The organism is Desulfobacter latus (assembly GCF_013389365.1).
Lineage (GTDB): Bacteria > Desulfobacterota > Desulfobacteria > Desulfobacterales > Desulfobacteraceae > Desulfobacter > Desulfobacter latus.
The window spans coordinates 1-53466 of record NZ_JACADJ010000021.1 but is presented as its reverse complement, the minus strand read 5'-3'; the positions used below and the strand labels follow the sequence as shown (position 1 = coordinate 53466).

47 protein-coding genes are annotated in these 53466 nt (G+C 43.3%); 30 read left to right on the top strand and 17 right to left on the bottom strand.

All coding sequences use genetic code 11. The annotated features are described in order from the left end of the window. Window positions 1-225: 225 nt before the first annotated feature. On the bottom strand, window positions 226-597 hold the full coding sequence (locus tag HXW94_RS08365) for a flagellar protein FlaG (protein ID WP_178366439.1): 372 nt from the start codon (window positions 595-597) through the stop codon (window positions 226-228). Between the two features lie 1247 nt (window positions 598-1844). Here HXW94_RS08365 and HXW94_RS08360 point away from each other — a divergent pair. The 18 genes from HXW94_RS08360 to HXW94_RS08275 all read left to right on the top strand — a co-directional run bounded on the left by HXW94_RS08360 (window position 1845) and on the right by HXW94_RS08275 (window position 20409). Continuing rightward, window positions 1845-3002 carry a methyltransferase gene (locus tag HXW94_RS08360; protein WP_178366438.1) on the top strand — a complete coding sequence of 386 codons (1158 nt, stop codon included), beginning with the start codon at window positions 1845-1847 and terminating at the stop codon, window positions 3000-3002. Next, window positions 2999-3724, top strand: coding sequence for a cytidylyltransferase domain-containing protein (locus HXW94_RS08355; protein ID WP_178366437.1), 726 nt, complete (start codon window positions 2999-3001; stop codon window positions 3722-3724). The genes HXW94_RS08360 and HXW94_RS08355 overlap by 4 nt, the downstream gene beginning before the upstream one ends. A 3-nt stretch (window positions 3725-3727) precedes the next feature. Then, entirely contained in the window at window positions 3728-4867 is a 1140-nt protein-coding gene (locus tag HXW94_RS08350; protein WP_178366436.1) for a DegT/DnrJ/EryC1/StrS family aminotransferase, read from the top strand. Between the two features lie 15 nt (window positions 4868-4882). Then, a complete protein-coding gene (locus HXW94_RS08345; protein WP_178366435.1) occupies window positions 4883-5851 on the top strand; it encodes an N-acetylneuraminate synthase family protein in 969 nt (322 codons plus the stop codon). A 107-nt stretch (window positions 5852-5958) separates the two neighbouring features. Further along, the gene (locus HXW94_RS08340) at window positions 5959-7029 is read left to right on the top strand and encodes a nucleotidyltransferase family protein (RefSeq protein ID WP_178366434.1); all 1071 of its coding nucleotides are present in this window, start codon (window positions 5959-5961) and stop codon (window positions 7027-7029) included. 11 nt (window positions 7030-7040) lie between these two features. Then, window positions 7041-7745 carry a WbqC family protein gene (locus HXW94_RS08335; protein WP_178366433.1) on the top strand — a complete coding sequence of 235 codons (705 nt, stop codon included), beginning with the start codon at window positions 7041-7043 and terminating at the stop codon, window positions 7743-7745. 89 nt (window positions 7746-7834) lie between these two features. Next, entirely contained in the window at window positions 7835-8440 is a 606-nt protein-coding gene (locus HXW94_RS08330) for a formyltransferase family protein (RefSeq protein WP_218576627.1), read from the top strand. Beyond that, window positions 8437-10155, top strand: a complete 1719-nt coding sequence (locus HXW94_RS08325; protein WP_178366431.1) for a carbamoyltransferase family protein — start codon at window positions 8437-8439, stop codon at window positions 10153-10155. Before HXW94_RS08330 ends, HXW94_RS08325 begins: the two co-directional genes overlap by 4 nt. Before the next feature lie 3 nt (window positions 10156-10158). Further along, window positions 10159-11418, top strand: a complete 1260-nt coding sequence (locus HXW94_RS08320) for a radical SAM/SPASM domain-containing protein (protein WP_178366430.1) — start codon at window positions 10159-10161, stop codon at window positions 11416-11418. Between the two features lies 1 nt (window position 11419). Next, on the top strand, window positions 11420-12394 hold the full coding sequence (locus tag HXW94_RS08315) for a hypothetical protein (RefSeq protein ID WP_178366429.1): 975 nt from the start codon (window positions 11420-11422) through the stop codon (window positions 12392-12394). Then, a complete protein-coding gene (locus HXW94_RS08310; protein WP_178366428.1) occupies window positions 12391-13803 on the top strand; it encodes a DUF4910 domain-containing protein in 1413 nt (470 codons plus the stop codon). The genes HXW94_RS08315 and HXW94_RS08310 overlap by 4 nt, the downstream gene beginning before the upstream one ends. 5 nt (window positions 13804-13808) lie before the next feature. Beyond that, complete coding sequence (locus HXW94_RS08305; RefSeq protein ID WP_178366427.1) at window positions 13809-14807, top strand: hypothetical protein; 999 nt, start codon at window positions 13809-13811, stop codon at window positions 14805-14807. Between the two features lie 76 nt (window positions 14808-14883). After that, the gene (locus HXW94_RS08300; RefSeq protein ID WP_178366426.1) at window positions 14884-15474 is read left to right on the top strand and encodes a haloacid dehalogenase-like hydrolase; all 591 of its coding nucleotides are present in this window, start codon (window positions 14884-14886) and stop codon (window positions 15472-15474) included. A 230-nt stretch (window positions 15475-15704) separates the two neighbouring features. Further along, a complete protein-coding gene (locus HXW94_RS08295) occupies window positions 15705-16502 on the top strand; it encodes a hypothetical protein (RefSeq protein WP_343054562.1) in 798 nt (265 codons plus the stop codon). A gap of 2 nt (window positions 16503-16504) precedes the next feature. Beyond that, entirely contained in the window at window positions 16505-17167 is a 663-nt protein-coding gene (locus HXW94_RS08290; protein ID WP_178366424.1) for a class I SAM-dependent methyltransferase, read from the top strand. Between the two features lie 11 nt (window positions 17168-17178). Next, on the top strand, window positions 17179-18243 hold the full coding sequence (locus HXW94_RS08285) for a zinc-binding dehydrogenase (protein WP_178366423.1): 1065 nt from the start codon (window positions 17179-17181) through the stop codon (window positions 18241-18243). Continuing rightward, complete coding sequence (locus HXW94_RS08280; protein WP_178366422.1) at window positions 18233-19714, top strand: PfkB family carbohydrate kinase; 1482 nt, start codon at window positions 18233-18235, stop codon at window positions 19712-19714. Before HXW94_RS08285 ends, HXW94_RS08280 begins: the two co-directional genes overlap by 11 nt. Beyond that, the gene (locus HXW94_RS08275; protein ID WP_178366421.1) at window positions 19711-20409 is read left to right on the top strand and encodes a nucleotidyltransferase family protein; all 699 of its coding nucleotides are present in this window, start codon (window positions 19711-19713) and stop codon (window positions 20407-20409) included. The genes HXW94_RS08280 and HXW94_RS08275 overlap by 4 nt, the downstream gene beginning before the upstream one ends. A 187-nt stretch (window positions 20410-20596) precedes the next feature. On the opposite strand, the gene HXW94_RS08270 is transcribed toward HXW94_RS08275, so the two are convergent. From HXW94_RS08270 to HXW94_RS08255, 4 genes are read right to left on the bottom strand one after another with little or no spacing between them, the layout of a single operon-like run. Next, window positions 20597-21838 carry a TIGR04372 family glycosyltransferase gene (locus HXW94_RS08270; protein WP_178366420.1) on the bottom strand — a complete coding sequence of 414 codons (1242 nt, stop codon included), beginning with the start codon at window positions 21836-21838 and terminating at the stop codon, window positions 20597-20599. Window positions 21839-21882: 44 nt separating this feature from the next. Further along, on the bottom strand, window positions 21883-22395 hold the full coding sequence (locus HXW94_RS08265; protein ID WP_178366419.1) for a WbuC family cupin fold metalloprotein: 513 nt from the start codon (window positions 22393-22395) through the stop codon (window positions 21883-21885). Next, the gene (locus HXW94_RS08260; RefSeq protein WP_178366418.1) at window positions 22392-23489 is read right to left on the bottom strand and encodes a DegT/DnrJ/EryC1/StrS family aminotransferase; all 1098 of its coding nucleotides are present in this window, start codon (window positions 23487-23489) and stop codon (window positions 22392-22394) included. The genes HXW94_RS08265 and HXW94_RS08260 overlap by 4 nt, the downstream gene beginning before the upstream one ends. Window positions 23490-23525: 36 nt before the next feature. Continuing rightward, entirely contained in the window at window positions 23526-24707 is a 1182-nt protein-coding gene (locus HXW94_RS08255; protein ID WP_218576626.1) for a class I SAM-dependent methyltransferase, read from the bottom strand. A 790-nt stretch (window positions 24708-25497) separates the two neighbouring features. Here HXW94_RS08255 and HXW94_RS08245 point away from each other — a divergent pair. From HXW94_RS08245 to HXW94_RS08225, 5 genes are read left to right on the top strand one after another with little or no spacing between them, the layout of a single operon-like run. Continuing rightward, on the top strand, window positions 25498-26481 hold the full coding sequence (locus tag HXW94_RS08245) for a methyltransferase domain-containing protein (protein WP_178366415.1): 984 nt from the start codon (window positions 25498-25500) through the stop codon (window positions 26479-26481). Continuing rightward, complete coding sequence (locus HXW94_RS08240; RefSeq protein WP_178366414.1) at window positions 26478-27185, top strand: LbetaH domain-containing protein; 708 nt, start codon at window positions 26478-26480, stop codon at window positions 27183-27185. The genes HXW94_RS08245 and HXW94_RS08240 overlap by 4 nt, the downstream gene beginning before the upstream one ends. Before the next feature lie 28 nt (window positions 27186-27213). Next, complete coding sequence (locus HXW94_RS08235; RefSeq protein ID WP_178366413.1) at window positions 27214-28800, top strand: amino acid adenylation domain-containing protein; 1587 nt, start codon at window positions 27214-27216, stop codon at window positions 28798-28800. Next, a complete protein-coding gene (locus HXW94_RS08230; RefSeq protein WP_178366412.1) occupies window positions 28797-29051 on the top strand; it encodes an acyl carrier protein in 255 nt (84 codons plus the stop codon). Before HXW94_RS08235 ends, HXW94_RS08230 begins: the two co-directional genes overlap by 4 nt. Before the next feature lie 13 nt (window positions 29052-29064). Next, entirely contained in the window at window positions 29065-29781 is a 717-nt protein-coding gene (locus tag HXW94_RS08225; RefSeq protein WP_178366411.1) for a hypothetical protein, read from the top strand. Between the two features lie 178 nt (window positions 29782-29959). Here the strand turns inward: HXW94_RS08225 and HXW94_RS08220 are convergent, their stop codons facing one another. From HXW94_RS08220 to HXW94_RS08190, 7 genes are all read right to left on the bottom strand, one after another. Next, window positions 29960-30952 (bottom strand): radical SAM/SPASM domain-containing protein, encoded by a 993-nt coding sequence (locus tag HXW94_RS08220; protein ID WP_178366410.1) that lies wholly within the window; start codon window positions 30950-30952, stop codon window positions 29960-29962. 213 nt (window positions 30953-31165) lie between these two features. Next, on the bottom strand, window positions 31166-32092 hold the full coding sequence (locus HXW94_RS08215; RefSeq protein ID WP_178366409.1) for a transketolase family protein: 927 nt from the start codon (window positions 32090-32092) through the stop codon (window positions 31166-31168). Then, on the bottom strand, window positions 32089-32907 hold the full coding sequence (locus HXW94_RS08210; RefSeq protein ID WP_178366408.1) for a transketolase: 819 nt from the start codon (window positions 32905-32907) through the stop codon (window positions 32089-32091). The genes HXW94_RS08215 and HXW94_RS08210 overlap by 4 nt, the downstream gene beginning before the upstream one ends. Window positions 32908-32914: 7 nt before the next feature. Beyond that, window positions 32915-33979: a radical SAM protein gene (locus HXW94_RS08205; protein WP_178366407.1), complete on the bottom strand. Its 1065-nt coding sequence runs from the start codon at window positions 33977-33979 to the stop codon at window positions 32915-32917. An 82-nt stretch (window positions 33980-34061) separates the two neighbouring features. Further along, window positions 34062-35057, bottom strand: coding sequence for an NAD-dependent epimerase/dehydratase family protein (locus HXW94_RS08200; RefSeq protein WP_178366406.1), 996 nt, complete (start codon window positions 35055-35057; stop codon window positions 34062-34064). Further along, window positions 35057-35647: an SIS domain-containing protein gene (locus HXW94_RS08195; RefSeq protein WP_178366405.1), complete on the bottom strand. Its 591-nt coding sequence runs from the start codon at window positions 35645-35647 to the stop codon at window positions 35057-35059. Before HXW94_RS08195 ends, HXW94_RS08200 begins: the two co-directional genes overlap by 1 nt. A 131-nt stretch (window positions 35648-35778) precedes the next feature. Continuing rightward, complete coding sequence (locus HXW94_RS08190; RefSeq protein ID WP_178366404.1) at window positions 35779-38964, bottom strand: 6-hydroxymethylpterin diphosphokinase MptE-like protein; 3186 nt, start codon at window positions 38962-38964, stop codon at window positions 35779-35781. A gap of 282 nt (window positions 38965-39246) precedes the next feature. Between HXW94_RS08190 and HXW94_RS08185 the strand changes: the two genes are divergently transcribed. The 4 genes from HXW94_RS08185 to HXW94_RS08170 all read left to right on the top strand — a co-directional run bounded on the left by HXW94_RS08185 (window position 39247) and on the right by HXW94_RS08170 (window position 45807). Beyond that, on the top strand, window positions 39247-42990 hold the full coding sequence (locus tag HXW94_RS08185; RefSeq protein ID WP_178366403.1) for a flagellin N-terminal helical domain-containing protein: 3744 nt from the start codon (window positions 39247-39249) through the stop codon (window positions 42988-42990). Between the two features lie 160 nt (window positions 42991-43150). Continuing rightward, window positions 43151-44830 carry a flagellar filament capping protein FliD gene (fliD, locus tag HXW94_RS08180; protein ID WP_178366402.1) on the top strand — a complete coding sequence of 560 codons (1680 nt, stop codon included), beginning with the start codon at window positions 43151-43153 and terminating at the stop codon, window positions 44828-44830. Window positions 44831-44863: 33 nt separating this feature from the next. After that, the gene (fliS, locus tag HXW94_RS08175) at window positions 44864-45376 is read left to right on the top strand and encodes a flagellar export chaperone FliS (RefSeq protein WP_178366401.1); all 513 of its coding nucleotides are present in this window, start codon (window positions 44864-44866) and stop codon (window positions 45374-45376) included. A 23-nt stretch (window positions 45377-45399) separates the two neighbouring features. Further along, on the top strand, window positions 45400-45807 hold the full coding sequence (locus tag HXW94_RS08170) for a hypothetical protein (protein WP_178366400.1): 408 nt from the start codon (window positions 45400-45402) through the stop codon (window positions 45805-45807). Between the two features lie 302 nt (window positions 45808-46109). Here the strand turns inward: HXW94_RS08170 and HXW94_RS08165 are convergent, their stop codons facing one another. The 5 genes from HXW94_RS08165 to HXW94_RS08145 all read right to left on the bottom strand — a co-directional run bounded on the left by HXW94_RS08165 (window position 46110) and on the right by HXW94_RS08145 (window position 50285). Continuing rightward, window positions 46110-46328, bottom strand: a complete 219-nt coding sequence (locus HXW94_RS08165) for a glycosyltransferase family protein (RefSeq protein ID WP_178366399.1) — start codon at window positions 46326-46328, stop codon at window positions 46110-46112. Between the two features lie 358 nt (window positions 46329-46686). Next, on the bottom strand, window positions 46687-48168 hold the full coding sequence (tnpC, locus tag HXW94_RS08160) for an IS66 family transposase (protein ID WP_178366442.1): 1482 nt from the start codon (window positions 48166-48168) through the stop codon (window positions 46687-46689). A gap of 219 nt (window positions 48169-48387) precedes the next feature. Then, window positions 48388-48606, bottom strand: coding sequence for a cytidylyltransferase domain-containing protein (locus HXW94_RS08155; protein ID WP_178366398.1), 219 nt, complete (start codon window positions 48604-48606; stop codon window positions 48388-48390). A 2-nt stretch (window positions 48607-48608) separates the two neighbouring features. Then, entirely contained in the window at window positions 48609-49235 is a 627-nt protein-coding gene (locus HXW94_RS08150; protein WP_178366397.1) for a PIG-L deacetylase family protein, read from the bottom strand. Between the two features lie 27 nt (window positions 49236-49262). After that, the gene (locus HXW94_RS08145) at window positions 49263-50285 is read right to left on the bottom strand and encodes an NAD-dependent 4,6-dehydratase LegB (RefSeq protein WP_246293802.1); all 1023 of its coding nucleotides are present in this window, start codon (window positions 50283-50285) and stop codon (window positions 49263-49265) included. 527 nt (window positions 50286-50812) lie between these two features. Here HXW94_RS08145 and HXW94_RS08140 point away from each other — a divergent pair. The 3 genes from HXW94_RS08140 to HXW94_RS19490 all read left to right on the top strand — a co-directional run bounded on the left by HXW94_RS08140 (window position 50813) and on the right by HXW94_RS19490 (window position 53153). Continuing rightward, on the top strand, window positions 50813-51598 hold the full coding sequence (locus HXW94_RS08140; protein ID WP_178366396.1) for a hypothetical protein: 786 nt from the start codon (window positions 50813-50815) through the stop codon (window positions 51596-51598). A 41-nt stretch (window positions 51599-51639) separates the two neighbouring features. Beyond that, entirely contained in the window at window positions 51640-51867 is a 228-nt protein-coding gene (locus HXW94_RS08135) for a hypothetical protein (protein WP_178366395.1), read from the top strand. Window positions 51868-52103: 236 nt separating this feature from the next. Next, on the top strand, window positions 52104-53153 hold the full coding sequence (locus HXW94_RS19490) for a hypothetical protein (RefSeq protein WP_246293801.1): 1050 nt from the start codon (window positions 52104-52106) through the stop codon (window positions 53151-53153). Window positions 53154-53466: the final 313 nt, after the last annotated feature.

The following is a 53466-nucleotide window of genomic DNA, read 5'->3' as shown; positions in this document are numbered from 1 at the left end:
GAAAATGCAGAGAAGGTGATCATGCTACGTTCATATTATAAGTCAGGGAGATGGAATTATTTGAAACAAATGGCAAACTCGCACAATTCATTGGCTGTTGCATAACCGGGAAAATGGGAATGCGCCCTTGCTTATTGTTCAGCTACCAGTTGTTGGGTTTCGTTCCTCAACCCAACCTACGCAGCTTTGTGCCTTTGAGGCTTTGTGCGAGAATAAAATCAGAGATCACACGCTTTTATCAAAAAGAAGCCCGGTCAATTCCGCCATTTTTTCCTTTATCCTCACCAGTTCCTCGGCGGGAATTTGTTTTACAAGCTCATCGGTATTCCTGTTTTTGATCTCCACGACCACCTGATGGTTCAGTTTTTCATGCATGAAAAACCCCAGATCGGTTTGCAGATCATCCATGTATTCATTCAGGGTGTCTGTAATTTTTTTTATCTCTTCGGCAGGCGGCGACGCTTCCTGTTTGGGTTCGGTTGTCTGGGACCGATCCTGTGCCATATCTTTGATTTTATCAGCAGTTTCTATTTCAATGGGGCCGGCACCTGATAATGCAGCCGTCGTGGTGTTTTGAGAAACAGTATTTATATCCATGATGCGTTTTCCTTTTTATCCACTAATATATATTGATTTCAGACCGGTTGCCCTGGCTGAATTTTTATAAAATTTAACAAGAAAACCCCTAAGTCTTTAGCTTGGGGGATGAATTGACCAATCTTCAGTTGAAGAAAGTAGAGTTTTTGTAATAGAAACCCTCAGGTCCTATTCTGGAACTCTACAATAAACCAGTGATCCACATTGCCAATGTTATCCGCAGGTTTTTTAATATCAGCATCACTTCTGCTACCCTCACAGATGTTTAAACACTGACCGTAACGTTCGGGACGTGTGGAGTATCCCGAAGTACCTATATATTCTGCAGTAACGTAGCTCCACTTATCAATAACGCAGAGCTTAGGCTAATCAACTGAGCTTACGGGTTTCCCCACAAGCTCCTCGGTCTTTAGCCGAGGGGTTGTTGACTTGTATCGAACATACTTGGCGTTCGATCATTTGAATAGCAAATAAGAGAATTTAAAAATCAAGCAATTGAAATGATAATAATCCCTTTAGTCACTCAATGTTTTCTGTTATAAATGAGAGAATAATCAATTTCAAGGTAGCCTTTAAAAATTTTTTATGCTTTATTGAGTGATCCCCTCTCATTTCTCAATTGATTTATTTTGGCTACCGACATAACGCGGGATAATTTGGCCTGGTGATGAGAGTTTTGCAGTACCCAAGCCTCATGAGCCAATGATTCCGGAGATGCCTTATTTTAAAGGGCCTTCCGGCTTAAATCGATAGCCTTTATTTTGATACTTAAGAAATTTTTTATGCAATTAGGGGCATTCTTCATATCCCCATAAAAGTAGTTTAGGAATGAGTACGAAATAAAGTTCCCATTTTGATTTTTGAGGTATGAAAACCTGCAAATATGTTGTAATAAGGGGCGATTATGGAATGTTACTCTGAAGAGACAAAAAATTTTATGCGCCTATATTATGAAACCCTTAATGAACAAGATCGCCGGAGATATGCTGGTATCGAAGCTTTAAAATTGGGGCATGGCGGTAGAAATTATATTGCCAAAATTTTGGGATGCAGTTGAAAAACAGTCAGTAAAGGTGCAGTTGAAGTGAGTAAGTTGTCTATGCGTACAGTTCAAGAGGCCATCCTTCATTTACCAGTTTACACTTTTTGGAGCAAGCACCCTATTTTTTTAGCAATCATTTCCCAAAAAGTGTAAAGTACTTTGGGGGGGATGATATGAAGAATGCCGAAATTATAAGATACCTCTTATGAAATTAAGACAAAACCACAAAAAGTATTCAAGTCTTTTAGAGAATATTGATGATGTCAAGCAGGCAATATCTCTTATTTCACCATTTATTAAAAATATGATTAAATTTCCAATGAGGAAATTTAACGGCCCGATAGGTGAAAAACAACTTATATTTGAATCCAAAATCAAAAAAAATTTCTTAGAAAACAGATGTAATCTTTTTTCTCTCTGTTCTTCACCGGAATATTTTCTTGAAAAAGGAAAAAATCTTTTTTTTGAGGATTATCTTGCCTATCAATTTTGGATTACATCATTAGAAATTGAGCAAGAGCTAATATATAAATTCTGGCCCAAAACAGTCGTTCAACAATGTATTCATGCAGGTTTAATAAGTCAGAAATTAACATTAGAAGGGACAAAATTATTATCCAATTTTCGAATTATCCCTTTTAGGGACATGTTTCTTATAGCAGACCGATATGATCGAACTTATAATGATATGGTATATCTTTCCTATGATTCTTTGGTCTTAGCCGAATTTTTAGCAGAAGTAAATTATCAAGGCCAAGTTATTTGTGATATCTGCTCCGGCAGCGGAATTCTAGGACTTACAATTTCAAAAAACTGCCCGCATAAACAAAATGAAAGTGTTATACACAGTATAGATATTAACCCTCGTGCCATTGAATGCGCACAAGTTAATTCAGCCCTCAATGAATTGGCTCTCCAAGGCCACGTTTCAACATATTCAAATTGTAAAAGCTTCATTTCGACTTCAGATATTGTAGTTTTTAACCCTCCGTTTATATTTGGCCCGGCCTCTCGACTTTTACTGGATTCTGACGGGGGAGAACAAGGCATAGAACATACTTTTAACATCCTCAAACTGATAAACAGAAATTTAAAAATCGGGGGGCGTTATATAGGTATTAGCCAATCTCCTATTATTCAAGGAAAAGATGTCCTTTGGAATGCCGTACAACAATTTGAAACCTTAGAAATTAACTATCATGTATTAGATGAATTTAAGCCTTTTTCACGATATTCGGAATGGTATGCATCCCATGGTGTTGAGGCTATCAGGCAGATCATTATTTTTGGTGATAGGATGCCAACAAAAGCGGCCAAGATTTTTAATAATAAATCAGAGATCGGCAAATATTGTTTTTCATGATGAAGGCCAAAATGCAAAATAAAAAAACAAACATAATTATCCAATGCCGATTCTCTTCTTTTCGGCTGCCCGGAAAGGCAATGTACCCCCTCTGCGGTATTCCCATGCTGACCTTCTTGATCCGCAGGCTATCCTGGGGACTTGAGCATGAGTATTTCAGAATCATTGTTGCTACCTCAGACTCACCCGAAGACAACCCGGTTGAGGCATGGGCCCACCAGGAAGGGGTCGCTTGCATCCGGGGGAATCTTGAAAATGTATTGGCCCGTTATATGAAAACGATCCGGGCATTTCCCTCTGTATTAAATGTTCGGGTGACGGCAGACAATCCTTTAACCTGCCCTGATATCATAAACAGTTGTGTTCGAAAAATGGAAAATGAAATATTGGATTATATCCAGTCATATGGATATCCTCTGGGAGCAGGAGTAGACGTTTTCACAACGGATCTTCTCCATCGGATTCAGGATATGGCCAAGACACCCGAAGATTTTGAACATCTCAACAATGTAGTCCTTCACCGTCCGAGGATGTTTAAAACAGGTAAACTGACTGCACCACAGGAACTGTTAAAACCGCAACTTAGAATGACCGTGGATACCCCTGAGGACTTTGAAAGGATGTCTGCAGCCTTATGCACACTCGATATATGCCAGAGACCGGCCTGGGAGGTCCCATTGAAAAAGGCAGTGCAACTCTTTGAACAAATAAAAAGAAATTGACTCATGTGGAAAATCCCCCTGTTTGACCTTAATTACGACGACCAGGAGCTTAAAGCAGTATCAGATGTTCTGAAAAACAAATGGCTGACTGCAGGAGAAAAAACTGCGGCCTTTGAAGATAAGTTCGGACGGTATCTGGGTGGAAGCGTACACTGCTGCGCCGTATCTAGCGGTACGGCTGCCCTGCATCTGGCACTGCTCAGCCGGGATATCGGTCCCGGGGATGAGGTAATCATCTCCGGGCTGACCTTTGTTGCGGACCTGAATGTGGTTGTACTTACCGGGGCCCGTCCGGTTCTGGCTGATATTAAATCCCTTGACGACTGGAATATTGATCCCAGGGCCATAAAAATAAAAATCACTGATAAAACAAAGGCTGTTATTGTGGTTCACTATGCCGGGTGGCCCTGTGATATGGACGAAATCAGGCAATTGTGTAAATCCAACAATCTCCTTTTGATCGAAGATGCAGCCCATGCCCCGGGAGCCACGTACAAGGATCTAAAATGCGGAACTATCGGGGATATTGGCTGTTTCAGTTTTTTTTCCAACAAAAACCTGTCCACAGGAGAAGGGGGAATGGTGACGGCATCGGCTCCGGAACTGATCCGGAAAATCAAGCTCATGCGTTCCCACGGAATGACCAGTATGACCATTGACCGCCACCACGGCAGAGCCATATCCTATGATGTGGTTCTGCCCGGGCTTAACTACAGGATTGATGAAATAAAGTCTGCCCTGGGAATCGTTCAGCTGAAAAAACTTGACCAGGCCAATGAGAAAAGAGGAAAAATAGTAGCAGCATACATAAAGCATCTGGAAAAAATAAAAGATGTTAAGATTCCATGGAAAAATCCGGCGGGAGACCGGATCTCATCCTGGCACATATTCCCCATCCTTCTTAAAAAAGAAAACCTGCGCATTCAATTTATGGATGCCCTGAAGTTCAAAGGCATCCAGACAAGCATACACTATCCTGCCATGAATGATTTCAACTACTATAAAGGAATCATGAATCAACCCGTTGACACTGCGGATGAAGTCTCCCGGAAAATGGTGACCCTTCCCTTATTTCCAGGCATGACAGGAGATGATGTTGATATGATTTGCAATGAAATAAAACATTTTTTTATGAACAGATAAAGGAGTACCCAGCCTATGTACCTGATTGCCGAGATCGGATTTAACCACAATGGGGATATTCACCTGGCCGTGGACATGATACGGGCGGCCGCAGAGGCCGGCGCTGATGCCGTCAAATTCCAGACATTCAGAGCCAAAGATATCGCACTGCCCTCGTCCCCCCATTATGCCCTGATTGAAAAAGGGGAGATGTCTTTTGAAGACCATGAAAGACTCCGTCGGGAAGCTAAAACCCAAGGCATTGATTTCATGAGTACTCCCTTTAGCATTGACGCAGTGGATCTTCTGGCCAAGGTGGGCGTCTCGGCATTTAAAATCGCTTCCATGGACTGTACCAACACCATGCTCCTTAAAAAAGTAGCTGCCGCGGGCAAGCCCATATATCTATCAACGGGGATGGCCTCCATGGAAGAAATTTCGGCTGCAGTTGATACGCTTAAATCAGCCAACTGCAAAAACATTTACGTCCTCCATTGCATTTCACACTACCCTGCCAGCGCAGACCAACTGAACCTTTCAATCATCCCCTACCTCAAAGAGCAGCTTGATGGAATCGTCATCGGTTATTCAGACCATTTTCCGGGAATAGAAGCCTGCTTTGCGGCGGCCGTTATAGGTGCCCAAGTCATTGAGACCCATTTTACTCTGGATAAAACCATTCCCGAAGGTGACCATTCCCATTCCGCAGATCCGGCAGACCTTAAGGCTCTCAAATCCCGGCTTGCGCTGTTCGAGTCCATGGCCGGTTCAGCCCAAGCCATATCACAAAGGCCTGACCAGGAATGCGCCAAAGATTTCAGAAGAGGCGTATACACCAGAAGGGAACTTAAAAAAGGAGATACGCTGAAATCCGAAGACCTTCAGTTCACAAGGCCCGCATCGGATTTCACCCCCGATGATATTGATTTTCTCGAGGGAAAAATAGTAACAGAAGATTTACCGGTGAACGCTCCTGTCACAAAAAAAATTCTTGACTTTGGATAGTTGGTTTTTATGGTAGAGTCAATGCTGATTCAAGTGTAAATTAAAGGCAATTATAAACACATCCGATAGATAGCTGTAGCATAAGATAATTTGAAAAAGGGATGAACATGGAATCATGGAAATCAATTATAATCTCGCCTGACAATACCATACTTGATGCGATACGAGTCATCGACGGCAGTCACCCGCTGTTAACGGCATTGGTAGCAGATAACGAAATGAAATTGCTTGGTACAGTAACAGACGGTGACATTAGAAGGGGAATTTTGAACAGAATTTCTATGGATGCCCCGGTAAGCAAGATAATGCACACCCAGCCAATTGCACTAAACGTGTCTGACCACCCCAAAAAAATAAATGCTGTCTTTCATAAAAATTTAACCTGCCGGGCAATCCCGATTCTGGATGATCAAGGTAAAATCATCGCCATAAAACAGGGAAACACAGTCATTAACCAATCCATGCCAAATCCTGTATTTATAATGGCAGGCGGCCTGGGTACCCGTTTAAGACCACTGACCAATGACTGCCCCAAGCCAATGCTGCGTGTGGGAAACAAACCTATTTTAGAGATTATTCTCAATAACTTTATCGAAAATGGATTTTCCAACTTTTTCATATCCCTGAATTATAAAGCTGAGATGATAGAGGATTATTTTGGAGACGGCACACACTTGGGGGCTTGCATAACCTATATCAAAGAGAAAAAAAGGCTTGGTACCGCAGGCTCTCTAAGTCTCTTAGAGTCAAAGCCCAACCACCCGATTATTGTAATGAATGGAGACCTTTTGACAAAAGTCAATTTCTGTCAATTGCTTGAATACCATCATGCTCATAATGCTCAGGCCACATTGTGCATCAGGGAGCATGAATTTCAGTTACCCTTTGGCGTTGTGCAAATTGATAATTATAAGCTGACCGGCCTGAAAGAAAAACCCATTGAGACCATGTTCGTAAATGCTGGTATTTATACGATCAATCCGGATATCATTGATTTTATTCCCCTTAATCAATATTTTGACATGACCGATCTTTTCGAACAGCTTCTTGAAAAAGGCATAACTCCTTCAGCCTTTCCCATTAGAGAATACTGGCTTGATATCGGCCGGCTTAGTGAATATGAAAAAGCTGATCAGGTTTACATGGACATATTTCAAAAAAACTGTTTCACAGCCTAGTAAAGACTACAATGGATACACCTGACGTTATTACTATCCACCAACCTGATTTCCTGCCTTGGCTCGGTTTTTTTCATAGATGGCACCAGGCTGATCTCTTTATCATTCTTGACGATGTCCAATTTCTCAGAAGGGGATGGCACCACAGGGACAAAATTCTTATCCAGGGTAAATCGCATTGGCTGACGGTACCGGTAAAAAAAGGGGAGTTCCACAACAACATCAATGAAATTAAAATCATTAATGGAAATACATGGAAAATTAAACACCTCAACACAATTTATTCCGCTTATCAAAAAGCGCCCATGTTTGAGAAGTTTTTTCCGGCAATAGAGCGCATCTACCATAGTCCCTGCGACGGAACGTTGATGGGGTTCAATCTTCTTCTGCTCAAATCTATCGGAGGTATTTTAGGCATATCCACCCCCATCAAACTGTCTTCATCATGCGGAATTCAGGCAAAAAGCTCTGAGAAGCTGTTAATGCTTACAAATACAGTAAAAGGCAAGAATTATCTTACAGGCCTGGGTTCAAAAAACTATCTGGATGAAGCACTTTTTTCCGCCAATGGCATCGGAGTGATCTGGCATAATTTCATACATCCAGTATACAACCAGCTTTATAGCCCAATTTTTATACCGAACCTGTCCATTCTGGATATACTGATGAACCTGCCTGAAAAAGCCGTCATTGATTTTTTGAAAAAGGACTTATGAAAAAGATAGTGACCCAAGAAAGCAAAAAATACACCATCAGTCTATTTACGGATACCTTAAATTCTTGGATTATCCCGTGGGTAAATAAATTGGCGGAATTATTACGCCCTGTTCACAATGTGGCTGTATGCTACTGTAGATCAGAAATCCAGAGTGGGTCTTTTTTATTCATGCTGGGATGTACAAAAATTCTACCGCCTGAATATCTTGATTTAAATAAACATAATATTGTTATTCACGAAAGCGACCTGCCCAGAGGCAGGGGATGGTCTCCGGTATCATGGCAGGTTTTGGAAGGGAAAAATAAAATCCCTGTATCTCTTTTCGAAGCCGGACGGGATATGGATTCCGGAGATATTTATCTCAAAGATGAGATAATCCTGGAAGGAGGCGAATTATTGCCAGAAATTAAAAAAAAGCAGGGAATAAAAACCATTGAAATGATTATTGAATTCATTGATAAATGGCCGAATTTGGTTGCGGTCCCTCAAAGGGGAGAGGCAACCCTGTATCGCAAACGAACCATCAGGGATGATCGGCTTGATATTGATAAACCTTTAAAGCACCTCTTTAATCAATTAAGAATTGTAGATAATGAAAAATATCCAGCCTGGTTCGAAATAAACGGGATGCAATATCAGCTTAAAATTTATCCCGATTTGCGGACAGATCAAAAAGGAGAGGTCAAGAAATGAAAATACTGGGTATCAATCATGATATGTACATTTCATCCGCTGTTCTTATGGAAAACGGAAAAATTGCTGCCGGAGGGGCCGAAGAAAGATTTATCCGTGAGAAACAGACAAGAAATTTTCCAAGTCACGCCATAGAATTCTGCTTGAAAAAATCAGGCAATATAATAAAAGACATTGACTATATCACATCATCCTGGAACCCGGGAGTATATCTGAAAAACTATAATCCTTTATTTTCAGATAAAAGAAGATGGAAGGCTGAACATTTATTTTCTGTTCCGGATAATATATTCAAGCTATTTGATGAAAAAACCAAAAACAGTATTGATCACGTTGAACAGACCATTTTTATGGATAATACTTGCTGCAGGCTGGTTTATGTGACCCATCATTTGGCCCATGCAGCCAATGGTTTTTTCCCCTCCCCTTTTGAGACTGCTGCGATCTTAACGGCAGATGCACAGGGAGAACTTGAAGCCACCACCTTCTGCCTGGGTAAGGGGAATAAGATAAATAAAATAAAAAGCATTGATTACCCCCAGTCGATGGGGGCTTTTTACAGCACAATAACCGAGTATTTAGGTTTCAGACCCAATTCAGATGAATGGAAAGTCATGGCCTTGGCAGGGTTTCACAAGGGGGGAGACGAGTATTATAAAAAATTCAAAGAAAACCTGTTCAGCCTTCAGCCTGATGGAGAATACGAATTTGACCTGACATATTTTCAAGGCTATAACCATGAACAGCCCCACCTTTTTACCGAAAAGCTGGTCAGACTGCTCGGCCCGGCTCACAGCCCAAGAGCGCCTGTTGAAGACCGTCATTACGCGATTGCAGCGGCACTTCAGCAATCCTCAGAGGAAATTGCCGTTCATATGCTCAATTGGCTGTATAAAGAGACCCAATGCAAATCTCTTTGCCTCTCCGGCGGTTTTTTCATGAACTCAGTTTTCAACGGCAGAGTTTTGAGTTTAACCCCATTTGAAGATCTTTTCATCTCACCCTGCCCTGATGACAGCGGAAATTCAATAGGTGCGGCCCTTTACCTTCATCATCATATTTTGGGCAATACAAAAAGACATGCCCTTACCCACAATTTTTTCGGGCCTGAATATTCCGACCGCGAAATAGAATCCGTCATCAATAAATTTGGAATCCGCTACCGGGTCGAACAAAATATTGAAAAAGCATGCGCTGAATTCATTGCAGAGGGAAAACTTGTGGGATGGTTTCAAGGAAGAATGGAGTTCGGCCAGCGGGCCCTTGGCAACAGGTCGATACTGGCTGATCCAAGAGACCCATCGACAAAGGATAAGGTAAATATGGCTGTCAAGTTTCGTGAGAGCTTCAGGCCTTTTGCCCCTGCTGTACTTGAAGAAGACGCCAAGGATTATTTTAAGTTTGGGCCCAACTCTTCCGTTCCCTTCATGGAAAAAGTATATATGATCCCGGAAGACAAAAGGGCACAAATCCCGGCTGTCACCCATGTGGATGGATCCGGAAGACTTCAGACTGTATCAAAGGCAGCTAATCCGCGCTTTCACAAAATGATATGTGAATTCAAAGCGTTAACCGGCCTTCCAATTGTACTCAATACCTCTTTTAACCTGAACGGGGAAGCTATTGTATGCACGCCTGAAGATGCCCTGCGTACCTTTTTCTCATGTGGCCTGGACATCCTGATCATGGGACAACACATCATAACCAAAGGATAAGACATGACAACGAACCAGCCTGCCATTCATCCCAGGGAAGAGGGATTCAAAAAAAACTGGACTGATAAAAAAGACGGCATCATGTCCGTTGAAGAGGCACAATACAGTTATGACACCAGCCAAAGGGAGCAAAAATTCATAGAAAGCCAGTTCCCGACAGCCGAGGAAAAGGAGAGATACAGTAAATACAGAAAGGAGTGGTACCGGCGGGCCAAGGAATTCGATCCGGGTCCGGCTCCCCTGGCCGTAACTTGCGAACTGGTCAGCACCTGCAATCTTGCATGCAAAATGTGCTATACAGTAACAGAAGAATTTCAACGATCGGTCATCGGGGCCCAGCGCATGCTGCCCTGGAAAATTGTAAAGGCCGTGATTGATGAATGCGCGGAGCTCGGAGTGCCCTCAATGCTCTTCAGCTGGCGCGGCGAGTCCCTGATGTACCGCTCAAGGGATGGAGAAAAAAACGTTGATTTCGGGGATGTCCTTCTCTATGCCCGCAAAAAAGGAATTCTGGAGATCACCTCCCTGACAAACGGACATATGCTGAACAAGAAACTGGCCGAAAAAATTATTCGGGCCGAGCCCAACTGGATCAGTTTTTCAGTTGACGGTCTGGAACAGGCATACAACAAGATCAGGATACCTAAAAAAAAACAACAGGATTTCAACGGATTCACCCACGTAATCCAGAATATAAAAACTCTGATCCGCCTGAGAAATGAGGCCGGTAAAACAAGACCCCAAATCCGTGTTAATGCAGTATATCCAGCCATTGCTGAAGATCCCAAGGCCTATTATGAATTTATGAAGGCAATCGGCGTCGACTGGATCACAATCAATGAATTAATGGATATGCGAGGAGAAGATGTCCCTGAAGAGTCGATAATGGAAAACTGGGCCTGCCAGTATCCTTTTCAACGACTTACCATATCTGCCAACGGAATACTTTTACCCTGCACCGGCGCCCACAATGAAGAGCCCCCTCTTATTATAGGTCGCTATAGAAACAGCTCGAACAAACAGGTGGTATCCGAAAACGGCAAGACCCGAACGATAAAAGAAACTGAAAAGTCCATTGTCGAGGCATGGACATCAGAAAAAACAAACCTGATTCGAAAATTACACAAAGAGGGCAAACGGAAAAAGATAAATCCGGGATGTAAATACTGCAGGCACGGTGTACAAAAAAAAGGGGCGCAATGGGTTCCGAAAGAATGGGATATGGAAACAATGGAATGGAAGGGTACGATGTGGAGAACATAAAATGAATAAAAAAAAGCCCATAGTACATATCGGATTTCCCAAAACAGCCACGACATGGATGCAAAAATATCTTTTTATACCAAACCAGGGTTTTCATGTTATTCCAAGAAACTATCTCATAAGTGTTCTGGACAAGCGGGATATATTGAACAAAAACTACTATAAAAAAAATATTATAAATCAAATAAACAAAACGATCCAAAACTGCCCTGATCATCTTATCCCCGTTGCCACCTGGGAAGGGTTTGCCATGAACATGTATGACCTAAATGTTGAAAATTATTACAAGAGGACAGCCCACCAAATCGCCATGCATTTTCCGGGGGCAAAAATCCTTCTGGCCATTCGAGAACAAAATGCGATGCTGTCGTCATTGTATAACCAGGCACTTGACTCATTTCTTATCACAACAGATTTTAAATCCTATTTGCAATGTAAATCTCCTTTTTTGCAATCCCTTCGCGCCCTTGAATATCATGGTATCATTGCATATTATCAACAACTTTTTAGGCCGGAGAATGTCTTGGTATGGCCCCATGAGAAATTCTGCAGTTCCCCGGTAACCGTACTTCAAAAAATTAAGGATTTCACCGGAGCAAAGATGGATATCAATGGCATGGATACCCAAAAAAAAATATTAACAAAAGAAGGAAAACACTATGCCTATCATTTCAGCAGGAATTTAGCCCCCGTTTTAAAATTTTTGGATTTGTTTATCGCCCCAGTCCAGCAAAAAAAAGGAATTTCAGCCTTTAAAATGACACAAATCGCTGAATTTACACGATCACAGATTGCCCGGATCGTTCCATCCTCCCTGGAAGCATCCCATAGAGAGTGGCGGATAAAAGTAATGAAAAATATGATATGCGCCTATTATGCACAAAGTAATGCCCTAACGGCTGATTTGATAAAAACAGACTTGCATCCGTACGGGTACGTGATGCCCCCCGAAAAAGCCGTAAAGGAGCTTCCATGAACCTGAAAAATGAGATGGATATCATTGAACGGTATTATTTGTATAACCGTGTCGGGAACAGTGACGGCTTTGCTGCCTCCATCCAAGACCTACAACAGCACATTGACCTTGAGATTCAGAATTATGAGCCCGGCACCCGGATCTGCCACTGGGAAATCCCCCAGAGATGGTACCTGGACAGCGCCGGGATTTATGACACATCCGGAAAACCTGTATGGGACCTCACCCGTCACCCCCTTGCAGTATGGGCGTACAGCCAACCATTTTCAGGCACTTTGCGCAAAACGGAATTGAAACAACATGTTTTCACCAACCCCTCCCATCCTACACGGATACCATTTCGCTTTCATATGATGTTCCGCCACTGGGAAAAAGACTGGGGATTTTCCATGCCCCACCAGACATTTGAAGCTCTGGCGGACAAGACCTATAATATAATTATCAAGTCTAGATTTACAAAAGAACCAATGCAAACATTCACCTACGAGTCTAAAGGTAAAAGTAAAGAAGTGGTACTTATAGTCGCTCATTGGTGCCACCCCGGTCAGGCAAACGATGGATTGAGCGGTGCCGCAGTAGGAATAAAGCTCATCGATGAATTAAAAAAGAAAAATCATTACTATACCTATCGGTTTATAGGAGTACCGGAACTTATCGGTTCAATGGCATATCTTGACCTTCTGACGCATTCGGGTGAAGCGGATGCGCTAAAAGCTGTATTAGGCTTAAATTTTTTAGGTCATAAAGATTCAATGCTCTTATTTAAAAGTATCAGGAACAGATCGCGCTTGGACGATTATCTGTACGACACACTGATTAATTCTGGAATATCATTTCAGTCCCTAAAATTCAAAGAACTCGTTGATACCAACCCTGCTCTGACCAGCAAAAAAAATGGGATACCGCCTGTTTATATGGGAGGGGGAACAGGGGACGAAGCGCCATTTGAAGCTCCTGGTTTTGCAATCCCCACGACAGCGCTCACCAGAAAAACGCCCTATCCAGAATACCATACGGATGCTGATAATCCATCATTTGTATCTTTAGATCACCTCAGTGAAGCCAGGGCAATTCTCATGTCCGCCATTGACATATTGGAGCAGGACTGGATTCCCATCCCGAAGTTTAAAGGACTACCCTGTCTTAGCCATCCAGAAATCAATCTTTTCAAACGCCCTCTCAGGGAATCGGGTATGCCCAGAAAAGATGTCGACATAACTCCTGAAATTGACTATCATCAATTATCAACCTATATAATTTATGACTTCGATCAGAAATTATCCGTATTTGAACTTTCCCGTAAATATAATTTACCTTTCAATATTATGAAGGCCTATCTTGAGCAATGGGAAGTTAAAGGTTTACTCAAACGAAGTCGTTGTCCAATGATTAAGCATAACGTTGAATGATCACAATGAAAACGGATACTCTGCTTAGAACATGTTTTAAAACCCAATTACCGGACAGACTCATCATACGGGTTGACAGCGGTGCAAAGGAAGGACTTTCATTCGGTCATTTGTCAAGATGTATCACCCTGGCAAACAGGCTGAAACACATGAACAAAACCATTATTCTTTTCATCATGGCCAATTATCCCGAAGGGGTAGAGTTTGCGCGGCAAAACGGTATGGATGTAAAAACCATTCCCATTGATACACCCCCCAAAGAAACAGAGAACTTCTGGTATAAGGAGATAAAGCGCTTTAAACCGGACTGGACTTTTATTGATCTGCCATACCCCGGCGACTATGACCCGATATGCAGTAAGATAAAGCAATTTGGCTCGAAAGTGCTGTTCATTGACGACACAAGATTTATCAATGTCAATGCAGATATAATCTTGAATACCAGCGTTCTTGCTCCAAAAAAAATGCGGATCCGCCAGACTGATACGAGATATTATCTGGGACCTGATTTTTTTTTCTTTGATTCGCCTGATTTTATTCCCCAAAAAAAGGATAAGCTGCAGGTCATTGTCAGCTTTGGGGGCTCGGATCCGGCAGAGCTCAGCCGGCGCGTTATCCATGTAATTACAAATACTCAATTTTCCCAGCCCTTTGACCTGTCACTGGTACTCGGCCCCGGATATAAAAAGCTCCATCCTGCTGCCGTTCAAACATTTAAAACGAATGAAAAAATCAACATTATAGATTCACCAAAAAATATTTATCCCTATTTTATGGTTTCAGATCTTGCGATCTGCGCAGGGGGCAGGACTTTATACGAACTAAATGAGTTGGGTACCCCTGCTCTGGCTATCGCAAGCATTCATCATGAAAAAGAAGTGGTCAAACAATTTTTAAAGAACCGGATAATTTCTGAAGGACTTGTAAATTGGAATGAGAAAAAATTTATTTGCGCTTTTGCCCGGGACTTAAAGCGAATCTCAAAAGACAGACAGCAACTTTGAGGATATAATGATACGAACAATACCCAAGATAAAAATCGGGATCGATTTTGACAATACCATCATCTGTTATGATAACGTGTTTAACGTTGCCGGTATTGAAAAAAAAATCATACCAAAAACACTACCTTACGGCAAACATCATGTCCGCAGCTACCTTAGACAAAATGGAAACGAAGAAGAATGGATAAAACTCCAGGGCTATGTTTATGGAAAGAAACTCAATGAAGCTTTTGCTTATGACGGAGTAAAACCGTTTATCTCTTATTGTGAAAAAGAAAACATTGAGTATTGCATCATAAGCCATAAAACACGATATCCATATTCTGGGCCGGCTTATGATCTCCATCAATCGGCTCGAGACTGGCTGATTCGACATAACCTGCAAAAAAACATTTTTTTTGAATTGACCAAAGAAGAAAAAATTGAGCGCATTGCCGAACAAAAATGCACTCACTTTATCGACGATTTACCGGAGTTCCTGACGCTTCCCGGCTTCCCGGAAAACCTTACCAGAATTCTTTTTAACCCGTTTGCTCTGAACCTTGCACAAAATTTGCCCCCTGATATAAAAATAATGCAATCCTGGAAAGAAATCCAAAGTATGATGGAAAAAGAAACAGGGTTAAAGAAGCATTCATTATTTGAATTGAATACCGAAAACATGTAAAGACACCCATGCAACCCACTGAAAAAGAAAACATCTCCACTAAGATTGAAGAATTCATGACATCCATAGATCTCAATTCTCAGTTTCAACTATACCCGATTTTTCACGGCGGCAATAACAGGGCCTGGAAGATCAAAACCGAGACAAATACATACTTTTTAAAACACTATTTTGTTTCCGATCAGGATAAACGAGATCGATTTGGAACTGAAATCACTTTCATTAATTTCATGCAAAAGCTTGGGATACGTGCAATACCCAGCCCCATTGCTGCAAACAGGGCGCATAACCTGGGATTGTTCTCTTTTCTTCCGGGTCAGAGACTGGATACAACCCCAATCAAATTACCGTTTATTCAGCAGTCCCTGGCTTTTTTAAAGCAATTAAACTCAGATAGAACGAGTATTGAAAGCCAGGCTTTGCCCTTGGCATCAGACGCATGCTTTACAATAAAAGACCATATGCTCTCGCTTCAATCCAGATTGGATCGGCTCATGAATATCCAGATTAACGATCGTCTCGACCAAAATGCGATCGACTTTGTTGCAAATGATCTCGTTAAAGAATGGGTATTAATCCATAGAACTATTGAAGAGAGCAGCAAAAAAGCAGAAATCCATATTGAACAATCAATATGTGGGGCGGATAGAATGATATCCCCATCAGACTTTGGGTTTCATAATGTCATCCTCTCACCAAAAGGTGAATTATTTTTTGTTGATTTTGAATATGCCGGCTGGGACGATCCGGCAAAATTAATTTGTGATTTTTTCTGCCAACCCGATATTTCAACACCGTTCAATTATTTTTCTTATTATATAGATGAAATACAAGCAATGATTGGCGGGGGGCAGGATCTAACCAACAGGGTTAAACTTCTTTTTCCTTTGTACCGGTTAAAGTGGTGCTGTATTATACTCAATGATTTTATTCAGAATGAAAAAGAAAGAAAAGATTTTGCCTTTTTTAAAAAAGACAGAAGAGAAAAACAGTTTTATAAGGCAGTTAAATATATTAAAGGACACTAAAAATGGCCTATGTTGATTTTGTTACAAAAAACCACAAAAGCACAAAACGCGATTACCTTGCCAGAGTAAATGAATATCCAAAAGACAAGGCTGCTGAAAAAGCAAAACAATGGGGATATGATTATTGGGACGGAGATCGGAAAATATGCTATGGCGGATATCATTACGACGGCAGATGGAGAACAGTGGTTCAGGACATGGTCAACCACTATCAGTTAAAACCGGAGAGCAAGGTATTGGATGTTGGTTGCGGCAAAGGGTTTCTTTTATATGACTTCACCCAGGTCCTGCCCGGTATAGATGTTACAGGGATTGATATTTCAGAATATGCCATTGAAAATGCAAAGCAAGAGGTCAAACCCTATTTACAGCAATGCCACGCCAAATCACTGCCATTTGAGGACAACACATTTGACCTGGTTGTTTCCATCACCACGTTACACAACCTTTATTGCCATGATTTTTACGATGCACTGAAAGAAATCCAGCGGGTCAGTAAAAAAAACAGCTATATCTGCGTTGAGTCATATCGCAATGAGCAGGAAAAGGTTAATCTTTTATATTGGCAGGTAACCTGTGAAATGCTTTGCACCCCCACAGAATGGGAGTGGTGGTTTGAGAAAACAGGCTATACAGGCGACCATTCTTTTATATATTTCGAGTAAAAGGTTCGATCATGAATTTTCCTAAAGAAACTAAAGCTGCGATATTGGTAGAGCAGAAAGCTCCCCTTGAAATCAGAAACATACAATTGCCCCAACAATTAGAATATGGCCATGTTCTGGTCAAAGTCCATTACAGCGGCATCTGCGGCTCCCAATTGGGAGAGATTGACGGTGTTAAAGGTCATGATCCCTTCTTGCCCCATCTGCTGGGGCATGAAGGGTCGGGCGAAGTTATGGCGACAGGGGCAGGTGTGAATACGGTATCCCCTGGAGACAAAGTGGTGATGCATTGGCGTAAAGGAGCTGGTATAGAATCCCAGGTCCCCAAATATATGTGGGAGGATAAACCTGTTAATGCCGGATTTGTTACGACCTTTAACGAACATGCGGTTGTTTCCGAAAACAGGGTAACCAAAATTCCGGAAAGTTTCCCTATGGATATTGCACCCCTTTTCGGATGTGCCGTAACAACGGGGCTTGGCGTGATCAACAACAATGCAAAACTGAAAATTGGTGAATCCATCGTCGTTTTTGGTGCAGGCGGTGTTGGCCTGAATGTGATCCAAGGCGCTTCCATGGTATCCGGGTATCCAATCATCGCTGTTGATATCTTTGATTCAAGACTGGCCTTGGCAAAAAAATTTGGTGCCACCCACCTGATCAACTCACAGAATAAAGACCCGGAAAAAGCCATACGTAAATTGACAGGAAAAAAGGGAGCCGATGTTGTTGTCGACAATACCGGTAACACGGATGTGATAAACCTAGCCTATCAGTTAACATCTCCCGATGGAAAAACAATACTTGTGGGGGTTCCCAGAAAAGGGGATCATATATCCATTTATTCACTCCCGCTTCACTTTGGAAAACAGATAATCGGCTCCCATGGTGGAGAAACAGATCCGGCAAAGGATATTCCCAATTACATCAAGCTATATGAAAATAATAAACTCAAACTGAATGATCTCATAACAGATACCTTTGAACTGAAGGACATCAATTCAGCCATTGACGGCATCCGTAACGGTACCATTTCCGGTCGTTGCCTAATAAAGATGGATAACAATGGGACATAATCCAGCACCTGTTTATACATGGATAAAAACCCGGGCAAAAAACAAAAAAATCGTTTTTGTTTCCGGGATTTTCAATATCATCCATCCGGGGCATCTACGCCTCATGCGTTTTGCAGCTGAATGCGGAGAATATCTTGTTGTAGGCATTCACGGTAATAATTGCCTAACCGGCGCCTTTCTGGATGAAACATTGCGCATTGAAGGTATAAAGGCAATCACCTGGGTGGATTACGCATTTATTCTTGATACCTCTGCAGACAATTTTATAAAAGAACTTAAGCCGGATATTGTGGTAAAGGGAAAGGAGCATGAAGATCATTACAATCCGGAGGCAGATATTGTTGAATCATATGGGGGGAAATTAATTTTCAGCTCCGGCGATATGACTTTTTCCCTGGGAGAACTGCTTCAGGATGAATCGGAAAGAATCCGACTGCCCATCATAAAAAAAGAAAATGATTTTATGCTGCGCCATTCGTTTGGGCAGAATGATTTAATTAAAATTATAGCCAATTTCAAACAGCTCAAGACTATTGTGCTGGGAGAAATTATCGTAGATGAATATATCAGTTGCGACCCAGTCGGCATGAGCAGAGAGGAACCCTGCATTGTTGTCACGCCTGTAACCCGGAAAAAATATATTGGAGGCGCCGGAATTGTTGCAGCCCATGCCAAAAGCCTGGGAGCAGATGTGTCATTTTTATCCATTGTCGGAGAAGACACCACCGCAAACTTTGTTAGATCAAAATTGGATGAGTACGGCGTAAAGCACTTCATATATAATGATGAAAGCCGGCCGACAATATTAAAACAAAAGTTCAGAAGTGACGGCAAAAGCCTTTTGCGGGTAAACCATCTAAGACATCATCCCATCAGCAAGCCGCTTCAAAAACGCATTACCAACCAGTTCAACAAAATGTTGGATTCAACAGATTTGGTAATTTTTTCCGACTTCAACTACGGCGGCTTGCCCACACCAATGATCCAAACGATTATCAAAACATGCCAGAAAAAGGACATTCTAATGATGGCTGACAGCCAGTCTTCTTCTCAAATTGGTGATGTTTCCCGCTTTACCAATATGAAGCTTTTGACCCCGACAGAAAGGGAAGCGAGGCTTGCAGTCAGAGATTTTGAATCAGGACTGGTGGTTCTTGCTGAAAAACTGAGAAAAAAATCTAAGGCCGAAAATATATTCATCACTTTGAACAAGGAGGGTATGCTCATCCATGCAGGTCAATCCGGAACTAGCCAATGGCTCACCGATAGAATCAGTGCTATGAACATAGCGCCCCAGGATCCATCCGGCGCAGGGGACTCTCTTTTAATAACATCCGGATTGGCCATGGCCTCTGGTACAGATATTTGGCAGGCTGCCTATCTTGGCTCCCTCGCTGCAGCCTGTCAGGTTGAACGAACCGGAAACATTCCCTTGACCCCTGCTGACATGATCCGGAAATTATCCCGATGAAAGCGCTTCTCTTATCTGCCGGGTACGGCACCCGACTCAGGCCGCTAACCTATAGTACCCCCAAATGCCTTGTCACCATAAAAGGCAAACCCTTAATGGCTTACTGGCTTGAAATGTTCGATAAAGCAAACATAACGCCTGTATTGATTAATCTCCACTATCTACCGGATGTGGTTACCTCATATATTGCCCAAAGCCCTTATAAAGGTATTATAAAAACGGTTTATGAAAAAGAATTGCTGGGTACTGGGGGCACCCTTTTAAAAAACAGATCATTCTTCCAGGGAGAACCCGTCTTTATGGCGCACGGTGATAACCTGTCAGTCTTTGATATGAATCAATTCATCAAAACCCACAATCAAAGACCGGATGGCTGCGAAGTTACCATGATGACATTTGAGACCGACCACCCTTCAAGCTGCGGCATCGTGGAGTTGAAAAAAAACGGTGTTGTGTGCGGTTTTCATGAAAAAGTCCAGAACCCGCCTGGAAAACTTGCCAATGGTGCTGTCTATATCATTGAACCTTCTGTTCTCGATTTCCTTGATAGTCTTGGAAAAGAGCAGATTGATTTCAGCACCGAGGTTCTCTCTAAATACCTGGGTAAAATATACACTTTCCACAATGATAAATATCATCGAGATATAGGAACTCCGGAAAGCTATGAAAAGGCTATAAAGGGCTTTCTTCCATGAATTTGAGGTTAAATATTGGGCATCCTTCATTTACCGGTTTACACTTTTTGGAGCAAGCACCCTATTGTTTGGGAATCATTCCCCAAAAAGTGTAAAGTACTTTTGGGGTGATATGAAGGATGCCAAATATTGCAGTAAAATGTCATTTTTAAATCCCAGGCAGTGTCTATATTGGCATCAGTTATATTCAAAGACCGCTTCTAAAATGATGAACACATCGTTTCAGGTGAACATCTTTCTCAATCATATATTGCATGGCGTTTTTGTCCGTCGGATGGGTATGAACCAGCTGTTCTTCGATTTGATACGGGGTGTCCACCAGATGGGGATGTCTCCTGAGGTATACAGTAGATATATGGGGGCCGTAAACCCAAGCATCCTCTCCATAGCCGCTGATAATCTTACTTTTATGCAGGTTATACATCATAGAGGCAAATTTTAACTGGTGCTCATCATGTTGGTCCACTGGCGTACCATTGTCAAGATCCGATACCATCTCTTTCGTGGATTCAAGGATTTCATCCTCGGAATTATTGACTATCTTAATCCCGTTTTCCTCGTAAAAAGAAGAATATCCCGAAAAAACTCCGGGAAACCGCATCTCTTCTATTCTCAATTCCCGCTTAAGTTTTTCTGAGTGCATTCTTTTGGGAATATAACGGTCCATCCGGTGGATAAAGTGTGGCCCGGTGGATATTGAATTGATGGCAAGTTTAGGGGTTTTTCCAAATACAGTTGCCATATCATAGGGTCCAGATGACGTGCAGATCATAAATCGTGATTCCGCAACAAACCACAAATCAAAAAAATCGTTTTTGTACCCACAAAAAGGCAGGTCGATAAGGTTGTCTCTGGGCTGCAGTTTTTTCATGCTCGGATCTCCGATCCGGACCACCGTGTGCCCCGTCTCTATCAGATAGTCAATTGCTTTTTCATAAGTACGGATGTCCGCACTCCTGTAAGTATGATAAGATAGCTGAGGAATATATCCATCCTCTCTGACGTGGAGGGTAACAATCTTGGAAGCATCTTTAATTTTAAAAATTTCATAGATCTTGTGCCCGGTATCTATTTCTTCCTTGGTAAATTTGTAAAAGCGGGGGGTTATTTCATTGTTCCGCCACCTGTAATAAAATCTAAACAGTTCATAGGGGGGATGGAATGTGATGACACGCAGTTGCTTGCCATTTTCGCTCTTGACGCTCCGGCTGTTTGCGACTTCATCAAAGTTGTCTATCGGTTTTATATGGTAGTAACGTTGTAAAATCTTATACATAGCCATATTGCATGGAGCACGGTTGGATGGGTGACATATCAGGGTAGTTTCAGGGTTTTCGATTTGAGGTTGTAATGCGAAAAACAACTCCATGGTCATATGCCCGATGCGGTTTATGTTCAACAGCATATAAAGTGTTTCAATTTCAGCCATTCAATTCTCCGTGGTGTGTGATGGGTACCGATTTTTTTAAATTTTTAATTAGCATGATAATTGGCCATGGTATTTTTTAAATAAGCTAAACCATTTTCCGGGTTTTCCCGGTCAGGTGAAAACGTTGCCCACTCTGTTGGTTCTCCTCCATAGCGGGTTTCAAAGTACAGGCTTTTGGTACTTGCTGAAAAAACGGTATGCAGCAGTCCATTATTAATTTCGATTTGGGGTGCAAGATTGGAAATATTGAACGGATTGACAGAATCCAAAGGTTTCAGATCTATTACATCCTTACACTCTCCTGAATTATCAAAATATAATAACCTGAGTTCACCCTCCAGAACGGTTAGGTGTTTTTTTGCATGGCGCTGTCGATGCGGAGGAATATAGCTCTCTTTTTTCATGCCGATAATCATCTTTGATTCCGTCAGATCCTTTGGGTCATGCAAGCAAAGTCTGGCCCTCGACCAAGAGGCGGCTTCAACTAGTTCCCACAGCCATGTAATTTTTTTTTCGTTTACGTACTTTATGAACCTAGCTGGTGACTTTTCATTCATGTCGGTTTTCCGGTCAATTGTACAATGTGATTCGCAACTTTCGCTGCCTGTAATCCGGATAGCACTTCGCTTATTGGAAGAACTATTAATTTTTCATAATTAGAGCGGCACCACTCGGCATCATGCTTGTAATCATGATATGCAGGCTGCATCGGAAGGTAATCCGAATCTCTTATTTTACACTCAATTCCCAAATCCGAAAGTGTTTGGAAAATATGGTCCCTGTTTTCCAGCTTTATAATATAGGAAAAATATACATGGCGTTCATTAGGTCTCACTTCCGGCACTATGACATTGGATGTTGAAAAAATATCATTGTATATCCGGGCATTTTTGCATCTTATTTTTTGTCTGGTTTCATGGCTTTCCATTCGCTTCAATAAAACTGCAGCCTGTACCGTATCCAGCCGGCCATTATGGGAAGGTGTCTTACATACGGATTTATCAATCATGCCGTTATATCGGAGTGAAATCAGGCGATTCCGCAATTTTTCAGTGTCCGTTAAAATGATACCTGCCTCGCCAATGCCACCTAAGTTTTTCATGGGATTTAAGCTGATACAGGATAACATACCGTATTGTCCGGCTTTGATGCCGTTATAATGAGCACCATAGGCCTGGGAGGCATCTTCGATAACAATCAGTCCGTATTTTTCCGATATATCCATTAAGGCATCAGCTTCACATAATTTTCCGGCATAGTCAACGGCAAGAATGGCTTTTGTTGCAGGTGTAATCAAGCCTTCTATAGTTTTGGGGTCAATCGTTAAATCAGGAGATGTATCCGCAAAAACGGGTTTGGCGCCTGCCAGGGCAATGGCGTTTGCGGTGGCGATCCAACTATAAGCGGACGTAATCACCTCATCCCCCCTGCCTATATCCAGGGCGCGTAACGCCAGGATCAAAGCATCTGTGCCGGATCCCACCCCAATGCCATATTTCCTGGAACATGCATGTGCCATTTTTCTTTCGAATTCATCGACTTCCGGTCCCAGTATTAATCTACCATGGCTTAAAACACGATCAATGGCGGCAAGGATATCTTCCTTCTCATGGCTGTCAATGGTGAGGTCCATAAAGGGGATTTTATTCATATGGTTTTTCCTTGGTCTTAAAAACAGTTTTAGGGGCTATGCCGGTTCTCTACAATCGGGCGTCATAGTGTAAGGAGGCGGTAAAAATTTAATTTTGGTCATGTGTGCCAATCGTTTCATTATTTTTTCAGCCGGCTGGGGTGGGATTGCCAGAATCACTATAATCTCTTCCGTCACCTCTTCGGGCAACAAAACAGGCACTTTTTGGATAATTTTTTTGTGTAATTTTTTATTTTCATCCAGGAAAAATCTCAGGTTCGCCTTTAAGATGTGGGCCATCCATCGTCCTACATACGCGGTGCCAAACACTGCAACAGGGACTTTTTTCGCGTTTATGAGTTCAAGGTTGGTAAGTGATTTTGTAAAGAGAGATTGGTTTGTTTTCATCGTTTCTAAAGTCCGGTCTTTTATCAGATCAAATCCCGGGTCCCTCCTGATGGGACAGTTATCGGCTTTACGGGCAATAACGGAAATTTCTTTTGGGATCCAGTCCAGTTTTAGGTCATATACGGACAACCGACTGTCCTCCAGTAATTTAACAAGACCCGGTAATGAAAAATTAAAATGCTGTTCAAAAAGTAGCGGTAGATAGGGATTTTTTTCAAGATTGTTGCACTGGAGAAATAAAAGCCCGTCAGGTTTGAGGCGTTTTTCGATAAATGACAGCAGCGCCCCAGGCTCGTCAATATGTTCTAAAACATGAGTCAGGAATATTAGGTCAAAACTGCCTTTAACGTCGCTGAGGTTTCCGCAATGGTATGACGTCGCAGGGGCAATGGATTCAACGACAGTTCTGAATCGCTCTGAGATATCATATCCGTGGAGTTCCCACAGGGGCATGGCCTTGAAAAAAAAACGGAGCAGAGATCCGAAGTGGCAGCCTATGTCCAAGGCACGTCCCTGCCGGGGGACATCTATTTTATTGAACAGATGGGTGAGGAGGTGTTTTGACTTTTCAATTCCTTCTTTATCAATGTCGTAAGCGACTCTGGTTTCCTGGTGGCTCTCGATACTATGCAATACATAGGTGTTATATATTTTTTTAATATTTTTTTTGTCTTGGGGACTCCGTATTTTAAATATATTATAGCATGATTCACAGAAAAAATTAGTGATAGGATATTCCATCACTGTGGCGTCACTTGCCACACTTATGTTTGAATTAAAAAAATGGCGGGTGTCAGCTGACTGGCAAAGCGGGCAGCTGCTTATAGTCATTTTCCTGTCTCCCTTTCATTTTATTTTTCAGGTATTATAAATATCCACTGATTTCCTCGACTTATACCAGTATATTATTCATAGCATACCAAAAAATGTTTCAGAGAATCAAGATCAATGCATATTCACTACAGCAATTCTCAATTTGGATTTTATCTTTACATATCAAATCTTTAACCCATTTGGTTGATTTTAACCAAAGTCATGTTTTCTCATTTTTCCATCGATTTGCTTTGAAATTCAAATTTTAGTTTTTTATTGTCAAAAAAAAATTTTAGCATATTTGATTGAAAAAATTGAGAATTTTTGGGTTGTTCCAAATTTAGAATTGCTGTATTCACTAAATATGGCTCACCATAAAATTTAAAGAGGATACTTTTATTGCAATAACAGCGAATGAAAGGTAGCGTTCGACTTTTTTTTAAAGCCGTGCCTTTGAGGGGTTGTAATTGAGGCTGTATTATGGCAATTGTATTTATCAAATCAATTGGTGAGCCTATTCCAGAGATTGGATCGAAGGAGCGTTTTTCAAAAGTCTCTGGCACTGGTTTAGTTGAATAGGTGATTTATATTGCTGAAAATATTCTTCTTGAGTGTGCAAAAATCAGCAAAAACAAGCCTATTTCGAACTGACGTGATTGATCAAGGTGATTCAAGCTGTTCTGAAAGCCTTGATTTTAAAGACTGTCCAGATTTAGCTGATTACCTATTCAACTGAACCAGTGCCAGGTCTCTTGTATACAAATAAACTGTGGTGAAATGAATTATATAGGAAAATAGGAGAAAAGCATTGGTTGAAAGATATCGTTTCCTATTTAACCCCCAAATGGCGGATATAGTAACCTGCAGCCTCGGAAATATCGAGGGCAGAGGCGAGGAAGAGACGCTTGAATTGATCAAGAGACTAATGAGCCTTGATGCGGGCAAAATAGAATCCAGAGAGGTAGATGTGCTCTCGCAGGCATACGAAATGTTCCTAAGAGGGGAAAGGGTCATACTGCTTTGGGATGAAATGGCCAAACTGACAGAAATGTCATTCCTGGCTTCGTGCCTTCCCTTGAAAGCGCCGCTGGTAGATTTCTGTTGCGGATATGGCTACTGGATTAGTAAGACGCTGAAGAGAATAGATATCGGTATAGATATCTTTGAACAGGGAAGCAGGGAGCATGGTCGACCGCTATCTGGTTTCCTGGACAATGACTTTGCGAATAATACATATAGATGCGTACTCCAAGCGGACTGTACATCAAAATTGCCTATTCCCGATTGCAGTTGCGGTACTGTGACCTGTATCTCTGGGATGGAATACATAAGTAATTATAAAAGCTTGCTTGCCCAAGCATGGAGAATTCTGGAGGCAGGAGGAAAGTTCATCCTGACCGCCAATACAGACAAGAAAATCAGGTTTTATAAAAGGCTGTTACCAGCCCAATACGTCGAAAGTGAGTTCGAACGGAAACAGGTCGAGAACATAATTGATATAAAATCTTGGAGGGCCGTTCTGAAGGAGGCTGGATTTGAGATTATCAAAGAGATGGGCTACATGGATGCAACACATGCGTTCCTTCACATGCTCACGACCTATCCGAATTGCTACAAGACATTCTGGTCTCAAGATCGGCTGGCGGAGCTGGTGAGGAATGACCCTGAGGTGCTATCGCTCTGGAGAGACAAAGTGTTGCCATGGCTTATAGAATCCTGTGATGTCGATCAGGCAGGGGTAATAGCATTCCTTTGTGAGAAAAAAGAATATAGAAAACAGAAATGCATATGAATAAATTGAGAAAAGTGGCTGTGATCGGGTGGCATGACGGCTTTGCAGGATTCGTACAAGCGTTTGCTGAAGCCGAGGGGCTTTGGCAAGCTGAATGTTTCGTGGAACCGGAAGAAGAACTACCGGAGATCAATGCGGAGTTGGACTTTGCACGAAGACCCTGCTCACAGTTCGACTATCCCCAAAAAGGCAAGTTTAAAGGAAGAGATCTCATTGTATCCAGAGACTGGATCGGTGAAATTATGAAGCGAGATATTAGCGGAGTGGTTCTAACCGATCATGACATTCACCGTCGACGGAGGATTTTGAATGGGATCCGAGAATCCAAACTGGAGCTCGTCTCTACTATTTCTAATAATGCGCGAATAATGCAGGAAGTAAAACTGGAGCCCGGAGTAATTATATGCGCAAATGCGACCATCGAATATCGGGCAGAGATTGGGTCGGGGACATTTGTATGTGAAACGGGTTTTGTTGGCCATCATTCGGTGCTCAAGGAGTGCGTAGACATTGCCTGCGCAACAGTAGATTCAAACGTTCTCATAGAGGAATGCGCGACCCTCAATTCAGGGGCTGTCGTCATGTCACATGTAAAGGTGGGGAGCGGTGCGACAGTGGGAATTGGATCTGTCGTGATAGAAGACGTGCCGGAAGCTGTGACCGTTTTCGGGAATCCAGCCCGCATCGTTTGGAAAAAATTATAATCGAGCGGCCAGCAGGAGTCGTCAGAGAATGAGCAATATGGAAAAATACAAGAGCCTTTTTAAGGGATTCTACGAAGCAGCGGAAAAGTATGGAGCCCGTGATGCGCTGTATGTGGATGGCATGACCTATGTTTACGAGGAACTCGCTGAGAGGTCGCTCTGCTGGGCCGAAAGTATACACAAAGCCAATGAAAACCCTTATGTGCTGACGTTGGGATACCAGAGCTATTCCAACTACGTCTCGATGTTGGCGGCACTTGGCGCTGGCAAGGCATACGTTCCGCTCAATCCGAATTTTCCAAAGCAACGTTTGTTGAAGACCATGGAGATCGTTGAAGCAGGAACCTTGATTGTAGCTGCTGAGGGTGAGGCATCGCTCGACCAGCTTTTAAAGGAATACCAGGGGACGCTGGTAATACTACTGTGCGATAGTGATTCAAAGGCAGGCTGGGAAGGCCGTTACCCGCAACATCGATGGCTCAAGGCTGGCGAATGTAAATACTCTGGAGCCATGCGACAGGCTGCTCCAGAAGATCCCGCATACGTGCTTTTCACTTCGGGGAGTACAGGAGAGCCTAAGGGGATTGAGATCAGCAACAGGAATATATACAATTATTTGCGATTTATATTAGCGGAATATCCAATCTATACGGAAGATCGAATCAGTCAGATCTTTGATCCAACCTTCGACGTGAGCGTGTATGATATGTTTACTGGTTGGTGGAGTGGGGCTGCTGTTTACTCCCTTCCGCGTGCACAACGACTGCAATTGTCCTCATTTGTTAGAGATCACGAGCTAACGTGCTGGTGCTCGGTTCCCTCTTTGGCAAACGCGGTAAGACAAATACGACTCCTTGAGGGTGGAGGTCTCAAGACGCTGAGACAAAGTGTCTTCACTGGTGAAGCGCTCTCTATGAACACGGCGAGAACCTGGAAAAAAGCAGCCCCCCACTCCACCATTATAAATCTCTACGGTCCTACGGAGGTCACGATACAATTCGCACATTTTCAATGTGACGATCTCGACAAAGAATATCCACACAGCATGATGCCGATTGGATTCGTGTTTCCTTCGCAGAGTGGGAAGGTGATGAAAGAAGATGCGAGAGAGGCAGAGATTGGGCAGGCTGGTGAGCTGTACGTGAGCGGATCACAGGTCTCGAAGGGATACCTCAAAAATCGGGAACAAACAAAAAGTAGCTTTGTAAAGATTCCTGAATCAGATAATCTTTGGTACCGAACAGGAGACTTGGTGGAGATGGACGAGGAGGGATGCCTTTACTACCTCGGCAGAATCGACGACCAAGTTCAGATCAATGGATACCGAGTCGAACTCCAGGAAATCGAGGCCGTGCTTCGGCGTGCTGCGAAGACCGCGACAGCGGTCGTCATCCCATGGCCACCAGAGAGAAAAAACAACCCGGACTCCGTGTACGGATTCGTCCTGTCTGGAGGCAAATTAGATAAGAAAAAAATCAACGCATTGTGCAAGGAAGAGCTTCCAGAGTTCACAAGGCCTGCTGACATCTTCCCGATCGAAACCGTTCCAATAAATGCGAGCGGTAAGCTGGATAGAAAGGCCTTGTCGAAACAACTATCGGAGTTATTGTCATGACGAGAGGAGAGTGCCGAGAGATTATCGTGAGATGCATAAAAGAGATCGTTGGGAACGACGATCTCCCGAGTCAGATTGAAGACGACTACAATCTTATAAAGGCTGGAGTGGTGGATTCCTTAAAATTTGTGAAGCTCGTGCTGTTAATAGAAGACAAATGTGGAATAAAGTTAGAGCTTGAGAAACTCTCGAATGAAGAATTTGGTACAGTTAGGGGATTCATCATGTTGTTGGCAAAAGGTATTGAATGACCCGGTGACAGAGATGAAAAAGACTATAAACTGGTCAGCAGTGTATAGCTGGGACCCAAAATATTCATCGGGTGAGGGAGTGGCCTGCTACGAAAAATGTGACGGATATTGTTGCACGCCCTTCTTTGGGGATGAGTTGAAACTCATCAACGCGGAACCAGTGCTGCCGATGCTCGAGAGTGAGTATGAGTATTTGCTCTCTATAGGGGGGTTGGCCGGAGTCACGGACAATGTCAAGAGTGAAGTATATGAACCGGTGGAAGGCGCTGAAGTACGTGTATACTACGCGAAATGCTCATGTAGGGGGTTATGCAGTCCCCACGAATTCAGACCCTTCATATGTCAGGTCTATCCCTTTTTCCCCTTGATTGATGCCGAAGGGGAGATCGAGGGGTTTGAAATTGCTTCTCTTTTGGATATGTTCCACAAGAATGAGAATCCATGTTATTTGGCGGAGAAAAAAAGCATCAAGGTGCAAGAGAGAGTACGGAAACATCTCCAGCCCTTGATCAGAGGGAATCCTGAAATGATATTTCTGCTCAGAGCTGTGAGAACAATTACTGAGTTCATGAAGAGAGCTCTGAAGGAAACAGTTGAAATAAGAAACACTAAGAATAGAAGAAAGTTCTTAAGTTCATTTGAACGAAAAGTGTTTATGCGAGAGCCGTGGAGGAACGAAGAATTCCTAAAACGAATCGCCTCGGAATATATGAACGCCTTCAATGAGTAGGGAAGTAGAGACCTCGCTCATGTGCCAGAGGACGGACTTGATTTGACACCTTGCCAAAATTAAGGGTGATCCTATATTCCCGGGATTAACGCCAATTAATCCAGAAAAGGAGAATAACATGACCACCCAAAATCATGTTGTGACCAGCACTGTCAAGTCAAGTCTCGTTCAGAACAGATCATGTGAGCAGGGCGGCGTTATCATAATTCAACCTATTCATGGATTCCTGATCCCAGCCTGCCAGCCTATCCTTGCGATTGTAGATTGTTGCGAAAGGAGACTTACGGATCAGTAGATCCCCCTCATCAATATCTTGAGTGGATAGAAAGGTCCATACCTCGCACTTTTCGCACAGGGGGTGAGCGCCAGCATAATCACCAGCGAGGTGCTTCTCGCGTATTGTTCTTAGAACAGGAGATCTCCAAACTTCAAGCAAGCCGCTCTCTAAGACATTGCCGACAGGATTTGTACCTTCGTAATTAGCCTGGCATGGGCTACGCATGTTTCCGTCAAAATTGATCGTAGCTTGATCCATCATGAACTTGCAAGGTTTGCGTGGCATATCAATGGGCTCGGCGAGGACGAGATTGTCGAAATAGGTCGCAATCCGAACGAAATCGACATGCTGCAACCAGTAGTCAAGGAAAGCCTTCTCTTCGCTTTCGTTGTCACGCTGACGCGTAAAGGAGACACTCACTCTGGGTATCAAGCTGTCCCCGCGGGCCTTGAGAAGATTGAAAACAGCACCGTTGACCTTGTCAATGTCCTTAAAACCACGAATTTTCAACAAGGAATCAGGAAAAAACGCGTCTATACTCACTGTGATTGAATCAACACCTATATCAACGAGTTCGGAGGCCAAAGAGGGTGTAATGAGCGTGCCATTCGTGTTGATCGAAATGGGCATGCCTCGGTCTTTAATCGCACGGTAATAGCGTCCGACATCTTTGACGATTAAAGGTTCGTATTCCGAGTGAGGAATGATGCGAGGCCTGAAGGGCTTGCACTCATCAAGAATCTTGCAAAAGTCCTCGTAAGACATTTTGCCTTTTTTTATCTTGAACTTACTGTCAGGCGAATTCACCGGGCATTGGGGACACTTGAGATTACAGTAGCCGTCCCAGATGCCGATCATCACATTTTTTGGGAACTGAGGAAATGACGAGTTCATGTGTTGTCTCCAAAATTTAGTTGTAAAAAATTCAAAATGATGAAAATAAATGTCGAGGCATTAGGAAAAATGAGGGATAAGAATTTGCCTTTCGTTAACCAAAGCATACATCAAACCTCCATATTCAAAAATATTCTCGCCAATATAAATATCATACATAATACTACTCTCATATCAAGTTGAAGAAAGTAGAGTCAAGAAAAATCACTCCGTTTATTGATCAGAATCCAATAATAAACGCCCCCTTATTTCACTTACTGTTAAATGATTCCGTTTTCTTGCTCTTAATTGGTTACAAGATAAGTTCAAAAATTGATCCTGAATCCCAAACTTCATTAGCTTGCCCCGGATTTCCAATTTATTTTCATACAGCCACTCTTGTAGCGCAGTCCCCAAGCCCCCTATGATGCTATGTTCTTCAATTGTCGCCACCACAGAATAATGTGAGAAGATTTCCCTTAGACATGTATCATCCAGGGGTTTAACCGTATGCATACTCACCAGTCCCACACTCAGTCCTTTCTCTTTCAAATCTATTACAAGATCCATGCCCAAAGGCAGTACGTTTCCTGTGCAGATCAGGCAGATATCCTTTCCTTCAGTCACCGTTAACGCTTTTCCAATCGTCAGTTCCGGTGTTTGCTGATGTACTATGGGTTCGTTTTTTTTCCCAAGCCTCAAGTAGACGGGTTGACCCAGTTCAACAGCAGACCGTAATGCCAGCCGGACCTCCACAGCATCCCCTGGGCAGACAACCGTCATCCCTGGAATGCTCCTCATCATGGAAATATCCTCACATGATTGATGGGTGGGGCCAAGTTCTCCATAGGAGAGTCCAGCCCCGACCCCGACCACGATGACCGGCAGTTTATGGTAGCAGATATCGATTTTAATCTGTTCCATGCACCTGAGGGTATTAAACGGGGCAATGGAATAAGTGACGGGCTTTAATCCGCACAACGCCATACCAGCAGCAACAGAAGCCATATTGGATTCGGCCACACCGCAATTATAAAACCGATTTGGATACCGCTGTTTATAACTGTTAAAGAGGCGGTTTCCCATATCCCCTGTAAGAAGCACCAGATCGGGATCGTCAGCGGCAAGTATTTCCATTTCTTTAGCAAATGCATTTCTCATATGCCCAACTCCATTTTTGCCAGTTTCAACTCCTCTTCAGAAGGGATTCTATAGTGCCAGTTATTATCATCTTCCATGAAGGAAACCCCTTTCCCCTTAACGGTATGGGCGATGATGGCAACTGGTTTTTCAGGATTATCCGGCAGTTGGGAAAGCACATTAACCAATTCATTCATATCATGACCATTGACTTGCCTTGTGTCCCAACCAAAGGCCTGCCACTTTTCAGCCAGGGGCTGGAGCCCCATCACCTCACAACTTCTGCCCGTGGCCTGCCACTTATTGAAATCAACAATAACACAAACCTCATTCAATCCCTTAGCCGGTGCAAACATGGCCGCTTCCCAGACAGATCCTTCATTACATTCACCGTCACTGAGAAGTATAAAGACCTGATAGGAATGGTTTTGAATTTTACCGGCAAGAGCCATTCCCAGCCCAAGGGAGAGTCCATGGCCAAGTGAGCCTGTGGCAGCTTCCACGCCTTTAATATTCCGCGGTCCCGGATGCTCTTCCAATTTAGAGCCTTCCTGGCAATATGTCTCTAAAAGCGCCATTGGAATAATATTCCTGTAAGCCAGAGTTGCATATAATGCCGAGGCCCCATGCCCCTTGGAGAGAATGAAACGGTCCCGGTCGGGAGCGTCTATATTTTGCGGATCTATTTTTAATCTACGCCAATAAAGGGCAACCAATATATCAACACAGGACAGGGCAGATCCTAAATGTGCCGCCCGGCCTTTATGGGACATTTCCACCAAAGTCGCCCGTATGTGACGGGAGATGTCTTCCAGATCTTTCATCGAATTTGACATAAATATCCTATATAAAATTAACGTGTTCTGGTGGTTCAATCAATTCATTTAAATATTTATTTACCTGCCCCATCCGGCAATTCAGTTTGCATGTGCTCAAGTCAAGATTCTCTGAGACCCATTTCAGGGATTTTGCCCGCTTTTGTCCTTCCCAAATCTCTTTAAACGTATTCTCTTTAATGGAACCGTATTTAAACGTCTCCTCCAGCAGATGGGCACTGCACCCCCAAACATTGCCACCCGCATCTATGTAAGACCAAAAAGGGAGACAGACGCAAGCGGAAACCGGTTGTGTTTGCTTGTCCCACAACTTCATTGCCCTGGCCCTGAAAATGACCGAAAATGCATCGGAGTTATATTTTTCCAAAGCCTTCTCAAGGTAATTATAAACGCTGTATTCTATTTTATAGTGATGATCGTTTTTATGGTGATGGGTATAAGGTTTTACCACTAGATAATCAGCTCCCGCATCCTTTGATCTTTGAGCCAGGGTCTCCACCTCCTCGACATTCTCGGGGAGAAGAAGAAGTTGAACACCGATAGCACATCTGCTCTGCTGATTCTGCTTGACCTTAGCCGCAAACTCAATATTTTTAAGCACTCTGCCAAAATCATCCGACTGGGTTTGATGAATTTCGGCATATGTGTCAGCCTGCCCGGCATTCAAACTCACCTTCACCCACGCCATGGACGCGATAATTTTTTCAGATATTTCCGGCCGCATCAGGACCCCGTTGGTTGTCACAGCAACATCAATGCCTGTTTTTTTTGTGTGTACGATGATCTCAGACAGCTGTTTATGCAGAAACGGCTCCCCTTCCCCTGCAAACATAATACTTTTCAGGCCAAGGCTCCCCAATTCAGTGATCCGTTTTTTTAACAGCCCGGCATCAATCATTTTCTTTTGATACCCCATGAAATCAACGCTGCAAAATGAGCATCTATGGTTGCAGGAACCACAAGGGCTGACTTCCATATAAATAGGATAAATCAGCTCACCGTCCAGCCATTTTTTAACCCTATTGACGTGATACATCAATTTATGGCTGTCAATTCTAAATTGATCGGTCATATTCACTTCTTTCCTTTTGCTATATCCGTTTTACAGTGACCGAGCCCGGCCTTCTATGCATTGAATATTATGAAAAGTAAATTCACGGTTTATGTATATATCCCAATTCTCTGTTTTTGAAATCGGAAATGTTTCTCTTTATCCAGGAAATCGTCTCTTTTATACCTGCCTCAAGCTCAAATCCAGCTTTCCACCCCAGCTCCCTGCCAGCTTTACCGGCATCCAATTTATAATATTTATCTTTGCCCGCACGCTCCTGAACATCTATGATATTATCAGTAAAAGAAATTCCGATCTGATCGGCAATACATTTCACAAGAGACCGGATTGTTATGTACTCATCTGTGGAAAAATGATAAATCGTCCCAGGGGTTCCATGAACCATTGTTTTCAGGGTTCCTTGAACAACATCCTTAATATGAATAAAGGACCTGACACTGGTTCCCCCGCCATGCAGTTCAAATGGCCTTGCTGTCAGAAAATGGATGGCGGCTTTGGGTATCACCCGGTATAATTGCTGCCCGGGTCCGTAAACATTTGACGCCCGGGTAAATACAACAGGGAAGCCGTATTGACGGTGCATCGCCATTAAATTCATGTCTGCTGCAGCTTTGGAGACCGCATAAGGGGTGCTGGGGTCATAACAGGTATTTTCTTTGACAATGCCGGTGCGTGATCCATACACTTCAGGGGTTGAGATCTGAATGAATTTCTTCAGTGAACCGCATCCGAGTAGGCGAAAATGTAGCTTAACAGCAGACAATGTATTGGTCTGTAACCAATCCTCAGGCGAATTCCAACTCTGGGCAACCATGCCCTGGGCAGCAAAATTAACGATATATGCCGGCTGAAATCCCAGAATGATCGTCATTATCTGATCAAGATCATGGTTGAGATCCAGCTGGAAAAAAGAAAACCGGTCTAAATTTCCTTGCCCCCATTTATAAGGCAGAAATACGCTATCCGGTTCAATAGAGCGGCTGATGCCCAGGACGGTCATCCCCTCTTTCAACGCAGCGTCAACCAGATGGGCCCCGGAAAATGAATTGCTGCCGATAACCACCAGTTTTTTCGTCATTATCCGTCCTTTTGTGCCAGCCACAATGTTTCAATAATGGAATGCAAAATGGCCTCATGAGCCACTTCAACCAGACCATAGAGCGTTGCGTCTACAAAAAAAGAAATATCACTTTTTCTATTCCACAACCGATTGCCTTCATTCATACCGCTCAAGGTGATCAGACTAACATTTTTTTTATCAGCCAGGTCAGCACATGCCAGTATATTCTCTGAATTTCCGGAACTTGAAATAGCAATGAGCAAATCACCTTGCTGCATAAAATTCTCAAGCGGACGACAATATACTGCCTCATATCCAAAATCATTGCCCATGCAGGTAATCAATGAAGTATCTCCCAAAAAAAATGACTTTGCCCCCAGTTTATTCAACATATCTTGGGAGAGATGGGAACAGATGGCAGCACTTCCGCCATTTCCGGCCCACCATATGGATGCCCCTGAGGTAACTTTTTCCAATATCAACAAGCCGGCCTCACCAAGACAAGAATTAAAATTGGTTAGAGAGCCCTCCTTTTTACATAGAGTTGTTTGGATGATATTATCGAGTTTCTTTAACCAGTCATAAGCTGTTATTTTTTTGATTTCCATTACTGCTCCAGAATATAGGTCCCCTACCCTGAAAATCATCCGTGCCTATTCAATTAAAAACTATTGACCATGACAGTGTTTACCTATCTGTGAATCAAAACGGACGAATAAATAATTTAAAACAGAAAAAATTATTCCGTAACGCCAGATGATAGCGTTGCTGCTTTACGCAAGCAATCCTCGGACTCTTTTTTTCTCCCTAAAAGGGATAATACCCCTCCTAAATTACGATAAGCAAGAATAAAACCAGGATTACTTTTGACGCATGCCTGATAATTTTCCAATGCCGCATCGTATTGCCCGATAGTTTGATACAATTCCCCTTTATTGTATAATGCCTCAGAATAATGCGGATTAATCTCTATGGCTTTATCATAAGCAGCCAATGCGGAATCAAGGTCGCCCAAATTTTTAAGTGCAGACCCTTTATTATTATAAAGGGGCACTTTTAAATTGCTTTTTTTACAGCAGTCCAGGCCTTGGTCATAGGCAGCTATCGCCTCTTTATAGCAGCCCTCCTGATGCAGTTTATTCCCCTGATTCAAAAAAGACTGCGAAATTTTTTCAGACAATATTTCATGATCCGGATAGTAGATTGATGCCTGATCGTAAGCTGATATGGATTCCAAATACATCCCGTTCTGAACTAAAAAATCACCATATTTTTCCCAATATCCGGCATGATCAGGATTTAAATCTATGGCCTGATTCAAATATGCAAGACCTGATTCATAGTCATATGCACAAAGGAATAAATCGGCCATTCGAATCCGAAGCGCCCCATCATCGGGTAGATATATCTTGGACTTTTCAAAACATTCGGTAGCCTTTTCTTTATTTGTCCTCATAAATTCTATTTTTCCAGCCCCAAAATATAGGTTTCCAAGCTGTTTTGCGGAGAGGCATTTTGCTATAACGGGGTATGCAGTCAAATCCCTGAACCATGCGTCAACACGTTCTTGTCTTTCAATAAGTTCCCCTTGACGATCTAAATCCATCAGTTGCTCAATTTCTTCATCTGCCAATTCACTAAGCATACCCAGAAGCGAGCTATTTGTCGGATCAACGTTAACCCCCTTCAAAAGGAATTTCCTTGCAATACGAGAATCACGGTCCCTGAATTGACTTGCAGATTTAAAATAACGCCTGCCCATCTTTTTTCTGAATGCTTTGATATCCTTGTTTTGGGATATATCTTTTTCAATAGAGGTTGAAAAAAAAGACTCCATCTGTTTAAAGTCATTTTGCATACCCAAAAGACAGCCCATAAAAAAATGAGAGCGTCCTGAATCCGGTGCCATTGAATAAAATTTTTTTACCCATGGCTTGGCCAGGTTGTACTCCCCGCCTTCCATATACAACTCAGCCAGTCCATAGATCGTCTCTTGATAATTTATATCCTGATCCAGCAGCATTTTCTCTTTTGATATATGATTCAACACATCTTCTATCCCTGTCCGTAAAACAGTTAATGCCTCGAATCGCACTGAATTGATGTATTTCAGCCGCTGTATATCTTTTCCCAATTTCTGGGGATATCTTTGGTGATCGCCTTCCAGCTGTCGTATCTCAAACATCATCTGCTCACTTTTTCTAAGCCCGGATGTGGTCATATCTTCTACTATATTCCAAACCTTGCTGTTGCTGTCAATTTTATGGTTCAATTTATCAATCTCTGTCAGCTTAGCGATGATATGTGGGGGCAACGCGCTATTTTTACGCCATTTATTTTGAACTTCAAGTAATTTGCTTTTTACCTGATCCATCATCCTGTCTGATTTTTTTACAAGGATGACGATTCCCTCAACAACATGCAGGTCCTTTTCCAAATTTTCAGCAATTGAATCCTGGTTCATACGGTTTTTAGCAGAACACAATTGTCTTAAAAATCCGGAAACATTGATTGACGAACCATGGTACAGGCTGATTACCTCTTTAAGAGGCATATAGGTGGTCCCCTCTATGTGAACTCCGCCGGTGCTGCAATTGATATACTCCCCCGGGTTATGGGCAATTAATTTCTCAAAAGCATGCTTCATGTTTTCATACCCCCGGTTTGTAATCACCTTGGTCCCATCAACCCCTGTAACCCGTAAAATATCCTCACCGGTTTTCAACCCCTTTTTAAAGCTTTCAACATGGCTGAGGACTGCTGATTTCGAATGACTCTGGTCTGTTTTATAACACAGGTCCTGCCCCAGAAATATAATCGGGGAACACCCCATTGCCTTTGCTGCAATGAAATTGAGGTGGGCAACACTGGGGCCACTGGAAAAAAATTTCTTCCCCCCAACCATAAAATTAATCCAGGAATCAATGCCATTGTCAGTAAATAGATAAAACTTTCTGTTCCCCGGAAAATTCTGTTGAACATCAGGCAAGGTAAAAGTATACGACAGGAGGGCGGTCTGATCGCAAATATCATTGATAACGTGGGCCATTTTCTCGTAAATAAGATGCTTATAGTCAATGCAGGATACAAAATCCGGACGGATGTCATTTTTCAGGAAAGCAGGTACTGCCGTGTCAACAGATAAAATTAACGCCTTTCCTTCCACCTGCTTCAACAACCCTATATTTTCATCCAGGGAAGGCCCTCCTGCTGCGATATAGGCGGGAACGCCTTCAAACGCATTGATCAGCCTTTCAAATTGATAATGATGTCCCATGGTTTTTAAATGGATAAACCGATTTTCAACCATTTTTTTTCCAAATCTAACCCGGGTGGCTCCTGCGATATTCAACTCATTGACATACTCAAACACCCTTTTTTTAAGATCCGAATAATTTTTTTTAAAAAAATCAAAAATCACCGGATGTTCGAGAATCTGTGAATCCTCAAGGAAAGCGCCCTTACGGGCAGGCTTCATCAGCATCTCCATATCTTTCGGCCGCAATCCGATGGTCACCTTGGGATGACTGAGTACTTCGGTTAAATCGGTATACTTCAATGCCTGGAGAAATATCCCCGGCTCCTCCTCGATGAGAAGCAAATTCCGGATCTGGGGTCTTTGCTCGAGAACCGCTTTTGCCGCATAGCACAGCCCCATACCTATAAAAATTTCCACACCTGAATAATTTTCCGGCACCTTTGATAAAAACTGGAAAACTTCTGCTTCCGGATCTGGTTCAGGGTGGACCAAAACACGGGTGTCGTCCCGGTTCAGTTCCAGGTTGGGTTTTCCACTTGGTGATGTGACAACATTGCCCACGGGGCCAGAAACGATTGAGGCCAGTTCTTCCAGTATCATTGGATGATTTTGTTTCAACAACCGATAATTGGATGAAGAAATATATTCTTTTACCGGAAATCCCATACTTTTTTCTCCAGAAGTATTTACAATCAAGATTAGTATATATCACGAATCTGAAAAAGATGTTTTTTATTTCAAGGATTTTTTTTATTCCATCTCAAGATTAGCCTCAACGCTCCGATATTTATATTTATTAAGTTTTGGCATTAACCATTACCCTTATCATAAGGAGATGAAAAGATCATCAAGGGTGATTCAATCTGCCAAGATATAATTATTAATTTTTTACGATACTTGAATTAGGGAAAGGATTCCCGAGACTAAAAAACATGGAGGATAAATTACATGGCTCTTAGAATTAACACCAATGTGGCTGCCCTTAATGCCCACAAGAACATGATGAAAAATGACAATGCCCTTTCAAGCTCTCTTGAAAGATTGTCATCCGGTCTTCGTATCAATAAAGCGGCAGATGATGCCTCAGGTATGTCCATTGCCGATTCATTGAGATCCCAGGCCAACGGCTTGGGGCAGGCCATTAAAAATGCCAATGATGGAATCAATATCGTTCAGACCGCAGATGCAGCCCTCGAAGAATCCATCAATATTATTAACACCATTAAAACAAAATCCATCCAGGCGGCCACGGATGGACAGACAACCGAATCACGGACCGCGATCCAGTCCGACATCAACAAATTGATGGAAGAACTTGACAGTATCGCTAAAACAACCTCATTCAACAACCAAAAACTGCTTTCCGGTTCCTTTACCAACAAACAAATTCAGGTTGGTGCCTATTCAGGAGAAACTTTCGGGATCTCCATTTCATCATCAGAATCCACAAAAATCGGCCATATCACAACCTCGGAACTGACACTGAAGGACAATCAGGCCGGAACGGTTGATCTGAGTGTCTACAGTAATGAGAAAAATAAGAATTTTAATGTAAAATCAGTAGAGGTGGCCTACAATAATTCCAGCGAAAATGGTATGGGCGCAGTGGCAGATGCCATCAACCAGCTCAGCGACACCCTGGGGATATCTGCCTCTGCCACGGTCAGGTCCACAACGGATCTGAACATTGCTGCAGGTACTACAGATAAGGGGTTCAAAATCAACGACGTCGCCATCGGTGAGATTGAAGTTCAGACCAACGACACTGACGGTGCCCTGGTTAAGGCCATCAACTCCAAGACGTCAGGACACGGCGTTGTGGCGTCTGTGGATGCCTCCGGTTACCTGACCCTGACCTCCAGTGACGACCGCGCCATAAAGGTTGAAACCGGCGGCTCCGGAACGGAAGAGGTACTCAGAAACACCGATATGACCACGGTCGGATATGTCTCCTTAAACCAGACAGGCTCCAGTGAAATCCTGGTCAACAATGTGGGCGGTGGAAATGCCATATCCCTGACCACGGACCTGGAAATAGCCCAAAACACGACTGCCACCACAACCGAATCCACCATAAAAGAAGGATCTACCCTTAACGACGGATCTGTCCTGGGCGCAGGCTGGACTACCGGCCAGACCTTAACCGGAGGTGATTTCGCCAACTCAAACATCACCACCACCCAGGACTCCACCCTGACGGCCGGCTCTGTGATATCTGCCAACAGTACCCTGGCGGCAGATTCAGAACTGGCCGGAGATGTCACCCTTGGTTCCGACACCGCCGCCACTACCTCGGAGTCCATCATCGCCAAGGGTTCCACCCTGAAAACCGACACTGAAATCGGCGCCGGCACTGTTATCGGCGGAAACTTCACTGTCAAGACCACCACATCCAACACCGTGGGTGATTCCACCATTAAAGAGGGTTCCACCATAGCCGCCAACTCAATCATTGCCGCTGGTACGGAAGTCGGCGGTCAAGTCACAACCGGCGCAGATACAGTCGCGACTACAGGAGACTCGGTCCTGACCGCAGGATCGACAATTTTTAACGGCTCTACCATTGCCGACGGATCTGTTCTGGGCGTAAACATGGATACCGGTGCAGATACCAACATTACAACCAGTGACAGTACCATCAAAGCCGGATCCACACTAACTGCAAACTCCATCATCGGGGCGGGTTCCGTACTGGGCGGCCTGGCAAGTTCAGCCAATAATATAACCATCAGTGACGACAGTACCTTAAAATCAGGCAGCATGATTCACTCCGCCTCCACCATAGAGGCCGGTAGCGTATTTGGCGGAAATGGTGTACTTAGCGATACAGACGTTAACATCACAGCGGATTCCACCCTTAAAATTGGTTCTGTCCTCAACTCGGGCAGTACCATTGCTGCGGGGACTATTTTCAGTCAAAGCATAGAACTAGCTTCCAGTGGCGCAACCACTGAGGCGTCACTCATTACCAATGGATCCAGATTGACCTCCGGCACAGTTCTTGCCGCAGGTACAGTAGTGAACAACGACCTGACATTCGGTACCCAGACCATCAACGCAGGTACACTGACCACTGCAATTACGGTATCGGGCCAGTCCAACGGCGGAACGGTGGTGGGCAATATTGAGTTGGCTTTCGGCTCCAACCTCACAGCAAGTGCATCTCTTGCGGCAGGCTCTTACCTGGGTATTAATGTAGATACAGAAAACCAAGATACCACCCTGACAACTGAAATGATCCTGAAGTCAGGATCCATCTTGGATTCAGGCTCCACAATCGGCATGGGATCCACTGTCGGTGCAGATGTCACTCTTGGCGCTGACATGAATGTGGACAACGACATGACGCTAAAGGCCGGCTCAACCCTGAACAGCGGTTCAGAATTTCAAAACGGCTCACAGATATTTGGAGATATCATAGTAGAAACTAATACGAACATAGACAACGATATGACTGCCACATCAGGCACAAAGCTCTTAAATGCTTCAACCCTTGCAAGGGGGTCAGAATTAAGTGTCAGCTTCATCACTGCTGCAGCTGCGTACAAACTGGATGATGCAATGACCCTCAAAGAAGGATCCAAACTCACATCGGGTTCAATACTTCAAGAAGGATCCTCTGTGGGAGCAGACGTAACGACAGCCGGCACCGCAACCATTACCAAGGATATGAATCTGAAGGAAGGGTCCAAGATGGCTGCGGACACCATGCTTGAAACAGGGTCTTCCTTAGGGGTTGACTTTATCCTGAAAAGCGATAAAACCCTGGACCAGCAGATGACCATGGGCACAGGGTCTGTCCTCAAGGACCAATCCGTACTCAAGGCCGGCTCCCAGGTGGGTGCTGAAATCATCAACACCAACAACATCACCCTGACTGAAGATGCGACACTTACGGCAGGATCCAAGCTCAAGGTCATCAGTTCATTAAATATAGCTTCAGGCTCTACTATTGGCGGCACCGCCAACCTGGACGGAGACCTTGAGGTGACCGGGGATATGACATTGGGTATCGGTTCCACCATCAATGCCGGTTCCGTCCTCACAGACGGTTCCACATTCGGTGCAGCCATCACCCTGGAAAACGATGAAACTGTTGATACGGACAATGACATGTTGCTCAAGCAGGGGTCCACCCTTGCTGAAGGCTCCACCATTGCCGAAGGTACCTACCTGACCAGTGATTTCACAACAGAAGACGGAACCCTGTATACCGCAGGTACGATCCTGCAAGGTGATATAACCACCAGTGAAGACGTGACTCTGGTAGCCGACATGACCCTGCAGAACGGTTCTATCATGAAAGCCGGTACCGAATTGGCGGCCAACGATGCTTCCAGTGACTTTGCCACGGCAGAGACGAGTGAGTCCGCAGTCAGCCGCCTGTCCAACCTCAGCGTTCTAACCCAGGAAGATGCCCAGAGTGCCATCGCCATTGCCGATGCCGCCCTCAAGGATTTGGATAAGAACAGGGCTAACCTTGGTTCCGTACAGAACCAGCTGACCTCAACCGTTGCCAACATTACCACCACCCGTGTGAATGTATCCGCTTCGGAATCCACCATCCGTGACGTTGACTTTGCAGAGGAATCTTCCAACTTCACCAAGATGCAGGTACTGCAACAGGCGGGCACCTTTGCCATGACCCAGGCCAACTCCAGCTCCCAGAGTGTTATGAGCCTGCTCCAGTAAAGCAAAAGACTTTAACCTGAACCATTAACCACAGTGTAATGCTGTAATCAAAGCCCCGGAAATTCGCTTCCGGGGCTTTTTTTTCTAAGGTTTTCCCCCGTCCATCCGATATGTTTAAATACCAGCTAAGTAACACCTTAACCTGAAACGGAGAGTGATCATGGCAGGATCAATTACAACATTAGGCCTGGGCTCCGGCCTTGAGCTCCAAAGCATCCTGGACCAGTTAAAAGAGGTGGATCAGGCTGCCATAAAGTCCAAGGAGACCCAAAACAAAGGACTTCAGGGCAAAATTGATGCATATAACAACGTCAACGCCAAGCTGTTCAATCTCAAATCCAATGCCCTGTCCCTCTCCCTTGAGTCCGATTTTTTAAAGACTTCCGTATCGGTCACGGATGAAGAGATCCTTTCGGCCACGGCCAACGACGGTATTGCTGCTGAAAGCTTTGAACTTAATGTGACTAAAAAAGCACGCTACAACTCCTGGCAGACCGTTGGTGTGGAAAGTGAAACGTCGCCCTTTTACCCTGCACCCCAATCCGGCATTGCCAGTACGGAACAAAGCGTCACCACCACGGGCCAGACCTATGACATCCTTTACGGCGCAGCCGAAAGCCAGCAGACCATTTCAGTCAATGTGGATTCCGGGCAAAACCTGACCCAGATTGCGGAAGCCATCAATGATTCGGAAAACAACAAGGATGATGACGGCACCCGGCTGGTAAACGCCTCTGTGGAAAAAAACGATGACGGCGAATATTATATCCGGCTGTCGGCCGTTGCCGGCGGGGACAGTGTGGATGAGCAGGTCAAGCTGGCAGGATTTGACTATATACAAGCGGACACAACCTTCAGCATATCCCGGGCGGACAATGAAGATCCCATGTATGTCAGTCTGGCGCCAGGCGCCACCTATGCAGATACCGTTGGCGCCATCAACGAAGGCACAGGCAATCCCGGTGTGACGGCCACTTTGGTGGATACCGGCCAGGGAGATGAGCCCTATCGCCTGACCCTGACCTCCGATGATACCGGGGAAAAGGCCAGGATTACCGTTTCCGATAACATGCCCATGACAGAGATTAACGGGGCCGATGGAGACTCCCTGAACGCCGCCTTCACGGTGAACGGGGTAGAGTACCAGCGCCAGACCAATGACGCCATCACCGACGTGATTTCAGGGGTAACCCTGAACCTGAAAAAAACAGGTGAAACCACCATCGGTATCCGGAAAGACACTGAAGCGGTAAAAGAAAACATCACTGCCCTGGTGGAAAATTTTAATGAACTGCTCACCACCATTGCAGCAGAGTCCGGGGATACGACGGACATTGAAGATGATACAGACGCCCCCCTGGAAAATGACTACGCCATGACGAGAATGACTTCCACCCTCAAGAATCTGTTCACCACCACGGTAAACCTTCCTTCCGAATTTACCAGCCTCATGGACATCGGGCTTGAAGTGAATCAGGACGGCAGCCTTTCCCTGGACGAGGATGAACTGGACCAGGCCCTGGCTGCCAATGCAGACGGGGTAGCAGCCCTTTTTATCGGAAACGAGGACGCCGGTATAAAGGGATTAGGTGACATTCTTAATGACGGAATCACGGATATGGTATCATCCACCGGGATCGTAACAACAGGAATTGATGAAGCCGAGGCAAAGATGACCCGCCTCACCGAAGATATCGAAACCGCAACCGAGCAGCTGGACAAGCGGTATGAGACCATGGCGGAAAGTTTTACCCGCCTGGATACCTATATACAGCAGTTGAATGCGCAATCCGCCTATATGGAATCCATGATAGAATCTTTTAATAAAACCACGGAATAATCAGCTCTATAAATCAGGGACAGGAGGAACTTAATGATTGCCCAGGTAAATACCTACATGACCAACTATTACGACGGCATGACGCCGGAACAGCTCATTCTCTTATTGTTCAAAGGGGCCTTGGACCGCATAGAACTGGCCCGGCAGGGGATAAAGGAGAACAATCCCCGTAAACGGGGAGAGAACCTCGGTAAAGTGATTGCCATCGTTTCCGAACTTAACACATCCGTGAACACGGAAATGCAAGATGAAGGTACCCGGTTCCTTAGGGGGCTTTATGGGGCGATCCTGGTGGAACTGCCCAAGGTATCCATCAGCAACGATATCAGTATCCTCGATCGGACGGAAAAGTATATTACCCGGCTCAAAGATATCTGGGAGTCCGATGTCATGCATAAACCGAGGCAGGTTGAAGAGGCGGTCCCAAAGGAAAAAAGAGCCGAACCCGCAACCATTAAAAGGAGTATCCCTCCGGCCCCCATGCCGAATGTAGCAGCATACGGCGGCCAGGGCAGCGTAAAACGGCTCAACAGCTTTTCCGTTTAACCCGAAAATCCAGGAATGATATAATGACCACTGAAATCTTTGAAGTAAAACAGGCCATAGAAAATTTAAACGACCTGACGGAAGCCCATATCAATGCTTTTGATAACCAAGCGCTGCCGGACATTGATAACCAGACCGCCTCCCGCACCAGAGCCTTCTCAAAGATTAAGGAAAGTGTTGACAAACTCATGCAGGAAATGGGGGAAGTGGAAAAAGAAGACACCATACGGGAAATCCAGGAAGAGATTGTACCGGCAGTCAAAGAACTCATGTCTCAGAATATACGGCTGGAATCAAAAATCAGGGAGCATAAAAGCCAGCTGGAGGCCAGCATGAAACGACTCAATTCCGGCAGAAAAGCTATCAATGGATATGGTGCGACAGCATTGATAGGGCAACAATTCAATAAAGTTATCGCCACCACAAATTGAATATCAACAAAAATTTCAGTTTTGATGTCATATTATTATAACTGTCTGTGAAAAATGCTGCTATTCGTACCCCAAAGAGTAAAAAAAACGATCAAATTTTCGGCATCCTTCATTTTTACCAGTTTACACTTTTTGGAGCAAGCACCTATTTTTTAGCAATCATTCCCCAAAAAAGTGTAAAGTACTTTGGGGGTGATATGAAGGATGCCAAAATCTTTCGGTTATCGACACCCTCCGAAAAGGGGTAAGATTCGCCTCGCCAATGTTCAACAGGCTTCGCAATGTGGTTGACCGCCCCTACCTTACAGGGCTTTTACAAAGCCACGATAGGGAAACCCGTTTGTTGAGGTGTATTCAAATCCTTCCTTTACCGCCAGGTCTACACACTGTTTTATGATTTCAGGGCAGCTTAACGGGTTGTCTGCAGTGACCCTGACATTAACAGGAGCCGGAAAGGTGTTTATTGTTTGAATATACCTTGCCAGAACATTGTCGTGATCTGTTCCTTTCTTCTTACTCATTCTTACCCATCGAGTATGAATGATGAGAAATTCCTGCTTCATAGAGTGTGCCCGAACAAACTGCTTAGGTCTCATTTCCTCTCCACAGGCTTAAAATTCCGTAGAACCTACGGTATTTACTACTTATTGCTTTTTTGTGATGCACAACACAAAGCTTGGTTTTCGCGGTTGTTTTATGCACATAGCCCAAAAGATTTTACATGCTTCAGGTCTGTAAAGCATAACCCTATATCTTTTCAAAGAACTTAAGGAATTATAGCAGAAAGAATGATATTGTGAAAGTGAAAAATTAGTTGCTCAAAATGAAAAATAACAATCAAGTTTTAAAAAGAAAATGGTAACTACTCAGGCCTGAATTTTAGATGGTGATTTTTGCAGGGATAAAAGGGATCCCTGCAAAAGCATCTTTGATGGCACCAATGACATTACAGTCATTTTTTCGAACAGTAGATATGTATCCACGAATACGACAAAAGATGCCTGCACCATAATCAGTACGAAAGGTTCCGGATACTTTTTGCTTGACCTTGATCATTCGAACATCCCTCTCCCCTTGATTATTATCAAAAGGAACATCGAAGTTGTGAATAAAGCGAAGGACATCTTCTTTATGGGATTTTAAACGGTCAAGCAAATTTTTGGGAGGCGATTGTTTGACTCTGCCTCTTTTTCCGGGTTCTTTTTCTGGTGGAGGATTGGCTTCGAGTCCTTCGTTGACAATTTTGTCATACGCTGACTCAATGGAATATATTTGGACAGGTTCAAGCCTGTCATTATCGGCATCTTTCGCTGAGTTGACTTTTTTATTGGCTTTGACCAATAAGTCACTCATCTTTTGGGCCCATTCTTGATTATACTGTTCGTGGATAAATGTGAGTTCTCTCAAATGGTGGGCATTGCAAAGCCCATGATCACAATCGTCATAAGCAAAATATGATTTCCAATGGTCATGGATGGCAATACCTTGAAATTCAGGCAAAATACCAATGTCATCCATGGCAACCTGCCCACGTTTTTCATGGACCTCATAGTGGGTAAGCGTATCATTACTTGCAACATGAAGCCAATGAAGTTTACCTTTGACCCGCAATCCGCTTTCATCAAAATTGGCTACATCCGATTGTTTCAACTGTTCTTTAATCGCTTCAGTACTCGGGGCAACAGCAATAGCCCCCTCATTGGATGAGTTAATGATGACAGCATCCGAGATTCGGTGGCCAAACACATCTTCAAAAATTTCACCAGTTCTTGCTACTGGTATATGATGGTAATTATTAAAATAAACGGCGTGGGATTTAACATTGTCACCATATTGAACAGGTTGAGTTACTTGATCAGGAAAAACTGCTTTATTGACTTTTCCACACTGAGGACAAAATTTGATCTCTGCTTTGTGCTCAGTCACCTCAATGTGAATTGCCGGAATATCAAAAACTTGACGGTTTTCATAGTCTGTTACGAGAACATTATCAAGGGATGCCTGGCAGTGTATGCAGTTACAGGCTCCATGAACGACTGTATGATCGGGATTCTCAACCTGTTTAAGGGTTTTACCCTTGTGGCCTTTTTGTCCACCGGATGCTCTATCCCCTTTCTTTCGCAAACTCTTTGTACGTTTTTTTCTGGGGCCGTCACTAGATGGAGGCTTGCTGCTGTTCGAGCTGTCTTTCGCTATCTGTCCTTGCAATTTTTCAATCAACTCTTGCTGCTTCTGCATGGCCTCAGCGATAGTTTTAGTATCAATGGATAATTTTTGGATTAACTGTACAACTGCATCTTCACCTTCACGGTAAATTCTTCTAATTTCTTGCTCTGATGGAATGTGCAGTTGCATGGTTATGGTAGTTTCTCCAAATTATTGTTGTTCTATCTTATCGGATAGATTTATGAAAAGCTATAATTAAAATGAATGCCTGAGTAGTTACAGAAAATGACTATAGTTGACCGCCGCGAATACAATAGACATTATACCGATTTTTCATAACCTATTGATTTTATTGGGAAGTTGATTTTTGCAGATTTAATAAAATCAAGCATTTAGCCAAAATCGGTATAATGTCTAATGGATACCTTCATATTTTGCCCAGGCAGCGACCGGATCGTCCTGGGAGAGGTCGGACGTGGCGAGGATCAGTCTGAAATATTCCTCACTAAGGAAGTGCTTGAGCCTTCGGATAAGAAAGACCAGTATGGGAATGCCGCGAAGGGGATACATTGCCTTTCCCGGCAGTCTGGAGGATAAAAATCGGCATTGGATAATGATATTGTTTTTTTTCATCTTTAAATCAGATACCTTATCACTTCAAAAGATTCTGCATATTTAACCCCTATTTTAAGGCCGTCCAACCTGTTGTTGGTAGTTATATAGTCGAGCCATTTATTACCGGTTCTATGGAACTCCGATTTATGTGATTCCAAGGCTTTTATTTTTTGTTCAAACACATCTGAAATGTCTTTGAAGGCCTGTTTTTTGAACGTATGCTCTGAATTGTACCAGTTTGCCTGGTACATTAAAAACCTGGGAACGTGTTTCCCGGCCATGATAGCTGCCCTGCATGCATTTTTATGGTCCCTGTGTACATCATGCACCCATGGGGCATATATCGTGTCTATATTAAGACGTTCAATCTGAGTTAAAATACTGCTCGTCAGGTTTTCATCGTAGAAAACATGAAAGGTTTTTAAGTTAAAACCTATCAGGTCTGCTCCGATGATAGCCGCAGCTGCTTCGCCTTCTGCTGAAGCTTCTGCCTTTCCCCTTATCGATTGGTGGGTGGGTGAAGCATAGGATGAGTCGGTGATAACAAAGATGGTGACCTTGTCATTGTTCTGAACATGTTTTATAAGGGTGCCTGCACATCCAAGTTCGATATCATCATAGTGGGCACCTATGGCCAGTACGTTCATTTAAAGTTTAATATCCTTTGGTCTGTTTTAAATGTTATATTGGTCTGTTTTGAATAGTTTTAGGTGATTAGGTTCCTTGTACCAGTCGATGCAGTGCTGAAGCCCCTTTTTGAACCCCTCAATTCCGCTGTAGCGCGGCGTCCAGTCTGTAAGTGCCTTTATTTTACTGTTATCGGCCCACAGTCGGTTGACCTCGCTTTTTTCCGGGCGCATGCGTTGTGATTCAGATTGGATGCTGATTTCAACGTTCATGAGTTCGGCAATGGCCTGGGCTGTATCTGCAATGGAGATTTCAAAGTTGCTGCCGGCATTGACCACTGTGCCGACGGTTCGATATGACTCCGCTACTTTGATGAAGGCGTCTGTAATGTCTCCCACATAGTTAAAGTCCCGGGTTGGGGTCAACGAACCGAGTTTTATCCGGGATGGGTCATTGGCCATTTGGGTGATGAGAGTGGGGATCACTGCCCTCAGGGACTGTCTGGGGCCGTAGGTATTAAAGGGGCGGATGGTGGCCACGGGGGTGTCAAAGGAGGTGTAAAATGACCAGGCCATCTGGTCGGCGCCGATTTTTGATGCCGAATAGGGGGACTGCCCCGAAAGGGGATGGTCCTCGGTGATGGGAACGAATTGGGCTGTCCCATAGACTTCGCTGGTGGAGGTATGGATCAATTTTTCAACATTATGTTTTCTGGCAGCCTGGAGAATGTTCAAGGAGCCGTTGATATTGGTATCTACATAGGTGGCCGGGGAGTGATATGAGTAGGGGATGGCAATAAGAGCTGCTAGGTGGAAAATCACATCACAGTCCGAAACAGCGTTGTCCACACCGAATGGATCCCGGATATCTCCGGCAAAAATTTCCAGATTGTCCCGGATCTGCCGGGGTGAATGATCCAGCCACCCCCAGGAGTTAAAGGCGTTGTAAAATACGAATGCTTTTACCTTGTATCCCTTTTCAACCAGCTTTTCGGTCAGATGGGAGCCGATAAAGCCGTCAGCGCCGGTTACCAGAATTTTTTTATTTCTGAGGTCCATGATTCCTTCCATAATAGTATCTTTATAAGAAATTGGCAATATTTTTATAAAGCAATATTTATGCCGGAGAATCAGGATAAATGTATTAAAGATTCTACTTGAAATATAAAACGGAAAAAATATCAAGAAAGATATCAAGAAATCAGCGGATTTCTCAACGGTAAAAGCGAGAACTAAGCTGACCGAAATCCCGTAGGCCTGATGGCCTTTTTAAAACAGGCTTCAAATTGAAATTCCAACATTGACGCATAATCAGTGTCCACTTATAATGTATTTAAATAACAATCATGGGCTAAACCCACAGCAAAATATGGAGATTTACTGGTTATAACGGATTTGGGGGAGGGAGTGATTTTTTGACTGAACAATAAGCAATCTGTCGTTTATAATAGGGTTGGATAACTTAATCTGAAAACGAAAGGTGGCCCAAAATTCAGACATCAAAATCAACTCCCTACAAAAAACGTACAATTGTTGTTCCTTTTAATCAACTAAAATATAATGACATTATCAAAGATCCAATAGAGTTCAGGAATGAATTGACGCCATTCATTGAAAAATTCCCGGAGCTTTTTCCAAACGGAATCAAAGAAAGTTATACGATGAAAGAAATACGGATCTCAAAAAAAACAGGGATACCAACACGCAGAATTCTTATGAATGGTGTTTCTTACACCATCAGGCCTTCCTTTGTTATGCCTTACCATGTGGCATTTTCAGCCGATGCTGAGAATGCTGTGTTTCTCAGGAAATTTGACGTGCCTTTCTGGGCTTTGGCCCATGTTTTCGGTAAAGATGCGATGTATTGGTACAGAATAGAACAAAGTCTCGGCCGAAACAGTATCATTGGAACTACTATCAATGATCCCGACCTCCTTCCCGAGCATCTTGCCGCTGATGAGAAACATTCCAGACTGAAAGGAAGCAAGGTTTATATTGCTACGACTGTAGGAAAAAATTGCATATTAGGTGCCTCCGTGAGTGAAGATGCCGGAGAAAAAGGACTGAAAGAGAGCTATGGAATATTCAGGGACGAAGCTTTAGATCTAAATCCGGGATACCAACCGAAATCCGTAAACACCGACGGTTGGAATGCAACTATCAACGCATGGAAGTCCCTTTTCTTTGGGATTTCGGTCATTGCTTGCTTCCTTCATGTATTCATTAAAATTCGAGACAGATCCAGCAAAAAGTTCAAAGATATATTCGACTCTGTAGGCGACAAAAATTTCGACCTGTGCGGGTGGATTTTCAAAAACACAGCAACCGATGGTAGTAATAAGTCATCCAAACAAAAAATGGTAGACATGGACCTCTATCTTTGAGATGTAAAGCTATACAGCGATAACGTCTCAAAGGAGAAACCATGTTAAAATACAGAATTAAAGTCCACGTTGAGTTGGAAGAATGTGATGAGAACGAAAATCATGAGATCACTCAAAATAGCGATGGAAGTTTCTCAACGGTCATAAGTGAGCAAGATGCCATCAGTATTGATATGTGTGAAACATCTGTATTGCAAACAGCTTACCCGACAATACGAAAAGCAGTATCTAACCATTTCAGCCAAATTTCAAAAAAAAAGCCGAAATAAAAGCTGGAGAAGGGGAGGAAATCATAACCAATCCTCATCCATACAGAGTTGACGGTGAAATTGGGCGATTTGATTTTACAACGCATAGCATTTTATATGAGAGCCAAAGTCACTACAACACAGCGCGAGATTTATTTAGCAGCTTAAGAGGAGTTGAAATTTATAAAACCGTAGGATTCAAAGATATAGCCCTGATCCATGGGGATACCGAAAAATCTTATCAGAAAACCGCAAAATTGATTAACCGGGTTCGACATCAAGGCCAGGAAGGCACCCCATCCCGGACACTTCATGACTGCACCGAGAAAGAAGGGCGAGAGGCTCTTGATTATATTGACAAAAGCGCACGTTCTATCCTAACAAAAAATGGTTTCTCTGAAGATGGCACTTGTCAGGTTATCAAACTCGAATATAATAATGCCCACCCAGTAACGGTGTCTAAGCGGAATGTGCTCAACGCAGTTGATAAATGTTGCCGGGACAATGGTATCAAGGCAGAGGCCATCTTGAGCAATCCTGTTCCTTACGAAGATCCTGGCAATAGCACTCGCGTTTCGATTGATGATGTTCACGTTAAGAAACAAGAAGAGTCCCGTCCCGGTAGTATCAAATTGGAACGGGGAAAAAGAAAATATATCCACAACACAATTGCTCATATATCAAAGGCAGAAGTTGGAAAGTATGTGTTAAATGGCCCTGGCACAAAAGATGTCTTACTTTTTTTAACGGCGTTTCTGTTTCACAATGGCTTGATTGGTAACCGTATCCAGTTTTTTACCGACGGCCATAAAACCTTGAATAGTTCAATTTTCAAACGCTTCAGTTGGTATAAGAATATTGGAATCATTCTTGATTGGTATCATTTGGAAAAGAAATGCAAAGAACAATTGAGCTTGGCATTAAAAGGACGTATCATCCGCAACGAGACGCTTGATGAGCTTAAGCCGCTATTGTGGCATGGCTTGACTGATGAAGCTGTGGGCCATCTGGAATCAATTGGTAAAGATTCTATTAAGAAAATAGAGTCGTTGAATAAGCTGATTGAATATTTGAAAAGGAATAAACCGTACATTCCTTGCTATGCAGTAAGGAAAGAACTCAATTTATGTAATTCCAGTGCTATCGGCGAAAAAATGAATGATCTTGTAGTCTCAAGCCGTCAGAAACATAATGGAATGAGTTGGTCAAAAAAGGGCTCTTTGGGCCTGGCAACAATCACAGCAATAAAACGTAACAAAGAAAATGATAAATGGTTTGAAACGAAGAGCTTGGATTTTAAACTATAGTGGTTTGCAAATGAATTGATAAACTTATAAAACTTATGTGGTATAATAGAAGGTTGTCAAAAAAATTGGAGGATGCATGTATCATAATCTATAAGCAAGTTCCTAAGTCATAGGGAAAGCAGCTAGTTGTGCTGGATTCGGGTCACTGATTCTGATGCCTAAGTAACTGCTGGTGTTTTAGGATAGGATCAGCAATGGTAAATCGAGGTATGGCAAGTTAAAGAAAAGGCGAAATCAGATAAAAGCCCCCAATTTTTTATTATAACATGAAAATTTTAGATATTTATCAATTCATTTGCAAACCACTATAGTT

Bases quoted from the DNA above. Each gene is read 5' to 3' on its own strand.
- HXW94_RS08265 (WP_178366419.1), bottom strand. From the start codon at position 22,395: ATGAATGAAAAGTCACCAGCTAGGTTCATAAAGTACGTAAACGAAAAA.
- HXW94_RS08215 (WP_178366409.1), bottom strand. From the start codon at position 32,092: ATGAGAAATGCATTTGCTAAAGAAATGGAAATACTTGCCGCTGACGAT.
- HXW94_RS08360 (WP_178366438.1), top strand. From the start codon at position 1,845: ATGAAATTAAGACAAAACCACAAAAAGTATTCAAGTCTTTTAGAGAAT.
- HXW94_RS08205 (WP_178366407.1), bottom strand. From the start codon at position 33,979: ATGACCGATCAATTTAGAATTGACAGCCATAAATTGATGTATCACGTC.
- HXW94_RS08260 (WP_178366418.1), bottom strand. From the start codon at position 23,489: ATGAATAAAATCCCCTTTATGGACCTCACCATTGACAGCCATGAGAAG.
- HXW94_RS08165 (WP_178366399.1), bottom strand. From the start codon at position 46,328: ATGAGTAAGAAGAAAGGAACAGATCACGACAATGTTCTGGCAAGGTAT.
- HXW94_RS08275 (WP_178366421.1), top strand. From the start codon at position 19,711: ATGAAAGCGCTTCTCTTATCTGCCGGGTACGGCACCCGACTCAGGCCG.
- HXW94_RS08355 (WP_178366437.1), top strand. From the start codon at position 2,999: ATGATGAAGGCCAAAATGCAAAATAAAAAAACAAACATAATTATCCAA.
- HXW94_RS08295 (WP_343054562.1), top strand. From the start codon at position 15,705: ATGCAAAAGCTTGGGATACGTGCAATACCCAGCCCCATTGCTGCAAAC.
- HXW94_RS08255 (WP_218576626.1), bottom strand. From the start codon at position 24,707: ATGACTATAAGCAGCTGCCCGCTTTGCCAGTCAGCTGACACCCGCCAT.
- fliS (WP_178366401.1), top strand. From the start codon at position 44,864: ATGATTGCCCAGGTAAATACCTACATGACCAACTATTACGACGGCATG.
- HXW94_RS08200 (WP_178366406.1), bottom strand. From the start codon at position 35,057: ATGACGAAAAAACTGGTGGTTATCGGCAGCAATTCATTTTCCGGGGCC.
- HXW94_RS08310 (WP_178366428.1), top strand. From the start codon at position 12,391: ATGAACCTGAAAAATGAGATGGATATCATTGAACGGTATTATTTGTAT.
- HXW94_RS08280 (WP_178366422.1), top strand. From the start codon at position 18,233: ATGGGACATAATCCAGCACCTGTTTATACATGGATAAAAACCCGGGCA.
- HXW94_RS08305 (WP_178366427.1), top strand. From the start codon at position 13,809: ATGAAAACGGATACTCTGCTTAGAACATGTTTTAAAACCCAATTACCG.
- HXW94_RS08345 (WP_178366435.1), top strand. From the start codon at position 4,883: ATGTACCTGATTGCCGAGATCGGATTTAACCACAATGGGGATATTCAC.
- HXW94_RS08290 (WP_178366424.1), top strand. From the start codon at position 16,505: ATGGCCTATGTTGATTTTGTTACAAAAAACCACAAAAGCACAAAACGC.
- HXW94_RS08195 (WP_178366405.1), bottom strand. From the start codon at position 35,647: ATGGAAATCAAAAAAATAACAGCTTATGACTGGTTAAAGAAACTCGAT.
- HXW94_RS08320 (WP_178366430.1), top strand. From the start codon at position 10,159: ATGACAACGAACCAGCCTGCCATTCATCCCAGGGAAGAGGGATTCAAA.
- HXW94_RS08340 (WP_178366434.1), top strand. From the start codon at position 5,959: ATGGAATCATGGAAATCAATTATAATCTCGCCTGACAATACCATACTT.
- fliD (WP_178366402.1), top strand. From the start codon at position 43,151: ATGGCAGGATCAATTACAACATTAGGCCTGGGCTCCGGCCTTGAGCTC.
- HXW94_RS08190 (WP_178366404.1), bottom strand. From the start codon at position 38,964: ATGGGATTTCCGGTAAAAGAATATATTTCTTCATCCAATTATCGGTTG.
- HXW94_RS08220 (WP_178366410.1), bottom strand. From the start codon at position 30,952: ATGAACTCGTCATTTCCTCAGTTCCCAAAAAATGTGATGATCGGCATC.
- HXW94_RS08135 (WP_178366395.1), top strand. From the start codon at position 51,640: ATGTTAAAATACAGAATTAAAGTCCACGTTGAGTTGGAAGAATGTGAT.
- HXW94_RS08365 (WP_178366439.1), bottom strand. From the start codon at position 597: ATGGATATAAATACTGTTTCTCAAAACACCACGACGGCTGCATTATCA.
- HXW94_RS08155 (WP_178366398.1), bottom strand. From the start codon at position 48,606: ATGAAAAAAAACAATATCATTATCCAATGCCGATTTTTATCCTCCAGA.
- HXW94_RS08285 (WP_178366423.1), top strand. From the start codon at position 17,179: ATGAATTTTCCTAAAGAAACTAAAGCTGCGATATTGGTAGAGCAGAAA.
- HXW94_RS08315 (WP_178366429.1), top strand. From the start codon at position 11,420: ATGAATAAAAAAAAGCCCATAGTACATATCGGATTTCCCAAAACAGCC.
- HXW94_RS08230 (WP_178366412.1), top strand. From the start codon at position 28,797: ATGACGAGAGGAGAGTGCCGAGAGATTATCGTGAGATGCATAAAAGAG.
- HXW94_RS08325 (WP_178366431.1), top strand. From the start codon at position 8,437: ATGAAAATACTGGGTATCAATCATGATATGTACATTTCATCCGCTGTT.
- HXW94_RS08210 (WP_178366408.1), bottom strand. From the start codon at position 32,907: ATGTCAAATTCGATGAAAGATCTGGAAGACATCTCCCGTCACATACGG.
- HXW94_RS08170 (WP_178366400.1), top strand. From the start codon at position 45,400: ATGACCACTGAAATCTTTGAAGTAAAACAGGCCATAGAAAATTTAAAC.
- HXW94_RS08335 (WP_178366433.1), top strand. From the start codon at position 7,041: ATGGATACACCTGACGTTATTACTATCCACCAACCTGATTTCCTGCCT.
- HXW94_RS08350 (WP_178366436.1), top strand. From the start codon at position 3,728: ATGTGGAAAATCCCCCTGTTTGACCTTAATTACGACGACCAGGAGCTT.
- HXW94_RS08240 (WP_178366414.1), top strand. From the start codon at position 26,478: ATGAATAAATTGAGAAAAGTGGCTGTGATCGGGTGGCATGACGGCTTT.
- HXW94_RS08225 (WP_178366411.1), top strand. From the start codon at position 29,065: ATGAAAAAGACTATAAACTGGTCAGCAGTGTATAGCTGGGACCCAAAA.
- HXW94_RS08150 (WP_178366397.1), bottom strand. From the start codon at position 49,235: ATGAACGTACTGGCCATAGGTGCCCACTATGATGATATCGAACTTGGA.
- HXW94_RS08145 (WP_246293802.1), bottom strand. From the start codon at position 50,285: ATGGAAGGAATCATGGACCTCAGAAATAAAAAAATTCTGGTAACCGGC.
- HXW94_RS08235 (WP_178366413.1), top strand. From the start codon at position 27,214: ATGAGCAATATGGAAAAATACAAGAGCCTTTTTAAGGGATTCTACGAA.
- HXW94_RS08185 (WP_178366403.1), top strand. From the start codon at position 39,247: ATGGCTCTTAGAATTAACACCAATGTGGCTGCCCTTAATGCCCACAAG.
- HXW94_RS08270 (WP_178366420.1), bottom strand. From the start codon at position 21,838: ATGGCTGAAATTGAAACACTTTATATGCTGTTGAACATAAACCGCATC.